Consider the following 57,671-nt stretch of genomic DNA (forward strand, 5'->3'; position numbering starts at 1 on the left):
CGATTCGTTGACAGCGTCGTTGCAGCAGCTGCGACAACAGTCATCCAGCACCGGCGGCCAAACGGTGCTGCGTCGATTGACGCGTCGCGAGTACCTCGCCACCGTCAGCGACCTGTTCCAGATGGACATGTCGATGTTCGATCCCAGCGATCGATTCCCGCGGGACAACACCGTCGAACAATTGGACAACGTCGGTGACGCCTTGGTGACGTCGGGGTACTTGCTGGAACAGTACCTGGACGCGGCCGATGCGATCGTCGAAAAAGCGCTGGCCAACCGGACGCAACCCGAACAGCGGACGTGGCACTTTGACGACCATTTTCGCCAGCAACCCGAGCTGGATGGGGCGCACCGGGCGGCGTTTCAATTTCGTTATCTGTGTTTGTATGACAGTCCGCTGGCGGATCGGCCGGAGGGGGCTTACGGGCCGCTGGAAGCGTTTGCCGAAGGCGTGCCGTCGGACGGCGTTTATGAAGTTCGTGTGCTCGCCCAAGCCCTTCACCGTGACACGCCGTATTCGGAAGCCGACCTGAAGATCGACTTGAGTGAAAAGTATCGCTTGGGCATCCGTCCCGGCAACGCCAAGGCGGGCAGCTTGCACACGATGCAGCCGATTCAACCCTTGCTGGCCGAGCGCACGATCGAAGACGGCGAGCCGCAGTGGTACACGATGGAGGTGCCGCTGGATCGCGGTTTCACTCCGCGATTCACCTTCGAAAATGGCTTGCGCGAAGTGCGTCCGCTGCACACGCGGCTACACCGTAAATATGCCGACACTTTGCCTGAACACGCCCGCGGCGGCCAGGGAATCGTTCGCGCACGAAACGTGATGTTGCGTTACGGACAGGTCCCGCAGATCCGGATTCACGAAGTCGAGATTCGCGGTCCGATTTTTCGACAGTGGCCCAGCGCGACCCTGGCAAGCGTCTTGCCCGGCGGCCGGTTCGAGCCCGGGGACGCCAGAGAGTTGACCGAAGCGTTCGCCCGCCGCGCCTATCGCCGGCCCCTGAAACCGGGTGAACTGGATCGGTTGATGTCGGTCTATCAAACGCGTCTGCAGCACGGTCGCGACCCGTTTGGTGCATTCAAAGACACATTGAAGACGGTGCTTTGTTCGCCGGCGTTTTTGTATCTGCATCCCGATTGCGCTCCCGAAACCGATCCGATTTCCCAGCACGCGCTTGCCGCCCGGTTGTCGTACTTTCTGACCGGATCGATGCCCGATGCGAGCTTGCGAGAGATGGCCGATGCACAGGGATTGGACCGCGAGGCATTGCTCGAGCAAACCCGCCGATTGCTGGCCGATCGCAAGTCCGACGCGATGATTGCCGGGTTCACCGATGCCTGGTTGAATCTGCGCGCGTTGGGCGAGATGCCGCCGGACCGGGATCAGTTTTGGCGTTATTACGCGTCCAATCTGCAGCCCGACATGAAACGGGAAACTCGCACCTTTCTGCGTCACCTGATCGATGAAAACGCGTCGGTCGTTCGCTGGCTGGATGCGGACTATTCGTTCATCAATCGAGACCTGGCCAAGCTTTACGGCGTCGTGGATCAGGTGCCGGCCGAAGGGGCCGACGCGTTTCGCAAAGTCGTGTTCAGCGACCGGCGACGTGGCGGACTGTTGGGGCAGGCGAGTGTATTGACGGTGTCCGCCAACGGGATCGAAACCTCGCCCGTCGTCCGCGGTGTCTGGATGTTGGAAAACGTGCTCGGGACTCCCCCGCCGCCTCCGCCGGACGATGTGCCTGCGATCGATCCGGATGTGCGGGGGGCGACGTCGGTGCGCGACTTGTTAGTGAAGCATCGGACCTCAGCGGCTTGCAACGAGTGCCATCGCAAAATTGATCCGCTCGGTTTTGCGCTGGAGTGTTTTGATCCGATCGGTGAACTGCGGACCCGTTATGAGAACAAGGCGGCCATCGATACGTCGGGGAAACTTCCCAGCGGGCAAGCCTTTGACGGCGTCGCGGAATTGAAGACGCTGTTGGTGCAGCGCCGAGCGTTTTTCGCACGAGCGTTCACCGAAAAGTTATTCGCCTATGCACTGGGGCGGCGAATCGAGTTGAGCGACCGGGCGACGATCGATGCTATTCTGCAACAGCTGGCCGAGAACGAGTATCCGACGCGAGAGCTGATCGAACACATCGTGACCAGTGATCTGTTTTCGCGGCGATAGAAGGGCATGCCGGGTTTGCAGCAAGTAGGGCATGCAGTGCATGCCGGGATTGCGGCAAGTAGGGCATGCTGTGCATGCCGGGTGTCAACGCCATCGTCACGCACAGCGTGACCTACCTTCGTCTACCCATCGTCACGCGCAGCGTGACCTACCGGGTTAGAACTCACTCAGCTCCATCCAACGCTCTTCGGCTTGTTCGAGTTCTTGGCTGATCTCGGTCAATTTGTCGTGCAACCGCACCGCTTCGTCGGGGTCTGTTTCGGTCAACAGTTTTGCGTTGACGGCTTTCTTCTCGTCATCGAGCTGCGCGATCTTCTTTTCCAGGTTCTTGATCTCCTTTTCGGTCTTTCGCGATTGACGCTGGTTGGCCCGGTAGTCTTCGGCACTGGCGATTTTGGTCGGAGGTGGCGGGGAGGCTTTTCCGGCGATTCGGTCGCGTTCCCGTTCGCCTTCGTCCACCTCGCTTTCGACGCTCTGTAGATAGGACTCGTAATTGCCGAAGTAATTCTTGACGGTTCCGTCGCGAACCTCGATCACGTTGGTCGCGACCCGTTGCATGAAGTGTCGGTCGTGCGAGGTGAAGATCACGGTGCCCTGGTAGTCGATCAGGGCATCGGCGAGCGATTCGACGGTTTCGACATCCAGGTGGTTGCCCGGTTCGTCCAAGACGAGCACGTTGGCGGTACCCAGCAGCAAGCCGGCCATGCACAATCGCGCGCGTTCTCCTCCGGAGAGTACCTTGATCTTCTTGTTGATGTGCGAATCGCGAAACAGCAGCGCACCGGCCATCGCCAGGCAATCCTGTCGCGTGGTGTCCGCGTTAGATTCGTACTCCAGGTGCTCCAGCACGGTCCGCCGATCATCCAGGCTGGAGTAAACGTGTTGGGCGTAGGTGCCCAATTCCGTCGCGTGGCCCCACTTGATCTCGCCACGGATCGGGGCGAGTGAATCGACGAGGGTCCGCAGCAGCGTCGTTTTCCCTTGGCCGTTGTCACCGACGATGGCCGCCCGTTGGCCGTGTTCGATTTCCAGGGAGATGTTTTCGGCGACGGTGTGGCCCGGATAGCCGATCGCAAGCTCCTCGGTCCGCATCACCGTCCCTTGCCGCGGGGTGACACGCGGTGCGCGGATGTGAACGGTCGGCTCATCGACCTCCACTTCACTCGTCTGCAGACGTTCCAGTTGTTTCGCCTTGCTCCGCGCCTGGCTGGCCGTGGAGGCGTTGGCTCGGTTTTTCTCGATGAACCGCTGCAACTGTTTTTGTTTGGCAGCGACGGTGGCATTGACGCGGCGGTCGTGTTCGCGACGCTCCTCGCGGAACTCCAGAAACCGATCGATCTTGCCGGGGTACATCGTCAATTTGCCCCGCGACAGCTCCAAGGTTTGGGAGCACGTCGCTTTCAAAAACGCGCGATCGTGGCTGACGATCAATGCCGCCTTATTGAAGGTCCGCAGAAAGTGCTCCAACAAAATCTGGGTTCGCAGGTCCAGGAAGTTGGTCGGTTCGTCCAACATCAACAGGTTGGGGTCGTTGAGCAATAACGCCGCCAGTTTGACCCGCGTCTGCCACCCGCCGGAGAGCGCTTTGACCGGGCCGGTCAGATAGTCTCCCTTCAGCTCGAATTGGCCGGCCACCTCACCGCAACGCCAATCGGGCTGGCCGCTTTCCCGCATCAGAAAATCCAACGCCGATTCCCCCGGTTGGAACGGGTCGTGTTGGCGGAGGTAGCCGATCCGCAGCGAGGGATGGTGAATGACCTCGCCCTGTTCCAGTTCTTCGTCGCCGAGCAACGCCCTCAAAAACGTACTTTTGCCGGCGCCGTTTCGGCCGATAAAGCCGACCTTGACGTCGTCAACCAGGGAAACGTCGGCACCATCGAGCAGGACTTGGTCGCCGAAACGCTTGTGGGCGTTTCGCACTTGAATCAATACGGCCATATCGGCGGACAAAGGGGGGGCTGGAGGGCGCGAAATGGAAACGCCGGTGAGGTTACCAAGCCGACGCCGAATCGTCGACTGCGGTAGGCCGCCGGTGCCGTGTGGGGGACGGGAGAACGATCGCCCGCCGGTCGCTGACGCGTCCCGCCGGGCTGCGTCTCAGCACGTGGCGTCAGCCAGTGGCGCGTCAATCGACGAAACGCTCACGACGACCGTTTGGGGGCGGCGACGTTCTTGGTGGGGCGGCGTTTGATGGGGGCCAACGCGTGCTGGACTTGGAACGCGACGTCCGCGATCAGCGTGTCGACGCGGTTGCGGCTGACGGCATAGGCCGCCAACGCGGGAATCGCGACGACCAAGCCGCCGACGGTGGTCACCAACGCCTGGTAAATCCCTTCGGCCAAGTCACCGGCACCGGCCGCTCCCCGCGTCGTGGCGACTTGCTGGAACGCAAAAATCATCCCGGTCACCGTGCCCAACAGCCCGACCATCGGGGCGATGTTGCCGATCACCGACAGGTACTCGATCCGCCGCATCATTCGAGCGGACTGCTCGGCGAGCGCGTCTTCGACTGCCTTTTCAACGCCCTGCCAGCCGTAATCGACTTCTGCAATCCCCGACAGCAGCACCACGCTCAGAACGCTCGGTTCACGCCGACAGGCCGCATCGGCTTCCTGCAACCGGCCGGTCAGCAAGGCCTGGCGGACGGTTTCACTCAACCCTTCCGGCAAGACTTCACCACGACGCAGCGTCATTACCTGGTCAAACACCAGATAGGCCGCCAAAAAGCTGAGCGAAAGCAGCACCACCAAGATGACCGCGCCGACGATCCCACCGCTGAGCACGATGTCCAGCAAGCCCGCGCCCTCGGCCGCCTCGTCGGTATTTCCTTGGGCAAGCAACACATCAAGGTGGAGGGGCAATCCCTGCGGCATGATCGGCTGGTGGATGAGTGGTCAAGAAGCGGTGAACGAGGATGCACAGTGTATCAGTTCACCGCCGCCGCGAAACACTGTCGGCACGGAAGGCGTGAGCGGTTTTGGTTTCCGCGGTGCGCAGCTTGAAAGACCGGAGGGCTCGTGCTCAAAACCGCGAGGTTAGTCTAAGGACGAGGAGGCCCGGACGCTGGCGCGAACCGGCTGATGTCAACCGATCATCAGCCGTTTGGCGCGAGCCTACGGGCCCAAACTAGAGGGCACCGCGTGGCCCCTTGCTTACGCATGCGGGCTTCAACCGACAGTCCGCTAGCGTCGACCGGCAGACACCAGGAACTCCGCGTCGGTCAACAGCGGATCGTCCCAGCGGAGTCGGAGCACGCGGTCTTGTTGCAATTGCGTGATCGCTTCTTCATGACCCTGGCGAATGGCTTGTTGGGCGCGCTGCGTTCGGCCGTTGGACTGTGCGACCGACAGCGCGATCATGGCGAAAATCGCAGTCGGCAATAACGACAGCACCAGGCTGGTGAGCACCATCGCAAATTCCGGCTTGGGAAAATGTTCCAACGGATGGTGCGGCTCTCCGGCTTGTTGCGCCGAGACCTGGATCAGGGTTTCGTAACTGGCTTTCAGGTATTCGCCGTACAGGGCGACAAACGGGCCGGCCATCAGCAGCCAAAAGATCAGCGTGCCGACGATGGCCATGATCGTGGCGGTCGACTGCGAGATCGAGTTCTGCTCGACCGCGTCTTCGAAGATCTTGTGCGAGCGTTCTTGCAGGGCATCGATGCCGGCAAGCGAGGCGACGTGTTGGGTTTCGGAGTGTGACGTGACGCGCAACGGTTCGCCGGGGAGAGATTTGCCGTCGTCACCCTGATCGGCGTTTCTCAGCAACGCCAGCTCCTCTCGAAACTGTCCCGCCAGCGGCCCGAGTCGATCGGTGACTGCCGCGGCGCTACGGCGTTGCAGCCCGTCGCGAAGTTCGTCGTTGGCATTGCGATCCGACGTCAGACTGCGCGTCGAGGTCCAGATCGTACTGACCAGCGAGGGAAGCGATCCCGAAAGCGACAACAGCACGCGATCCCAGGCCCCGTGCGTCAGGTTCAACAGGCCCAGGACCGAACGGTAGGGAAACCAAATGGCACCGGTCGAGGTTAAGAGTTTCAAACGCAAACGGCTGCGAACGGCGGCCTGCATCGGCCCGTCGGGGCCGATCAGCGTTTGTGCGACTTCGCCCGGCAGTTTGGTCGCCTCGTCGTTCAACCGATTGACCGCCCGGGTCAGGCCGGGCAGTTCGTCGGCCAACAGCGCGCTGAGTGCGGATCGGAAGCGACCGTCCAAGGCAGCCAGTCGAGTCGATTTGCGTCGATCGCTGTCGGGGTTGTTTTCCAATTCGATTTTCAATTGGCGGAGCAGCTCGGTGGCCGCTTGCGCGCCGATCTGTTGCTCGCTTTCGCCGCCCAGTTCAAAATCGGTGACCTGAACCGGACGGGCGATGACGCTCTCGGGTGCGGCGGTCCGCAGGTTCGCCAGGAAGGCATCGATGTCCGCATGCAGCGCCGCGTCGTCGACACCGATCGTATTGATCACGGGGATCACGATGGTGCCTTCACTGGCCACCGCAAGTGCGGCGGGGGTTTGCCCACGGATCTGATCGCGACGGACGACCAACACGATGGCCGAGGCCAACGAGAGCGCCCGTTTGGCGACGTCGGCGATCCCTTGCCGGTTGTCGGTCGCCCCCGGTGCATCGACGAGCATGTAAGGCGTGCCGATCGGTTCCATGTCGGCCGAGGAAACTCGCACGAACCGTTCAAAGCGAGGGTCCAAATCCACCGGCGGATGCGGGCCGACCCAAACCAGTTCCTCCGTCGCCTGGTCGGCATTGTTGCCGCTGCGGATGGAAGCGGCCAGCGGCGAGCGGCGAATCAATTGCCGGATCAACCATGATTTGCCTTGTCCGGTCGCGCCCACGACCGCCAACACCAGCGCCCCGGCGGCCCGATCTTGCGAGATCAAGAGACGCGCGCGGGCGTGTTCCTCGCAAAGCGATCGAACTTGACGTCCCGTTTCGCTGTCACCCAAGACCGAGGCGCCGGCGCGACGAACCCGGTTCAAAAACTCGTCGTCAGGGGTCACGGTGTCTGCGGAGGATTCATGCATGTTTGGACTCGCGAGGCAGGATCCCGTTCAATTCTTGACGAAACGTTTGGTTCATACGATAGACCGCGAGCGTCGCGTTTGCTCCGCCATCGACGCCGACCTTTACATTCGGAGTCGGGAACAGAATGTTGGTCTGTTTGAGACGGATCGAGGGGAGCGGATTGCCGGGATCGATTCCGATTTGGTGGCACAGCAAGACGTAGAACATCGACATCTGTTCGACCGCGGCCTGGGTGCTGAGCGTCTGGGCCGTCTTTCCGCCGGCCCAGTAGGCTGAAAAAGCGGTCAGCCCGGCGGCGGCCAGCAGTTCGACGACCGAGGCGTTGGCAACCAGAACGGTGGCGCCGAAATCGACCGGCAACATCAAGACGCTTCCGAACGTGGCCAACAGTGCCGCCAGCGGCGTCAACCCGAAGGCCAACTTCTTGTGACGCGGGATCTGACGCCACATCTCTTCGGCCACGCTCCGCAATTGATCGCTGTCGAACACCACGCGATCGTTCTCATGAAACGTTCTCAACACCTCGTGCATCGCCTGGGTCCACTCGGCGGGATCGATCGGATCATTTTGACCTTCAAACCAATGGGGCAAGGTCAATGGCGCGCCGAACCGTCGAAGGGACGTGTCCAGGTCTTCCGGATCGACGAGTTGGCCGACCTTCTTCGACTTGAATTTTTCCTTGATCGATTCGGCATAACGCTCCGCCATCGCGGTCGGCACGTACTGCTTGAACAAATCGGACGCCGCCTTGGTGCGGCCTTGGATGAACGTGTTGATCTTGACCCCCCAGCGCGCGTACCAGGGCGCCGCTTCGCAGAACGCGTCGGCCAACTGCCGGACGATGCGTTCGGATTGGTGCATCCGAACCTCCGTGATCGCACCCCCGGTCGTCTGTTTCGTGAACAGGCTGATCGTGGTGTCCAGCAGCGTTTGCCGCGCCCGCTCGGTCAACCGCAGCGATTGCTCGGCGTCCTTTTCGACCGCGGCCAACCCCATGTCCCAAACCGCGCGACGCAGTGCGGCGTGACGTCCCATCAAAAAACGATCCGACGATTCCGGGCGATCCAACTCGCGCGTCAGATGGGTCAATAAACGATCGCTGCCGATTTCTGCCGGCGGGTTCTCATCAGGCTGCGTCGAGAGCGAAAAGAAAATGGGCAGCGGATCGTCGCTGGGGTTTTCGATCGTGATTTCCTGGTCCCCGTCCTTGGCCGATTTCGGGATGAAGGGTTCGCTCTTGGGCAATTCGTAATCGTAGGCCCCGTAAACTCGCTCGACGCCGAACTTGCTGGCCTGGGGTTCGAACGATTCCAACACGTCTTCGGGGGTCTGTCCGGGACGAATTTTGTTGACCGCCAGCAAACGTGGAATGCCGGGCATCAAATCCGAGATCGTTTGCAGAATGTCGCCGAGTGAACGGTCGCGGGCCATGCTGGGTGTCGACACGACCAGGAAGGCGCTGCAGAACGTCGATGCCTTGCCCAGCAGTTCACGTCTCCGCTCCGGCGACCCGACTCCGAAGACTTCATCGGAAACGATGTCGGGACAATCCAGCAATCCGATCCCCAAATCATCCAACGCCGGATCGGTCGCGACCAGCGGGACGCCCAACGCGTCGACGCCGCCGCTGCGGTTGTTGTATTGTTCGTGCGCCTCTTCGGGCATTTCGGCCAACAGCTCGGGGGAGTGACCGACGGCATCACCAAAATCTTCCAGCAACAACTGCCACAACGCGGGTTCTTCACGCCATTTCTGGGGCAGCCACAAAACGAATCGGTGGGTGCCTTGGCGGTTGGCGACACCGCGCAGCGTGCGGGCACGACCGTGCCGGCTGAGCAACCCCGCGACCAGGCTGGTCTTGCCGCTGTTGAGCATCCCGGCGACGGCCAGGGTCGGGTAATCGGCCAAGCGGGCACCGTGAAAGACTTGACGTCCCAGTGAAACCACATCGCCGGCCAGATCGGGTTGGACGCGGCGGAGTGCCGAGAGGTAACTTTCGTTGCGTGGGTCGGGGTACAGGCGTTCGACGGCGGCTCGACGATCATCGTCTTCGAGTAACGCTTTCAAACGAGGCCAGTCGACCTGCGTCGGGGGTTTTCGTCGTTTTTGACCAAACATATCCGGTGTTCAGCTCGCCGTTGATTGGGCCAGTGGGCTTGCCGCTGGACGTTTTTCGTTCACGGCGGTGTCACCTTGGGTGCCTTCGGCCGATGGGTTGTCTTCGCTCAGTTCAAAATCGTCCAAGTACGGGCCGTCGAAAATCTCACGCCACCATAAAGCAGCATCCGCTTGCGTCCAATGGGGACTGTCCGCACAAGCTAGCAGTTCGCCGGCCAGTTGCTGAGCGGACTGGGGCCGGGCTTGCGGATCCAGATGCAGGCAGCGCAGCAAGACCCGTTGCAGATCCTTCGCCAGCGGCACGCCGATGCGTCGCTCGGGAGATTCCGGTTCCTCATGCAACTTTTTGGCGCACACGTCGGTCGCCGATTCGCCTTCCAACGGAGCGAGACCGCAGAGCAGATTATAGCCGACCGCACCGATCGAATAGATGTCGCTGAGAACGTCGGCCGAGGCGGCATCACGGATCGATTCGGGGGACATGTACAGTGGCGTGCCGGTCAGCGAATCGACGCGCGTCAATTGCATCGAGTCGTGGTCGATCTGTTTGGCCAACCCGAAGTCGAGCACTTTGATCAAATCGTGAATCCCGCTACGGGAGGTCAACAGTACGTTGGCGGGTTTGATGTCGCGGTGAATCAAGCCCGCTGCATGGGCTTCGGCGATCGACCCGCATATTTGTAGCAACAGGTAAATCACCCGCTCGGCCGGTTGGCGTCCGTAGTAGTCCACCAACTGTTCCAGCGAGATCCCTTCGACATACTCCATGACGTAAAAGAACGTGCCTTCGTCGGTTCGTCCGAAGTCATAGATCTCGACGGTATTGGGATGTTTCAAGCGTGCCGACAGTTGAACTTCACGCTGAAACCTGGCCAACGATCGCTCGGTCGCATCGGCATTTTCAAGGACTTTGATGGCGACTTTGCGATCCAGTAAACCATGCTCGCCCAAGTACACGGTGCCCATGCCGCCGCGTCCGATCCGCTGTTGTAAATCGTATTGTCCCAGTCGTCGTTTCAGTTCTTCTACTCGGTCTGCGTTGATGTCGCGAGGTCGTGTGATCCAAACCAATCCCAACAGAATCGCCGCGGCGATCGAGACGGCGCCGAAGAGTGCGAGGAAGGAATTACGCAGAATTTGCAGCGATGCAAACGCTTCGTCGACCTCCAACTCGCTGGCGATGCCGAAATGATATTCGGAAAGCCAAGTCCACGCGCCGACCACCCGAACGCCTCGATAGCCGTTGTATCCGACCACATTCGAACCGACCCCTCCACGCGTCGCGTTGTCCGCCATCAACGTCAGCGGCCACGTCGCCGGTTCTCCGGGCACCGAGTTCTGCACGCGAATGTCGACGCCGGGATCGCGGACATGAATCTTCAGCGGGCTCGTTTCGCCTGACGACAACAATCCCGCCTGGGTCAACTGGGATTCGAAACGGCTGCTCGAAATCATCACCCCGTGACGATCAAACGCATAGGTTTCACCCGTGCTGCCCATCTGCGCGACCGACAAGATCTTGCTGAACTGTTTCGACGGATCGATCATCAACGCCACCGAGCCGGTCGTCCTCAGGTCGTCTCGAACGGGGGCGACCGCACACATGACCGCCATCGGACCGGACGGCGTCTCCCCATCGCTGACGCGGCGCGTTTCGATTTCGAACGGGCGTGTCACGGACACGGTACCGGCGGTCAATCGCGCGAACAATTCTTGGCCCAGTGGGATGGTGCCGCCGTTGAATCGGGCGTCACTGGAATCAAGCACGCCACCCAACGGATCCACGATCGCCCAACCCAGGTAGCCGGCGTCATGGAGTCGAGCCGTCAGGGCTTGCAAGTATTCCGAACGGTTGGACGCCTGCTTGATCGCTGACTGATGAGGGCCTGACGGTTGGGTTGCTTTGGAATGCTGTTGCAACAATTCGATCGCGTAACCGCGCAGTCCTTCTTCGGCCGCGTAAAGCTTTGCCGTTTCACGCTGGTCGGCGAGCCACAGTTGCAGCGCGTTGATGTTGGCCGCCAGCACGGTTTCCAACGAATTGCGAATGCTGCCCCGGACGCTTTCACGCACCAACCAGCCGACATACAGAGTGACCCCTAACAAGACCGCCACGACCAGGGATGCAATCACCGGCGACAAGGGGCCGACCGGGGCCTGCCGAACGACGCTCATGATCGTCGACTGGCCGAGGCCCCGCCGCGCGCGGGGGGAACCGTCCAGTGTTTTCCACTTCGAGCGTGTTTCTTGACTGCGTGTTCCGTTGTCTTGGGGCATCGTCACAGTATACGAACCGGAGAGGACCGCGCGAGCGGCCTGCCGATTTCGCTTGTCCCCCACCAAGGCCAAGCACTCGCGAGATTCGACTATGATAGTCTGCTGCAACCCTCCCAGCCCGACTCCTCGTCTGCCCCGGCCATTTCCATGACTGCTCGGTTCGTCTTGAACGATCGAAAACCGCGACTCAAATCACCGCGAATCAAATCACTGACGTTTTCGATCGGCTTGTCTCTCAGCGGCTTGATCGGCTCGCTGTGCCTCGGTTCATCGCAGGTTTTCGCCGAACAACCCAACGTCGTGCTGATCCTGATGGATGACATGGGGGCGATCGACTTGTCCGGTGAAGGAAGCAGGTATTACCAATCGCCGCGGATCGATAGCATCGCCGAACGAGGCATGCGTTTTCGTAACGGCTACGCAACCTGTTGTGTGTGCAGCCCATCCCGCGCGAGCATTCAATTGGGGACCTTTCCCGCACGCAACGGCATCACCGATTGGATCGGGGCCAAAACGGGACTCGATTGGAAGCGGCCCGACCGCCTGTTGTCGGCGGAGTACGTGCACGACTTGCCGCATGACGAGGTGACGATCGCCGAGGCGCTTCGCGATGGCGGGTACGCCACGTTTTTTGCCGGTAAGTGGCACCTGGGTGACAAGGGGTCTTGGCCGACCGACCACGGCTACCAGGTCAACAAGGGCGGACACGACAAGGGCAGTCCACCGGGAGGCTACTTTGCCCCGTACGACAACCCGGTGCTCAGCAGCGGTCCCGACGGTGAATCGCTGCCGATGCGTCTGGCCCAAGAGACGGTCAATTACATCAACCAACAAGACGGAAAACCATTCTTCGCGATGCTGTCGTTCTACAGTGTGCATGGTCCCGTGCAGACTCGCAAAACGCTGTGGGAGAAATACCGCAAGCTCGCCCCGGAGCTGCCCGAGGGGCAAGGACGTTTTCAAGTCGATCGCACGTTGCCGGTCCGCCAAGTCCAAGACCACCCTGTCTATGCCGGTATGGTGGAAACCGTCGACAACGCCGTCGGACTGGTGCTCGATGCGATCGACGCAAACGGTTTGACGGACAACACGATCGTGGTCTTCACCAGTGACAACGGCGGTGTCTCGTCGGGGGATGCGTTTTGCACGTCCAATTTGCCACTGCGGGGCGGCAAGGGGCGGCAATGGGAAGGCGGGATTCGTGAACCGTTTTACATTCGTTATCCGGCCTTGGTGCCCCCCGGATCGTCCAACGACACGCCGGTGACCGGGGCGGATCTCTACCCGACGCTGCTGGAATTGTGTGGGCTGCCGCTGCGGCCGACCCAGCACCAAGACGGCGTCAGTCTCAAGCCGCTGTTGACCGGTGGCACCATCCCCAACCGACCGTTGTATTGGCATTACCCCCATTACGGAAATCAAGGCGGCGAACCGCACGCGATCATCCGCCAGGACGGCTGGAAACTGATTCATTACTACGAAGACGGACGCAACGAATTGTATCACCTGGCAAGTGATCCCGGCGAACAAAGTGATCTGTCACGCACCCAGCCCGCCCGCGCCGCTTCCATGTGGCAGCAACTGGACACTTGGTTGAACGATGTGGACGCGAAACGGCCCGAACCGGATCCACGCTACGATCCGAAAACCACCGAAGCCTACTACGCGGAAAAACACACCAAATTGAAACAGCGGCTGGAGGAATTCCATTCTCGGATTCTGGAGGCCGATTGGCAACCAAATCCGGATTGGTGGGGAAGTCTTCGTGCGAACGACTGATTTTTGAGTATGCTAAATTGGTCTTGACGGCATCCAGGCCTTGCCGCTAGCTGTCGAAAGACGACATCGCGAAAACGGGTAATTCGCACTGTTCTATTTCGGGAGATCCATCATGGCGTCAGATTCCAGTCACGGTCCTGATAGGCACGGTAACGATGAACAGGGTGGGGGCGGACCTGATCATGATGCACTGTGTGGTTCAACGGTCGAGCGATTCTTTCGCGGCATCAGTGAGTTTATCTTTCACACCAAACTCGGTGTCGCGGACGTCCAACTGGTCGACTACGTCAGCGATTTGATGTTGCGATTTGTGCGAGTCGATTCGCTGTATTCGTTACGACAAAGCGACGGCATGCGAACCAAGCACGTCGTGCAAATGATTTCCGAAGCCGAACGCCGGATCGGTCTGGCCAAGCGCGAAGTCTATCGGCATGTCGGCGATTTCACGTTGTTCTGGTCGGGCATGTATCCGGAAAGTTTGTCGGCCAAGAAGAATCGCGGTGAATCGCCGGATCAGTTGATCGATTACTGCCGCCAAGGCAAACGCGCTTACGCGATTGCCGCGGAGATCGAGGGCGGCGCCGACCGACCGTCTTCGGAGCTGATCCACCGCATGAGCGAGCACTTCGAAATGTGTGCGTATGGACTACGCGAAGTCCGACGCCACTGGGAAGAAGACGGCGACTCGAACGGTTTGTTGACCTGGTGAGACGTTGACGGGGAATCCCTCAAGGCAATGTCGGTGTTAGCGGAACGGCGCGAGCCGTCCGGTGGCAGCATCGAAGATGCGTCGACAGACCGGAGGGCTCGCGCCCTGCCGCTAACAAATGACACGAAGGCTTGCGCCAAACGGCTGAACGTCGATTGACATCAGCCGGTTCGCGACGCGTCCTGGCGGCCTTGGCAACGGCGGTGTTAGCGGAACGGCGCGAGCCGTCCGGTGGCAGCATCGAAGATGCGTTGATAGACCGGAGGGCTCGCGCCCTGCCGCTAACATGATGCACCCCGTTTCACGGAATGCCCGTCTACTCGGGCAAACGTCCCGTTTGGATCTTGGGGAACGTGCCGGTCAAGCCTTCTTTCATGAAGGCGACGAGATCAGCTTTCTCCTGGTCGGTCAAGTTCAGCACCTTCATCTTGTCGCTCAACCAAGGGTTCTTGTGTCCGCCCTTGTCATACCAGTCGACGACCTCTTGAAGGGTCTTCTGGCTGCCATCATGCATGTAAGGCGCCGAGAGCGCGATGTTTCGCAGCGTCGGTGTCTTGAAGGCTCCCTTGTCCTTTTCTTCTTTCGTGACCTCGTAACGTCCCAGATCGGGTTCGTCCGCCTCCATGCCGACACCTAAGTTGTGGTACTGCTCGTCGGTGAAATTCGCCCCCGCATGACAGGTGGCACAGTTCGCTTTTCCGGCAAACAGCTTCATCCCCCGCTTGGCCGATTCGCTCATCGGGTTCTCCGCGATCGCGGCCTTGATTGCATCGTATTGGGCCTTCAACTCTGGTTCTTCGTCCAAGTACTCCAGGTCGTCGGCGAACAGTTTCTCAAACGTGTCCAGATCGTTTTGGTAGTCGTAGGGTGCCGGTCCGGTGACGAGCGCCCGTTCGAACGCGGCGATCGCTTTGCCGACATTGTCGATCGTCACGCCGTCGCCAAACACCTTCTCGAACTGAAGCTTGTAGATCGGATTGGCGGCCAAATCGGCGACGCAGGTTTCGTGGTTGTTGCCCATCTCGATGGGGTTGGCGATCGGGCCGACCGCTTGCTCTTCCAGGGTGGCGGCGCGGCCGTCCCAAAACTGGGCCTGGCTGACAATGCGGTTGTAGGCGACCGGTGAATTCCGACCGCCTTCTTGACCACGCACCCCGACGCCGAACTGGGTCTGGGCGCCGTATCCTTGGGCGGGGTCGTGACAGGAGGCACACGAAATCGTGTTGTCATTGGACAATCGGGGATCGAAATACAATTGACGCCCGAGTTCGATCTTCGCCCGCGTCAGGGGATTGTCTTCCGGAATGAAGATGTTTCCTTGGGCGGCGCTGAGCCCCTTGGGCAGTGTGACCGATAACGTTTCATGTTGCTTCGGTTGGGACAGCCAGTCGCGGACTTCTTGCAACGTCAGTTTTCCGCTGCCCGGGATCCCCATCAGCAGCGAATGGTCTTCGCCGAGTGTGATCGTGGCGGATGGGGAAGGGGCGGACTGGGATGGGGCAGAACTGTCCAGCGGCTCGGCGTTGGCGATCGAAACCAGGCCGACCGAAACCAGGCCGATCGAAGCAAGGCAAATCGGTGTCAGCGAAAACAGGGATCGCAACAAAGAACGTTTCGGTTTTGACATCGTGAATGTGGGCTCTCGAAGGTGGGATGGAAAGCGGATGGAGTCGTTGGCGTTAGCTTTCAGCTTGCGGTCGAGCTGGATTGCAAGCTGGAAGCTTACGCCACGTTCACTCTAACTGAGCGGCAAAATTGATTGGTCGTCATCGACCAGGAAATCGGCGATTTTTCGGCCCGTGACACTCAACGGCAGTGTGCGGATTTGGTCAAGTGAGACCCATTGCCACGGTGCCGGTGATTTTGGGGCTGCCACGGCATTTGAAAATGCTGCTTGGTGCACGTGCAGCGAAATGCGAAACTTGGTGACCGCATGACGAAGGGTCTGCAGCCGAACTCCGGCGGCAACTTCTGCGCCCAATTGCTGCGACAGCCAGCCGGCCGCCGCGTCGACCGATTCGGTCGCCGCGTCGGTGCAACGGGGGAAATCCCAAAGCCCCGCCCAGCGTCCGCCATCGGGCAGCGGGCGGGCAAGGTACTGCGTCGCCCCTCGTTGTTCGCGGCTGAGGATCAGCGCGAATTCCGTTCGATCCTCGTAGGCGATGCGTTTGATCTTTCCTGGGATCTCGGCCTGTAGACCGAGTTCGGCGGCGCGGCAGTGGTTGTGAACCGGGCACTGGTCGCATTTCGGATTCTTGGGCAGACAGACCAACGCGCCCAGTTCCATCGCCGCTTGATTGAATTGTCCGCTGCCGCTGCGGGGCAGCATCCGAGTGGCTACGTCCCATAACAGTTTGTTGGCGTCGCGATCGGTGGGCGGGACCCGCAGTGCGATCCATCGGCTGTAGACACGCTGCGTGTTCCCTTCGAGCACCGGAAGTTTTGCGCCGGCTGCGATCGAGAGCACGGCACCGGCGGTGTAACGTCCGACGCCGGGCAGCGCCAGCACTTGTTCATAGTCCAAGGGAAACTCGCCGCCATGCTCGGTCATGATTTGCTTGGCGGCGGCGTGCATCGATCGGACGCGACGATAATACCCCAGGCCTTCCCAGTGACGCATCAACTCGGACTCTTCGGCGGCGGCCAAATCGGCGACGGTGGGAAACGATTTCATCCAGCGTCGGTAGTACGGCAACACCGTCGCCACCTGGGTCTGTTGCAGCATGATCTCGCTGACCCAAACGTGGTACGGCGTCGGATCGCTGCGCCACGGCATTTCCCGGGCATGGTTTGAAAACCAGGCGAGCAGCTTGCGACGCAATCCGGTTCGCCAGCGGGTCTGCTGCCAATCGTCGTGGTGTGGCGGGGTCTCAGTCGGCAAGGTGTCGCGTCGTCTGGGGCTCTATTGGTTTTGCTGTTTCTTCAGCGTTGCGATGGTGTCAAACACTTCGTTGCCACGCCGGTAGCGGATCGCAATCTCGTCGCCGGGAATGTGCGTGTTGATCTGTTGTTGCAGATCATCAAACCGAGTGATCTTGGCGTCGTCGATTCGAATGACCACGTCCCCGGCTTGCAAGCCGGCGTCCGCGGCGCCGCTGCCGGGCGTGACTTGGCTGACTTCACAGGTGTCCTGCAGCGTCGTGCGACACATCACGCCCAAGAAACCGCCGCGACGCAGCGTGATGTCCAGCCCCGGCATTTCGACACGCAACCGTTCGACACGCTGTTCGGAAACCCCCGTGCCCATCAAGTGCAGGGCATCACGCAATCGGACGCGGGTCAGTTCGGTCAACAGTTCTTCATTGAGACGCACGTACCGCAATTCGATCGCATCGAGTCGCGAACGTTGTTGCAACGTCTGGACGGCCGGCACCGTCAGCTCGCAATCGGCGATCACCAACGTCGTCAAGTCGGGCATCTTCATCACCGCGGCCAGTGTTTCCGCTGTCGCCATCGCGTCTTCGATGACGACAAAATCGATCTCACGAATCCAACGCAACCAGGCCAGCGCTTCGATGTCGCCGTTGAATTGCCGGTTGATCCGAACAATCTCGTGCGAGGTGCTGCGAGAGGCCAAGGCGACGGTGTCGATGCCGATGAAGACGCCGGCGCCGGAGAGCTGGACCCTGGCTTCGCGGCCACGCGATTCGGCGAACGATTCCAGTGTCGACTTGGCCAACGTGGCTTTGGTGCCAAAGCTTGTCGCGGCGATCGATTCCAGCGTTGCGAGCGCCCCATCGGTCTGCCACGGCGGTTCGTCTTCGGCGACTTTCGCCAAGATCAGGATGACGTTTTCGACCGTTTCCAAATCGCCGCCGTCGAGCATGTCGCGCAAGACCGGGACGGAATCCAGTCCGCCGTCGATCAGGTGGCGGCGCGCCGATTGGCGGCGGAGAAAGCGTTCGTGGGACAGCTGGCTGGCCCAGTACTCGAGCGTCCGCTCATCGCGGGGAACCCGGCGCGGCGGCTCGTCGGCCGCCGGTGGCGTGTCGTTCTGCTCGGCGTTCTGCTCAGCCAACGCTGCCGCGGCGGGCGGCTTGGATGACTGCGCTGCAGCCGGTCCGGTGGGAACCTGAGCTGTGGGAACCTGAGCGGTGGCCGGAATGCCAACGAGGATCAGAGACGCCGCCCAGACCAAGCCGGCGACGTAGCGGTCAAGTCGATGCTTGCCAGGGGCGTCCAAGATCAAATCGTTCTCCGCTAACCGATGCACCAGCGATCGTTGAACCACTCGACACGGTCCGCACGGCGCGGGTTGTATTTCGTCTCGGGGTTGAACTTGTGGGTTTTCAAGAACGACATGAACGCCTTGCCCGGCACTTCGGCGTGCTGGGCGATGATGTCGACATGCTCGCTTTCCGGTTTCCAGTCGTACAGGATCTTGTTGTCGGATTCGAATTTTTCGTCCAGGTACTCGATGTTGGCGGAACTGCAAACGACAAAGTCGCAATCGCGTTTGCAAAGGAAATTCAACAGTTTGCTGGCCAAGGCGCGGGTCTCGGCGAGCTGACCGTCACAGGTTGCCGACGCGATGTTCCAAATGGAGACGAAACTGTGCTCGTCCTGGTCGTCCGGTGAAATTTTGAAATCGATTTCGTCTTCGGCGGCTGCCATGCTGAAAAGCCTTTTCAGATTGGGAATGATTGGGGATGTCTGTCCCGGAGATTCTAGACGATTTTTGTGGATTCGCACAGAGTCACGTTGGGTGTGACCGGACGTGTCATGCCGCTCTCGATGATTCAGCCAACGAATGAGACATCGCTCATTCGAGACGTATTTGGCCTGTTTCGCCGGAGCTTTTGCCATGACTCAAATGATGCTGTTCGACCCCTGCTCGCTCGCCCCCAGCACCCCCGTCGCCGTGAATTCCGCTGCGGTGGCCGCCAGCCCGGTTGCCGCCAGCCCCGTCGTTTCCCACTCCCGAACCGCCACGTCGACGGTTGTTGATCGCACCCCCCGTGAGAACCGCAATCACGCCGATGCCGACGACGGGATTCACCACATGGGCGATTTGGCCCGCCTGGTCCTGCTCCGTTACCAACTGGTCGCCAAGCGACGCCAGGAAATGGCCGCTCGACGCGGAAAATAAACCCCGCCTGTCAGCCGCTTAGCTGCCACCTGCCGGTCCCTCCGGCTGGCTGTCTTTTTTACCTGATTTGCCTAGCCGCTCTTTTTTCCGGTGCAGCATCCAAGCCGTCCACATCGCACCGACCATAAATCCGATCAGGCCCGAAATCGCCAGCAACATCGCCAAGGGAACTTCCCGATGAAACACCAGCGGCATCCGCAGCAAAACACTTTGAGTGTTGGAAAGCGAAAAGATCATCAGCACCAACACGCCGGAAATGATCAAAAACCATCGAAATCGCGCCATGATGCAAGTGTCCAGTGAAGTGCGAAAGGTTGAGGGAAGTGCCGAATAGCCGGCGAAGTGCCAACTGTCCAGTGAACTAGTCGTGCCGAGCGGTCAGCCCGCTGAAACGGGAACGGTAAAAAATGAGCCCGAAATGCTAGCATTCGTTATGCTAGCGTCGGATGCGGGCCCAGACTTTCTTTGCATCCATTCGTTCGGGATGAATCGTAATGGCCAATCAGCAGCAAGTTTTTTCGTTCATGGAGGCTACCGCGGTCGCCCCGCCCCAAGCGAAGGGTCGGGCTGCCGAGGGTCGGGCTGCCGGCGCGAACCTTCACATCTCTAGCGAACCTGCGCCGTTTGCCGCCACCGGACGGGCCCAGGATCTTCCCCCGGCTGAGGAAAAACAAGCCCCGTCGGGTCGGAGTTCGGCGGTCGACACGCGGACCTGCCATCAAGAATCGGCGACGGGCCCGGACGCCGCCGCAAGCCGGGGGATTTCAAACGAATCGGAGCCACCCAGCCGCGAGGCGATCTTGAAATCATTGCGGGCCAAGGTCGGGTGCATCAGCACGGCGCGGCAAAGCGATGGGAGAGGATTTTCGACCGGCTGCGAAGCGATGGATCAGTGGTTGCCGACCGGCGGTTTGCACCCGTCGACGCTGACTGAATGGATTGCCGCCCACGACAGTGCCGCCGCCGGATCGTTGGCGATGGCTGCCGCGGCGAATCGCTTGCGTCAAATTCCCGGTCGACCGCTGGTGATCGTCGATTGCAGCGGCACGTTCTATCCGCCGGCGGCCGTCTCGATGGGGGTGCCGCACCAGCGGATGATTCTGTTGCGTCCCCGCAGTGGTGCCGATGCGATTTGGGCGATCGATCAATCGCTGCGTTCCGGCGCCGCCGCGGCCGTCTGGGCTTCTTTGCCCATGCAAGTCGACGATCGTGACGCAAGACGTTTGCAATTGGCGGCCGAAAGCGGTCGAACGCCGGGGTTGCTGGTGCGTGGGTTTGCCGCGCGGGGAAAACCCAGCTTCGCCGAAGTCCAGTTTTATGTGTCGCAGCAGCGGCGTGAACTGGCGCGTTCGGTCACCCGCCGCACGCGTGATTTCGAAGTCATTTCGGTCACACTCGACCGTGTTCGTGGCGGTGCGGTCGGCAGGCAGCTTGCGCTGCAAATCATCGATGCGGCAACGATCCGTCCGCTTTCCACCACCACCGGCCCACAGACGAAACGGCATGAAACGGCTGCTGAGCATCTGGCTTCGCAACTGGCCCATCCAGCGATTGCAAAGCGAGTGGCGGCGCGACGCGACTCTCGAACCGCTTCCTAGTGATGCGTCACCGGACAACCGCGCGGCACCGCTGATCCTTTGGAAGAACGATCACCGCCGCGGACGGCTGGTCGTCGCCTGCTGCGCCGCGGCGCGGCGGATGGGCGTTCGCACCGGCATCGCGATCGCCCAAGCGACGGAGCTTGCCGGTTCCGCCGGCGTGACCCCGATCACCGCCGAGCATGATCCGATCGCGGATTCGATGGCCTTGGGACGCGTTGCCGATGCCCTGCAACATCAAATCAGCCCGCTCGTCGCGATCGAATCACTCGGCAAACGACTTTGGGCCGGTCAGGTTTTGCTGGAACCCGACACGTTGTTTTGTGATCTGTCCGGGGTCACGCATCTGTTTGAAGATGAAGCCGGGATCCTGGACGCCACCGGGCGCTGTCTGGCCGAACTCGGATGGGTCGGCAAACTGGCCATCGCCGATCACGCCGCCGCCGCTTGGGCGCTGGCCCATTACGACGTCAACGACCCCGTGATTTCGACACGCGGTGTCGATGATTTGCTGCACTTGAGCGTCAACGCGCTGCGGATCGAATCGGAAATCAAACACACCCTTGACCGATTGGGGATCGAAACCATCGGCGCATTGCTGCGACTTCCCCGCGGCGGACTGGCCCAACGCTTGGGCGACGGAATCGTCAAACGGATTGCCGAAATCTTGGGCGAAGTCGAGATCCCGTTGGAAGTCCACCATGCCGAACAACAGCACCTTAGCAGCCATGAATTGGAATACCCGACGGATGATCTTGAGATTGTGATGGATCGGGTGGGGCGGCTGGCGGAGTCCATCGTGGCGAGTTTGGCGGCGTGTCAGCGCGGAGCGTTGCGTGTGGCGTGTCGTTTAGAACTCGTCGACCGGGCGCCGCTGTCTACGGTGATCGGCATGTTCGCCCCGACCCAAGATCAACAACATCTTCATTGCTTGATCAACTCCAGTTTGGAATCGTTGCGTGTCGCGTCACCGATCACCAAGATCACCTTGTCGGTCTTGCAGAGCGGCCCGCTGCGGACACAGCAAAACGCGCTCTTCGCCGACGAAGCCTTTGGGTTAGGTGACAATGCAGTCTCCGATCGTTCCCTCGCCCGGCTCGTCGACACGCTCTCCGGTCGCCTCGGTCGCGATGCGGTCTTGGGTGTTCGATTGAGTGAAAATCCGTTGCCGGAGAAAGCGTTTCGAACCTATTCCTTGACCGATCATCGGACCCGCAAGGCGCTGCGGCGGTTGCCATCGAAACAACCCGCTCGGCGAAAGACGGCGGGCGAGCGTTCCACCTTTCACGCTCCCCGCCGTGACGATGCACGCCGCCGCCCGATGCAATTGTTGCGCAAACCCGTTCGCTTGACCGCGGTCGAAAAATCGCCCGCCCACGCCGCCAATCCTTTTCAAGCCCTGCCACCGTTCCGATTCGAAGGTGCGCTGCACCGCGTCGCGTTTGCCTGGGGCCCCGAACGCATCGAAACCGGCTGGTGGGACGGCCCGACGATTCGCCGCGATTACTACCGCATCGAAACCGAAACCGGAAACGTTTGGTGGGTGTTTCGAGAGTTAAAGAGCGGGGAATGGTTTTTACATGGACGTTTTTTTTAGTTTCAACTTGAAACTTGAAACTTGAAACTTGAAACTTGAAACTTGAAACTTGAAACTTGAAACTTGAAACTTGAAACTTGAAAAAAACGCACACGCTGCAAAACAAATTCCTGTCAACAGCTAACAGCTAACAGCTAACAGCTAACAGCTAATCGCTAACCAACAACCGAACTCTCTGCGGCAGCGTTTTGATTTCCAGTGGCAGTCGTCCGGCGTAGTCACCGTCGAGTTCATAGGCGACGCGTTGGTCGGATTCGAATCGCAGGCTTAGCACGTGATTCTCTTGGACGCCGCCGAACCTTCGGTGCATTCCCGTCACGATGCCTAGCGCGTAGCCGAATCCGCTCAGCAGCCCGCGACCGGCGAAGGTGATCAGGTCCAGGTTTCCGTCGTCGCCGGCTGCCGAAGGATGAATCCGCAGTCCCGCGGCATAGCACGGCAGGTTGAACGCCATCGCCCAGCCGACCTGGCGTTGTTGAATGACTTCGCCGGAGACGTCGATCGCCGCGACGCGGATGGCGGGAAATCGATAGGCCCGACAGGTTTGCCAAATCGGTTTCAGGTAACTGTGGCGACGGATGTGTCCTTTGCGTCGCAGGTGCACTCGGCGGACGACTTCGGCATCGAACCCGGCCGTCGCCATGATCAGAAACAGTCGTCCGTTGGCTTCCCCGGCATCGATCTGGATCGCGCGTCCTTCGGTCAGTGTTTTCATCACTGCTTCGGCGGCGTTGGATTGCCCCAGGTACCTCGCCAGAAGGTTTTCGGTGCCCATCGGCATCGGCAGCAGTGGCGTTTCGGGGAACGTGCTGGACGCGACCAGGCTGATCGTTCCGTCACCGCCGGCGGCCACCACGACCGGTTGTGAAACACCGGTTTCACGCCGACGCGTCGCAACGGCGTTCAGTTCGCGGGGGCAGGTCACCGTCTGGTACTCGATCCCGGCGGCGGCGAGCAGCTCGGCCAACCGGGGCAATTGTTCGCGCGCCGCACCGCTGCCCGCCTTGGGGCTGGTAAACAAAATCACGTCCAACGTCATCGCTCTCGGTGCGGAAAATGTGCTTGACTCTCGGGTACCTGACCCTCTTTGTCGCATCATTCTTCGAAGATTCCAACCAGATTCACGCAAGATGCTGGGGGAATCTGCCTTGTCTTGGCACTTGCCCCGTTGGTAACACCCTTTCACGCCATGAATCGCGCGAGCTGTGAATGACCGCGCGGTGGCCCAAACACGATCCACGGACGGATTGCGTTTTCCTCGTCGAAACGGTTTGCCTTCGTCTAATGACACAACGAATCAATACGCACGGATGCCCCGAGACCGAAATCCGCTGGTGCAAGATCGCCGGCGGCGCGTCGGCATCCGCGATGATCGCGGGGCAACGCGGTGAAGCATCTATTGCCGGTCAATTACGAGCTCTCAGCGGCAGGGCGCAAGCCCTCCGGTCCCTCCTCGTTGCCAAGACACCAGAGGGCTCGCGCCCTATCGCTAAAAAATGCTTCACTGCGTTTATCGCGGGGGTTGTCTGTTTGGCGTTTTCACTGCCTGCGGCGGCCCAAATGGGCGGCGGCATGGGTGGCGGAGGTCCTCAGAGCGGCGGTCCGGCAGGACCGGCCGAGCGTCCCAAGTTCCGCGATCACGTCCACAACCAGGATGCCCTGCCGATCGGCCGCGAACACGGCGACAAGGTCGTCACCAGTGTTCGAATTGTCGGCAATCGAGCGCTCAGCGAGCATGAGATCCTGCAAAAGATGCAGACCAAGAAAGGGCGGTTTTTCAGCCGCGAAGTCTTGCTCGGCGACGTCCATCGGTTGAACGAAATGAAATCGTTTGACCATGTCACTTTCAAAACCAAAGACAACGATGCCGGGGTCGACGTAACGTTTGTGGTGCATGAACGCGCCCTGATCTCCGCGATCTCCTTTCACGGAAACAACCGCGTCAATGACCGCGATCTGAAGGGTCGCGCCGGATTGGAAGTCAAAGATCCGCTCAGCGAGTTCTCCGTCGAATCGGCCCGCCGGCGATTGATCGACTACTACAAGGACGAAGGGTTCAACCAGGTCGCGATCACGTCGACGATCGGGTTCAAGAACAAACCCGGCATGGTGATCTTTCGGATCAACGAGGGACCCAAAGAACGAATCGCTAGCATCAATGTCATCGGCAATACCTTGTTGAGCGAAGCCCGGCTGAAGAAACTGATCAAGAGCCGTGGACCGTTTCTCAAATTCGGCTACTACACCTTCAACGTCGCCAACATGGCCAAGATCGATCGCGACGTCGATATCTTGGCCGCGACCTATCACAACCTCGGCTACCTGACCGCTACCGTCGGTCGGCGAATCTCCTACAGCGAAGACGGCAAATGGATGGACGTGACGTTTGTGGTCAACGAAGGCAAACGTTTCAAAATCAACAGCGTGCAAATCATCGGCAATCAATTCGTCACCGAGGATTCACTGCGGCAGCGTTTGGAACTGAAGGCCGGCGACATGTTTGACGGCACCATCTTGAAACGCGACGTGGGCGAGATCGTTTACGGCTACGGCGAACTGGGATTCATCTATGCCGATGTCCAGCCCAAGACCGTGATGCGTGACGAAGAGAACACCGTCGACTTGGTCTATCAGATCGAAGAAGGTGACCGTTGGAAGATCGGCGAGATCCGCGTCAACATCGAAGGCGAACCGCACCTGATGCGGGAGACCGTGATGTTGAACATGTTGGAGATGCGCGAAGGTGATTTCATCGACCGCAGACTGCTGGAAATCGGTCGACGACGCATGAGCAATAGCCAGTTGCTGGAAACCAATCCGCAAATCGCCGACCCGCCTGACATTATCGTCGATCCTCGGGAGGATGCGTTTTAATGAATCATCCCTCCCGCACCGACACCGACCGCAACGTTTTTCCATCACCCCTGACACCAGCAAGCGAATCAACCCGAATGGAATCGATCGATTTGCCGAAACGATTGGCCAGGCGAGCCGCCATCAACACGCCGATGGCACGTGCCCTGGCGGTTCCAATCGCCGTGCTCGCCTGCACCGCGCTGGCCTGGACCTCCTCGGCCAACGCCCAGAACTATCCGCCGGGATACAACCCGCCGACGGGGACCTACGTTCAGCCGCAACAAAACTACGCGCCGCAACAAAACTACGCGCCGCAACAAAACTATGTGCCGCAGCCGGTGCCGCAACAGGCGGCGCCGCAGACGACGTTTCCGCCGACTCAGTTCGGGCCGCGTCAACGCGTGCTCCAACCCGGTCAATCGGTTCCCGGAAGTGGCACCGCGTTTCCGCCGATCGGCACCGATCCGGTTTACACGCCTAACGTTCGCGTCGCGGACTTGATCGTCAACGGATTTCCCGCACGGACCGGACGGATCATGTTCGGCGGTGCGGTCAACAGTGACGCCGGGGTGACCGGACAGATCACGATCGACGAACGAAACTTCGACATCATGCGTTGGCCGCGCTCGTTCCGAGACCTGTTCGGCGGGACCGCCTTCCGTGGTGCCGGGCAAACCTTTCGCTTGGAAGCCGCACCGGGCAGCGACTTTGATCGATACAGTGTCCAGTTCGCCGACCCGAACTTGTTCGGTTACTTGCCGATCAGTTTCTCAGCCAGCGGATTCCTTTACGACCGGCGTTACGACGACTGGGATGAGAACCGACTCGGCGGTCGATTCTCGCTGGGCTATCGCATCACGCCCGACTTGTCATTGGCTGTCGGCATCAGTGGCCAGAATGTCGACCTCAGTCGGGTTCGGACGCTCAACACGGCGATCCTGTCGCCGGGTGATGCGGCCGAATACCAGGAGCTGACCGACGCCCAGGGTGACAACGAACTGTACAGCGGCAGCATCACGCTGACGCACAACACCCGCGACAGTCCGATTCAGCCCAGCCAGGGTCACTATTTCCAGTTCCAGTTCGAAGAAACCTTCGGCGATTACGACTACTCCCGGATCGAAGTGGAGTATCGCAAGTACTGGTTGCTGGCGTCGCGAGCCGACGGCAGTGGTAAACAAACTTTCTCGTACAGCACCCAAGTCGGATTCAGCGGGAACGACACGCCGATCTTCGAAAACTTCTTCGCCGGCGGTTACGCGACGCTGCGAGGATTCGATTTTCGCGGTGCAGGCCCCGTGGTGGGCGGTACGGGCGGAAATCCCTTCGTTGCCGTTGGGGGGGAATTCCAATTTCTCAATTCCGTCGAGTACATGTTCCCGATCACGGCCGACGACGCCTTTCGCGGTGTCGCATTTTGTGACTTTGGTACCGTGGAAAGCAGTGTTAAACTGGACGCCGACTCGTTTCGTGTCGCGCCCGGTTTGGGTTTGCGTGTGGCAATCCCGGCGCTCGGGCCGGCCCCGCTCGCGTTCGACTTTGCCTACCCGGTCAACAAGTCTGACTTTGACAACGAGCGTATCTTCAGCTTTTACATGAGTTTGATTCGGTAACCTTGCAACAGCCGACCCAACCGTCCGCCGCCTCGGGGTCTTGGACCGACCAGATCCAAGCGAGGTTTCGATGCGTCCTTTCCGACGACTTATCGCGATGGTTCGACGACGAGATCTGGCGCTTTGCCGACGGCAGCGTCGGCAACCGGTTCGCCTCGGCGATCCCGCCCCAGGAACTCATCGACGAGGCACCCACGGCGATCTGGCCGGCGCTGATGCCCTGTGACTTTCTGCCCATCCTGACCAACACGATGGGCGATTGGTTGTGCGTCCGGATCGCCGCCGACAATTCGGCCGGACAGATCGTCCATTGGTACCACGGCGGCGGCGACTGGATCCCCTGGGGCGACTCGCTGGCCGAAGCCATTTACTTTGACCACGTTCGGCACAAGCTGCCCGGCAGCCGTCGTGACCACGCGATCTCCGCGGGTTCAGCGAGCGACGAAAGCGATCGATCCTGCCATCGATTGAATCAATGGGCGATCACTCGCCTGGAACATCGGTCGGCCTCCGAATTGGAACCACTGAGCGGTCTTGAGCTGGCCGGCGAGATGAACGATCGCCACATCAGCCAAGCGGCGGTCTTGTGCCAAATGGTGATCGATGCGTTAGAAAATCCGCTGCTCGGCGACGATGTCCTTCGCGGCTTGGACATCGACGATCCCGAACAACTCCAGCGCGGCTTGTTCGACAACCGGCTGATGGACCAGGCCTGGATCGACAAGGTGGTCGCGGCAAACGTTTCCCGCCAGCAGGTGCTCGACCAGCAAGATTGGGAGGCGGCGATGCGCTATTGCCGTCGCGCGATCGAGTTTGCGCCGGAACTCGGTTGGGCCTGGGACGTCTTGGGGTACGGCGAAGAGCAATCGGGGAATCGCGCCGCCGCGATCGATCACTACCGAAGCGGGCTGAACTGTTCCATCTTCACCGATCAGACGGTGCGCGTTCGGACGCACGGGTTTTGCGGTGAAGGCCAAAAGTTTTCTGCTGCGCGGTTGATGACGCTCGGCTACGAGCCCTGCGATTCGGTCGAGCAAGGTTATTTCGAAAGCCTTTGCGTGCCTTCGGCCAGCGATCGACGCGATCGAGTCCGTGAGCACTTCGCCGCATTGGCGCAACAAGCGCCGCCCGCCCAAGCCCACGAATTGTGGGTCCGTGCGGGATGGGATTTGGGCGCCGAACCGATGCTGGCGTTTGCGGAACTGCTCGAGCAAATCGCAGTCGCGGCAGACGCCGCCGGCAGAACGGCCCAGAGTGAACTGGCCCGTACCCACCGAAACTGTTTCCGAGATCGCTACGGCATCTAGTAGTCCTTGTCACCTTGCGTTTCGGGTAAGGCGGTAGTGGACGAGGCGACGAGTCCTCTGCAATCGGCATATCGGCAAGGACTCGTCGCCTCGTCCACTACCCGAAAAGATAGCGGACACGGAATACTCGTGCTTCACGAGCCGCGCGCCGATTCGTCTATAATGGCGCCCCGATTCATTCCCCATCGGGCCCCGGCTCTTGCCATTGCATCGGTGCACCTGCGGCACCATCGGGTGCACACGGCTCCTTCCCAGCCCCATCTGGCCCGTCATGCCAGGGGAGATGGGAGCGATCACTGGTATCGGCGCGTCCTGAACTTCCCATCCTCCTAGGCATTCCCCATGAGACCTTCTCGATCATTCCTTTTCGGAATTCTTTTTTTCTCGCTGGTCGCACCCGATGCGGTGCAAGCGGAAACGTGGACGGACAACACTGGGCAATTCAAGATCGAAGCCGAATTCGTAGGCGTCGAAGGCCGATCGATCGTCTTGCGTCTGGCCGACGGTTCGACCAAGAACGTTCCGATCGAACGGTTGAGTGACACCAGTCGCGAGCGCGCCAAAGCGTTGTACGAGGCCGCGAAATCGAATCCGGCCGCAGCCCAGCCGGCCACTGCCACCAAGCCCATGGTCGCCAAGCCCGCGACTGCAGGTGCATCATCCGGATCGGCGTCACCGTCGATCGCTCGCGGCGACAACGACTTCGCACCCGCCGTCCCGCCGGTCTCCCCGATGCCGGACTTCCCCGACAACGGTTCGCTGCAGCAGACCGTCGACTTCGTGATCGAGCAAGTCGTGGCGGGGCATCCCGAAGTCTTCTGGTACGCCTTGCCGGCCGAAGTCCGTCGAGAAGTTGACAGTGACGAGGTCCGTGCGGCGATGCGTCCGGCGATCGAAATGCAAGTCGAAGCGCAACAGCCGATTCACGAGGTGGCCAACAAAGTCTGTGAGATTCTGATTCGACAAAAGCAGTTCATCTTGAACACGCCGATGATGAAAATGGCGCCGCCGCAAGTGACTCAGATGGTTCAGCCGCTGTACGATCCCGCCAGCGGGCTGATCTACGAGGTGGTTCAGTGCGTGTTCGATTCCAAAATGATCGTCGACGATTCGGTCACCAGCTTTGTCGATCATTACGGACCACGGATCGGCGGACACCTGCATGTCTTGGTCCAGGCAGCACCGCCCGGGATGATCGATCAGTTCACCAACACGATCGTCGTCAATCAGATCGACGATTCGAGTGGTACGATCACGGTGCCCAAACAAGGCGGCGGAACAACAGTCGTTGAAATGGTTGCTTATGGCGGACGTTGGATGCCGAAAGACTTCGTCGCGACGTGGAAAGAAAAAGGCGGCACGATGGCCAGCGGAATGGCGGAGCAATTCGAAAGCAATCAAGCAGCCTTTCAAGCCTCGCAGCAACAGATGGCCCAGGCGACCGGGATGATCGCCGGCATGGCCAACCAGTTCCTCCAGCCGATGCTGGACGCCAAGACCCAGCAAGAATTCGACACCGCGCTGACCCAAGCGATGCTCACCGCCAGCATGATGCAAAACAACGGAGCCCCCGGCCTGGCACCACCGCCCGCGGCACGAAATCCGGCGTTCGGGCAATAGCGAAGTCGCAGTCCAATCGACAGACCGTTAACGTTTTCCCCACCGTCGCACGTGGGGAAGGTTGCGGTACAGGAACCAATTGTAAAAACGTCTCGGCAGGACACGACGCAGGGCCGAAAACAAGACCGCGTCGAGACTGCCGTAGACTCTCAGCGGTGGAGACCTCCGCCGCATCACTCGGATGACTTTCAGCGCGACCGAATCGGGCGTGGCGAGCGCCCGATGCATTGCCTTGGCAATGAATTGTTCCATGTGATGATAGTGCTCGTGGTACGGATTCTGGTGATCGTCCGAGGCGTCAGCGCTCAATGTCGTGTACGGCACCTTTTCGAAAGCGTCGGATCGCATGAACCCCGGTTGGACGAGCGTGACGGAAACGTTCCACGGTTTGACTTCGTAATACAACGCTTCACTGGCTCCCTCCAAGGCGAACTTGGACGCCGAGTAGACGGACATCGTGGGCATCGCCATCATGCCGCCTACCGAGGAGATGTTGATAATCTTGCCACGCCGTTTTTGACGCATCCCCGGTAACACGCAACGCGTCAATTCGATCGGTGATCGAAAGTTGATGTTCATTTGGTGCAGCCGCTCCGGTTCGGTGACGTGCTCCACACAGGATCGATAGACCACACCGGCGTTGTTGATCAGCACATCGACACCGCCCAGCGTGGACGCGATCTCGTTGACGATGCAAACCCGTTGCTCCGCGTCGGTGATGTCCAGAGGGCGAATCCAGACGTCGTCGCGCTCGACAATCCCCTGCTCGCCGAATCGATGCAGCGACCCTGCCCGCGCCGTCAGAACCAGGTGCAGATTCTGCTTGCGTTGTTCGTGCAGCAGACGGCGAGCGATCGCGAGCCCCAAGCCGACCGAAGCGCCGGTCACCAAAACGACTTGCCGGTCACTCATGAGTCGGTCGTCCGTATCCGCGCGGGAGGAACGGTGCATTGACCGAATGTCTTAACGTTTTCTGAGTTTCTCAAGGTCGTCCCAGTGGATCGTGGTGAGGCTGATGAGCTCGATACGACCTTTCCGTCGCCCGTGAGCGGGAGAGTGCTTGTCCGGAGACGGGGCAAAGCGTGTACCTGACTCGATGATGGGCTGGATACATGACGATTAGAGTGTCGATGTTTTCGTTAAATCGCCTTCACGGGATCGTCAGGGCCTTTCGCCCTCCGTCGTCGCCAGACGAGATGCGAAATCATCGTGCAAGGTGCCAGGAATTCAGGCACGATCGTGGTTCGCGGGCGTTTCTGCCCACCACGCGCCGGGACGTGCCGGCAACGATGGATGCATCGTCGATCGACGGTCCGAACCCGAAAATGAGGCTGTGGCAGAACGCGAGTTTCAGGTTCCCTGGTGCCGCCGGCAACACGGATGCTTGCACAGCGCTCGACAAGGGTTTAAAAATAGACGGTACGCCTATTTTGGAGGCGGTTCCTTTCATCCATCTGGGGAGCGTGCAGATGTCGCCGAGAATTCATGGGTTTCTGCTGGTTGCGTTAGCCGTTGCCGTCGGACGAGCGAGCGGACAGGAGGTCATTCCGACGACGGATCAACGCGAACGTTGGAACGCCGTGTATCAACAGGAAGCGGCGCAGTACCAGATGTTTCGACACGGTGACGACACCGAAGAGCTGCAACTCGTGCCATCTCCCCTGCTGACCTTTACCAATCCGGTGCGGGTCCGCGATACGCATGGAGCCGCGTTTGTCTGGACGAGTGATGGACGGCCGGAAGTCGTCGGCGCGATCTGGTCGGTGATCTCCCCAGACGATCCCGACAAACGACGTCTGTCGCATGAGTTTCACTCGCTTTCGCTTGCCCCGATCAGCTCCAAGCACGAGCCGCGTCAAAGTCGACGTGGCGTGGTCCCTGATTGGAACGCGCGCGACCCCGGTATCAAGCCCGCTGCGATCCCCGACGCGTCTCCGCCGGCGCCGACGGCAACGCTCCGCTTGACCCAGATGCGACGTTTGGCAAGAAACTTTGAAGCGACCATTCCTCCGGGACTCGGCGACGGACAAGGTTCGCTCAGGCTGCTCGCACAACCGATTTATCGTTATCAGAGCGAACGCCATGAGATCATCGACGGTGCGGTGTTTGCATTCGTGATGGGGACGGATCCCGAGTTGATTCTGTTGATCGAAGCGGTGGAGTCCGACGGCGGTCACCAGTGGCGGTTTGCCGCTGCCCAATTGAGCCAATTGCCCCTGCGTCTGGACTACAAGGGCAGTCGGGTGTGGGAATGCGAACGCGCGGTGCCGTACGTGGGAGATCAGCCGCACTTCATGTACTGGGGCGTTTCCGCCCGCGACCGCCTGGTTGACTAGTAAAATCCGACCTTGCTGGGCCATCTGCATTCCCATGCCGACGATCAGTCCGCGTGGCAGCGTTGCGGTAAAACTGATTCGGCCCGACCAACTGGCCATGTTGCCGGCCGACCGGCGTGAAGTCTGGAAAGAACGTTTTCGCGCCGAAGCAAAAGCAAAAGCCATGGCACGTTTGGATCACGAACACGTCGTCACGATCTGCGACGTCGGTGAAGTCGAGGGGACGCTGTATTACTCGATGCAATTCATCGAAGGCCGCAGCTAGTCACAGATGGTCGGCGAGAGCCCGATCGAGAACCGCCGTGTGACCGAGTGGCCCCGCATGTTTCGCAAGATGAAAGCGAAGATCAAAGCCGGCCAGACGCCCGAAGTGACCAACATCACAATCGTCGTGATCGAGCCTCACCCGTTCTGCGTCCCCGGCTTTTTCCCGAACAGTGATCGCAAGCCCTTGATCTTCGTGAGCACCAGTTGGCCATTGCGCTGTGTCCCGTCGCCGGTCAGCTCGATCGGTGTCCCGCAGTGGTAGGCCAAATTGAAATCGTGGAAATCACGGAATTCGATCTCCACGCGAACCGGCAATCGGCCCGGGACGTCGACGTAAAAGATTTTGGCTTCGTTCAAGTCCTCGGACAGCCTCAATCGCCCCTGGACCGTGATCGTTCCCGATTCGTAGCGCACCCAGCTTTCGAACGAACGCTCGCGGAACGGCGTGTAATCGGATCCGTCGAGCCCGGGCAAGGGCTGATTCGATTGCCCGAACGAATCGATGTTGATACCAAATTTCTGCAACAAGACCAGGTGAAGCCGACCGAGTTGTTGATTTTCGGCATAGCGGACATAACGCCCGGTCTTCAATCGGCCGCCGCCCTGACCGGCAAGGATAATCGGCACCCGTTTGACCGTGTGGTTGTCGCTGTGTCCCATGCCGGAACCGAACAACACAACACTGTGATCCAACAAGGAGCCGTTGTGGTCCTTGTAAGATTTCATTTTGTTGAGCAAGTAATCGAATTTCTCCATGTGCCAAAGGCTGATCTTCAGCAACGCGTCCAGGTTGGACCGTGAAAAGTTCCGGAAGAAGTGCGACAGGTAGTGATGCTGTTCTTTGATGCCCAGGAAATCAAAGATCATCCGACTGTTGCTGTTGCCGAGCATGTAGGTGACGCACCGCGTCGAGTCGGTCCAGAGCGCCAGGGCGATCAAGTCGATCATCGATTCGACCTGTTCGTTCAGGTTGGCCGGGGCAAGCGGCCGCTCGATCGTCGAAATCGGGATCGTTTTCTTCGTTTGCTGCAGATTGGCGATTCGCTTTTCCGTTTCGCGAACGACGCTCAGGTACTGATCCAACGTTTGTCGATCTTCCAGACCCGCACGGCGTTGCAGTGATCGGGCGTCCTCGGCGACGCGATCCAACAGGCTGGTCATTTCGGCTCGTTTGGCCGGATTGGACATCGGATTTCGAAACAGCCGATCATAAATCAATTGCGGATCGCTCTCACGCGGGATCGCGTCTCCGTTTTGATCGTAGGAGATATAGCTGCATCCGAATTGATTGGGAAACAACCCTTCGGTGGTCAATTCCAATGATCGATGCGCGGTGTCGCCGCCGATCTGGTCTGCGATCAGTTGGTCGATCGACGGACTATTGGTGCTCTGATGATGGCCGCACAAAAACCGCCGCGTCGAATTGGCATGAGAGGAAAAACCGAAGTCGCCCATGTTGTCCAGAATCAGCAGGTCGTCCTTGTGCTTGGCAAAGGGCTGCATCAACGGGGACATGCGAAAGTCAAACTCGGTGCCTCCGTTGATGTTCCAGCTGGGCGGGTGCACGCCGTTGGGCTTGAACAGCGTGACGAACCGGAGCGGCGGCGCGTCGTCGGTTGCTCCCGATGCCGACGATTCCATCAAATTCAAAAACGGCAACGGCAACAGTGGTCCCGCGGCCCCACGAAGAAACGTGCGTCGATCGATGTGCCACTTCATCTTGATCCCTACTGGCTGGTTGTCGTTTCGCCCGTCGCCGCACGGCTGTCACGGTTTTGATCACTGCGAACAAAGGCCTGACGCATCGGTAAACACGTGCAAACTTCATGAATCAGATCGCGAAATGTTCCGTCGGATTGCAGCAGCTTGGCATGGATCCGATCGACGGTGGGACGATCATGATACTCCAGTTTGCGACACAGGGCGTATGCCAAAAATCGCTCGACGACATTACGGATGACCGGTTCTTTCCGGCTGGTGGTGAGAATCTGTTTCAATTCCTCGAAGTCATGAAAGGTCTCACCCGATGGCAGGCGACCGCTCGCATCGATCTGTTCCACATCCACCGCCGTCTCAATTTTCCGACGTTTGTTGCCGGGTTTCTCCAGAAGCAAGTGCGCCCCGGAATCGTCGTAGTACTGCAGCGCAAAACCGAGCGGATCGATTTTGTCGTGGCACACCGCGCACGTCGTGTTGCTGCGATGGATCTCAAATCGCTCTCGAAAGGTCAGGTTGTCTCCACGTCGATTGCGCGGTACTTGACCGACATTCGCTGGCGGTTCGGGCAAGTCGTCGCCAAGGATTCGCTCCAGCATCCAGGTCCCGCGCAAGACCGGGCCTCGGTTCATCGCCAACACACCGGGAATCGTCAAAAATCCGCCGCGATGGACACTCTGCACCAAGTCGATCTTCTGATTCGGCAGCCGCTCGACCTCAATCCCCTTGCCCTTTTTGTAGGCAACCAACTGTGTGCGATCCCCGGGGTAGTACTTCGCCGTATGAGCATTGACAAATGCGACGTCGGAATCAATCAGTTCCAAGACCGGCCGCCCCTCGGTAAACAGATAATGCAGGTAATCGATGGGCTGGCTTTTCAACGCATCGGCGACCGGCGGATTGTTCGAAACCTGATCGATTTCATCCAACGAGAACCACTCGACGCCCAGGTGTTCGGCCAAGCTTCGCGACTTGGGCGAGGCAAGCATGCGGTCGATTTGTCGTTCCAAGACCGACCGGTCTGTCAGCGACCCGACGGCCGCAAGATGCATCAGTTCTTCATCCGGCATGTCGGCCCACAGGAAATAGCTGATCCGTTCGGCTAGCTCAAATGCGTCGACCGGCTCGATCCGGTCACGTGGGATCTGCATCATCAATCCCCGATAAAAGAATCGGGGTGACATCAGAACCGTCTTCATTTCCTGACGGGTGACCCGCTGGCGCTCACTCGGTGACGCGGCGGCAAGATTCGCCAGCGAACGAGCGATCACGTCATCGCTGATGTGGCGTCGATACGCAGCCCGCGCGACCCGGCGCAGCAGCGTTGCCGCCTGCTCGTGCGAAAGCGTCCCCTCGGTCTCCGAACCGACCAGCCTGTTTAATTGCGGATGCCCGCCGACTGAGAATAGTTTTTCGATGGCGAAATCGACCAGATAAGCATATTGATCCCAAACCACGGGGGTCAACGGGTTCCCCGACGTGTCGTTCTTGAAACCGGAGGCACCCGGCGGATCGGTCGGCAGCAACTTCATCACCAACGACTTCTCCGAAACCGTCTGTTCGGCTTCGATGATGGCCACGTCCAATGAAAACCCGAACACGCTGTGCAGGGTGTTGCGATACTCGTGTGCCGAAAGCCGGCGAGGACGGAAGTGTCCCGGGTGCGCCTGGACGGAATCGACGAATCGGTTCTGGTACCAACGGAGGATCGTCTCCTTTTCCGCTACACTCGGCTGCGGTTGGTCCTCCGGTGGCATGACGGAGTCGCGGATCAGTTCGGTGGCCGATTCCCAGACTTCGAACTGGTCGAGCGCTTGTTGCTGGGTCCGGATCTTGAGCAAATCGACATCGCCGCTGACATCATCGCCGCCGTGACAGCTGAAACAATATTTCTGAATCAGCGGTCGGATCGTCGTCTCGTAAACGGTCTCGGCGCGGACCGGCCGAACAAAAACGAGGAGGACGGCGGCGCAGAACAGGCATGCTGAACTTCGCTTTTTGGATATCGTCGTGATCATCCGAACGGTTTTCTCGCTTTCGCGCGGCTGGCGTCTCGGTAGCGGCCTGGCGTCTGGTTGACTTCACGTTTGAACACGACGCTGAAGTACTCGGCGTGTTTGAAACCGGTCAGGCGTGAGATCTTGACCAGACTCAGTTCGGTGTCTCGCAATAACTGGCAGGCGCGTTTGATTTGAACGCGACGGATCTCCGCCTGCGGTGAACGCCCCAGGTATTGGCGAAAGCGACGTTCCAAACTGCTGCGCGCGATCGGGACTTCGGCCAAAATGTCCGAGACCGTTAGCCCTTCGCAGGCTCGGAAACGAATCATTTGAATCGCCGCGGCCACGTCTTCATCGTCGATTGCCATCACGTCGGTGCTCAACCGCTCGGCGATCCCCAACGGTGCGATCTGGACGTGTGGTTTGTCCGGCGTCTGCCCCCGCATCATTTGGTCCAGCATCACGGCCGCTTGATAGCCGATGCGTTCGGCCGCCGGGATGATGCTCGAAAGTGGCGGGTCGCAGAAATCGCACAGGACATGGTCGTTGTCGACGCCCAACACCGCGATCTCATCGGGAACCGACACCTTGGCCGTTTGACAGGCTTCCAGGATGTGTTGTCCGCGAAAATCGTTGCAGGCCAGGATCCCGATCGGACGCGGCAGACTCTTGACCCACGCGACGATCTGGTCTTGTTGCTGTTGCCATCCGCCTTGGCTGGCCGAGGACCAACCGGATTGATGCACGTGCACGCGCTCCGGATCCTCGACACCACGTTCGGCAAGTCCGGCGAGGAATCCGGTCAGCCGCTGGGAGGACCAATGGTGATCGCTGAATCCCGCAAACGCGAAATGCTCGATTCCCTTGTCGGCCAGATGCGATGCGGCAAGACGGCCGATCGCTTCATGGTCATTGATCACCGAAGGCAGACTTTGGTCGTCACGGATGTCGCCCAGATTGACCGTCGGAATCCCCGTCTCGCGAATGATCTCGATCATCTCGGGAGTCGTGTCGCGGGTGATGATGCCGTCGCCGTCCCAAGAGCGGAACCAGGCCGGCGGTCCGGCCATCAATTCGCGCAAGTCCAGTTGCACCGACCAGGGTTGTCGTTCGATGCGGTAACGGCTGATCCCTTCCAAGACGCTGCGCCCGAACGCCATCGTCGTTTCGACCAGCAACAGCACCTTGGGGCGCGCTTGGCCGCCGCCCGCTACGCCGCCCGTCGCGCTGCCGGCTTGGGGGGCCCTGTGTTTTGGGAGGCCGTTGGCGGCGGCGTTGGAAGGCGGAACGGGCATCGCGGAGCAGGAGTTCGGTGAATCAGAGTTGCAAAACTGGCCCGAAGTGGGGGCCCGGACAATTCCCTTCACCGTGGAATATCTCTCAATCCCGCCCCCGTTGCAATCGATATGTCAGCAGTCGACGTCAGAAACCACCGGTTTTCACGCCACAATGAAGCAAGTTCCACGCTGTCGACGCTGGAACATTTCTTTCCAGGTGGTCTGGGGACAAGGGAAGCAGAATCATACGGGGCACAATGACAAAGAACGACCACGACCGGCCGCAAGCACTCTCGTCCCTCTCCCTCTCTCCTTGTCTCCCGCTCTCCCTCTCTCCCGCTCCTACCCCAACGATCCGGCGAACACCTTTTCCAAACCGCGTTTGGCGGTGTCGGCGGCGTTGCTGCTGATCACGGCGTTGACCTGCAATTCGCTGGTGCTGATCATGTCGACGTTGATGTCTGCGCCGGCCAGCGTTTCGAAGAGCAGCGTGGCGACATGGGTGTGGCTGCGGAGGCCGATTCCGCTGACGGTTACCTTGGCGATTTCGCGGACACCTTGAACGCCTCGCATGCCGTGCGAGGCGGCGATTTTTTCAGCGACTTTCAGACTGGCTTCCAGGGCGTCTTGGGGGACCGTAAAACTGACACTGGTCGATCCGTCTTCGCCGTCATAGCCCTGGACGATCATGTCGACCGAGATACCCGCGGCGCCGATGCGTTCGAACATGTCCGCCGCGATTCCCGGGCGGTCGGGCACACCCATCAACGTCACCCGAGCCTGGTGATCGAGCACGGAAATGCCGGTCAAGGTCAACGCTTCGAGGGCATCATCGCGGAGCCGGCTGATCAGTGTTTCGACTTCGACGCCCGATTCCCGATCGGCTTTGATCTGGCTCCATGACTTGGCGTCATCGGGTTTGACGTGCAGCTTGAATCCTTCGTGGACGGCGCGGAGTGCGATCGAAGCCTGGTCACGCGGCACCAAGGCGCTGATTTTGATTTCGCTGGTGGTGATCATTTGAATGTTCACGCCCGCACCGGCCAGGGCGCGAAACATTTCGCTGGCCACGCCGGCTTGGTCGGGCATGTTCGCCCCGACGACGGAGATCTTGCTGACCTGGTCATCGTGGGTCACGCCTTCCACACCGATCTTGTCGACGACCGGCGCGAGCGCTTGCAGGGTTGCCGGCAGGTCATCACGTCGGACGGTGAAGGAGACGTCTGCTTTGCCTCCGTCGCCGACGTTTTGGACCACCATGTCCACGGCGATCTTTTTGTCCGCGATCGCCGAGAAGATCTGCAGGCTCATGCCGGGGACATCGGGAACACCAAGGATCGTCACACGGGCCTCGTCGGGAGTCATTGCGGCTCCGCTGACCGGTGCCGTCGCGGACTCTTGCTCGGTGACGATCATCGTTCCTTCGGTGTCCGAGAAACTGCTGCGGACATGAATCGGGACACCAAATTTTTTGGCGAATTCGATGCTGCGGTTGTGCATGACGCTGGCACCCAGGCTGGCCAATTCCAGCATCTCGTCATAACTGATCACATCGACGCGACGTGCTTCGGGCAGCAGTCTCGGGTCGGTCGTGTAAACGCCGTCCACGTCGGTGTAGATTTCACAGGCGTCGGCTTTCAGCACCGCGGCCAATGCGACCGCGGTCGTGTCGCTGCCGCCGCGCCCGAGCGTGGTGATGTTCAGGTCGTTGTCGATCCCTTGGAATCCGGCCGCCACGACGATCTTGCCTTCGTCCAACAACCGTTCGATGCGTTCGGTGGAAATCGAACGGATCCGAGCCTTGCTGAAACTGCTGTCGGTCTGCATCCCGATCTGGCCGCCGGTCAAACTGACCGCTTCGCTGCCCAACGCGTTGATCGCCATGGCGACCAGGGCGACGCTGACCTGTTCGCCGGTGCTGAGCAACATGTCCATTTCGCGCGCCGGCGGATTGGGGCCGACTTCTTGAGCCAGTTCCAACAACCGGTCGGTGTTCTTTCCCATCGCGCTGACGACCATCACAACTCGATGGCCTTGGCGTTGGGCACGAATGGCTTTGCGCGCCGCGGCGCGAATCTTTTCGACGTCGGCGACGCTTGTACCGCCGAATTTTTGAACAATCAGAGACATGGGGTGTGGTTTAGAAAAAATGCGGTGGAGTGATCTCTAGCGGCGGATGAACGCATCCATCAAATCCCAGCCGTGGTCAAAGCGACGTCCCGACGCTGCGGCTGCGATTTCGTCGTAGGTCGTTTGCGAATCCGATTCAATTCCCGTTCCGGCCATGACCAAGGGGACCATGCCGTGGGTGTGTTTCTTGGTGCTGCAAAAGGTCGGGTGATCCGGCGTGACCAGAATCCGGTGGTCGCCGTGTCCCGCGAGCGCCTCGGCAAGCGGCCCGACGATGTGGCGATCGATCTGCTCGAGCGCTTCGATCTTGGCGTCGTGACGCCCTTCATGGGACGCCTCGTCGGGAGCTTCGACGTGCACGCAGACCAAGTCGTACTGGTCGAGTGCCTTGATCGCCGCGGCGCCCTTGGCCGCGTAATCGGTGTCCAGGTATCCGGTCGCCCCTTCGACTTCGATCCGCGGCCATCCGGCCAGCGCCGCGATCCCGCGCAACAGGTCGACTGCCGTGATCATCGTGCCACGAACGCCAAACCGTTCTTCGAACGTGGGCATCGACGGTGCCCCGCCCAAGCCCCACAGCCAGACGTGGGTTGCGGGGCGTTTGCCGGCGGCTTGTCGGGCCTGGTTGACCGGATGATCGGCGAACACATCGGCCGACCCGTTCATCAGTCGCACCAGCAGATCGCTGCCGGGGCCGCGCGGAAAATCATCGGTCACCGACAGGTCGGTCAGATCGTGGGGCGCCGTCGATCGCGTCTCCGACGAAAACGGCGCCGGCGTGTTGTCGTCGCCGCGGTAGATCAACAAGTTCCGGTAGCTGACACCGGGGACAAATTCAAAGCGGCCGCCTTCAGTACCCAGCAACGCCTCACCGGCGGCAGCCAGCAATTGCCGAGATTCCTCGGTGCTGATGTGATCGGCGGTGAAGTCCACCATGACCTGGTCTTCGATCGTCACCAGGTTGCAGCGGACGGCGAAATCATGCTTCCCCAGCGTGATCCCGCTGGCGGCCGCTTCCAACGGTGCTCGACCGGTGAAGTACTGGTCCGGGTCGTATCCGAACAGGCACAAATTGGCCACTTCGCTGCCGGCGGGCAGGTGTGCCGGCGTGTTGTTGGACAGGGCACTGGCCCCGGTCGCCGCGATCCGGTCCATGGCCGGAACCGAGGCCGCCTGCAGCGGTGTTTTTCCTCCCAACGCCTCGATCGGTTCGTCCGCGCATCCGTCCGGGATTACGATGACATATTTCATATTGTTTCGATGGGGGGTTCGGGAGTCCGGTGGTGTGAAGGCCTGTCGATTGAAGCCCGCACGCGTCAGCAAGGGGCAACACTGCGCCCCTCACTAACGGATCGGGATGGTGTGATCGCGTTGAACTCGGAAAATCGACTCAATCGACAGGCCGGTGAGGGGATTGCCCCCTAGTTTCGTTCAGAGACGGGGATCTCGGAAGGGGACGCAATTCTGGGGGGCCGCTGGGAACGGAGCCGCCGGGAACGCATCAAATCGGTTCAGCATGGACAGGCTGGAAGCCTCGCCCAGGACTGACCGGCCCGTTACGAATTCGCCTCGTCGGCCAACTGGTTCAGCAGCGCGACGCCCTTGGCGATGGTCTCGTCCGACGCCGCAAAGCTGATGCGAAAATGGCTGTCCCGGGCGCTGAAAATCTTGCCCGGTATGATCAACAGGCCCCGTTCGATCGCCCTGTGGACGAACGCCTCGCCGCCCGCATCGCCGGGAGCCTTGGGAAACAGGTAGAACGCGCCACCGGGACGCGTGAATTCGAATCGTTCGGCCAATCCGTCGCAGATCAAATCACGTTTCTTGCGATAGTCGTCGATGTGGCCTTGCAAGTTGACTTCCATCGCCCGCAACGCGCCCCACTGGGCCGGCTGGGGCGAGCAGACAAACGAGTACTGTTGGATCTTCAGCATCGTCGCGATCACTTCGCCGGGACCATGGACGTAGCCGACGCGCCAGCCCGTCATCGCATGGCTTTTGCTGAACCCGTCGATCACGATCGTGTCGGGGTTGAACTGAGCCGGTGAAACGAAGGCGTCGTCGTAATGAAACCGCGAGTAAATCTCGTCCGAAATCAACGCGATGTTTTTCTCCGCGGCCAATCGGGCGACCGCTTCGAGTTGCTCGGCCGTCGCCGTGACCCCCGTCGGGTTGGCCGGGCTGTTCAGCAAAATCATCTTCGTTTTGGGCGTCACCGCCGCCGCGATCGCGTCGGGATCGAGCTGGAAACTGGGGTACGAATCGATCGGCACCGCGACCCCGCCGCACATCTTCAACAGCGCCGGGTACATCACAAAGAACGGGTCCAAGTAGATCACTTCGTCGCCCGGATTGATCATCGAAAGCATCGACAGCATCAGCCCGCCGCTGGTTCCGCTGCAGACGAACACCTCACGGTCGTCGTGGCCGTAACGAGAATCGATTTCTTGTTGCAAAGCCGACCGCAGCGGCCCGATGCCTTGTGTCGGCGAGTAGGCGTTTTTGCCGCCGCGGATCGCATCGATCGCCGCATCCTGGATCGACTCGGGGACATCAAAGTCCGGTTGTCCGATCGACAGATTGATCGGATCTTTTAACTTGGCCGCCAAATCAAAGACTTTACGAATCCCGCTGGCGTCAAAGGTCGTGGTGCGGTCGGCGATCCAAGGATGCATGGTTCTGCTATGCTCTGGGCAATCGGTGGTGACGCGGCGTCAGACGTCGCGTCGAAACGTGGGTACGCAGATTCTAGACGAGAGACGACTTGTGGCCGAGGTGCTATACGTTGAACCGGTGATTCGGTTTTGTGCGGTGATTTCCGGCGACGCCCAGATTCGGCGGCGGGCGATCGAGACATTGGAAAGCCACTGGGGCGAGATTTTTCATCAATCCGACCCCCTGCCGTTCGAAGCCGGCGGTTACTACGCCGCATCGATGGGCGAGCACCTGCAAAAGGAACTGATCGGGTTTCGCCAGCCCTGTGACGCCGCCGAACTGGCCGACTGGAAACATTGGACCAACGCCCTGGAAACGCAGGTCGCCGCCGTGCAGTCCGCAGTGAAATCCGCAGTGGAGTCCGGTCCGGAACGCCCGCTGAACCTGGATCCCGGCTACATCACCCAGGCCAAGCTGGTTCTGGCGACGACAAAGGATCGTGATCATCGCGTTTACCTGCGCGACGGGATGTTCGGCGAGATCACGCTGACGTACACGGCCAAAAAATGGGTGCACCATCGTTGGACCTACCCCGACTATCGGACCGCCGCCGTGGCCGAGTTCGCGACCACCTGCCGCAACCACCTGCGAGCGAACCTACAAGGCGGCGAAGGATTTCGGCGACGAGGGTGATCGAGTAGCTGATGCTGTGCATCACATCTATCTACCGCGAGCGCACCAACGTGGCCAAGTCGATGTTTTGTTCTCGGACGATTGCTTCGATGTCTTTCAAGAAACGATCCGCATCGACGGGGTAACCCGCGGTGGGGCGAAGCGGTTGGGGTGCAAGCTCGGCGAAGTACGCGTTGAATGATTCCATCGCCTTTTCCCGGACGTACTTGGCGACCATCGACGAGAACGCCACCGGCGTGAAGGAATCGCCCTTGACCGTGAAGCGGATCGTGAACTCGCCGCCTCGGTAAGGCACTGCGTAATAACTTTCGTCCTTTGATTCCGCGATGACACGAACCAGCGTACCGTCGAAGACCGCTTGCAGGGGGCCGGCGTAATAGCGGCGGCCGCCATGCCGGTCGCAATACACTGTGACCTGTTCGTCGGGGACCTGTTGGTCGGGGACCTGTTGGTCGGGGGCGATCGCAAGCTCGTCCAGCAGCGACTTCACCAGCTCGAGCGTGGTTTGTGACAACAAGTCCGACTTGTTCGCTCCGCCGCGGCACGACCGGTTGAAGGCGGCGGCGGTGATCACTCGCGTTTTCATTCCCGCCAACTGTGCCGGACCCGATTGCCAGGCCGTGACCAGCGGATTGGCCGATTCCGTGTCGATCGCCTGTTCCAGCAAGCGCGCAAGCCACGGTGTCGCACCGATCGAGTCTCGATCGTGTGCCGCCAAATCATCGACAAGGTCCAAACGCGCGTCGGCCAGGCCACACCATCGGGCTCCGGCCAACGTCACGCATTCCAGCTTGCCGTAGCCGCCGGACTTCTTGGTGACCGATTGGGGTTGAAACACGGCTTTGGAATCGTTGACGACGATCCGCCGGCCGGACACGGTGACGGGCTTGGCGACGGCCGCAAAGGCTTCCGGCAGGTCGCCCGGGCTGGCCTCCCCGAGTGGAAGTTTCCAGGCGGAAGCCGACACGACCAGCGGCCCCAGTTTGGGCCCGTATCCGGCTTCGTCGGTCGCAATGAGTATCATGGGTGGTTTCCGTTCCGGTTGGCATTTTTGCCCAGTGTAAGGAGACGCGTTCGATTTCGCGATCCGCCGCTGCCTGTCGATCGATGTTAGACTAGTCGTCATCGGTGAGGCCAAGGCGATGCGCGGCCTACCGTGAGCGCGAGCCGATCCCACCTACACACTCCATTGGCGGATGATTTATGAAACTCTCTCGACGCGATGTCATTGCGGCCTCGGCCGGAGCGTTCTCCTTGGCGGCCTGTTCTCCCGCGTGGGCGTTGTCCGAGCCCAAACGCAAGTTCACCGTTGACCTTCGCTGGGGCAGCATCGGTGTCAAGGCGAACCAGACCGAAGCGATTGAGTTGGCGGCAAAACATGGCTTCGAGTCCGTCGCCGCGGCACCCCATGATTTGGCCAAGCTGTCTGATGCCGAAAGTGAAGCGTTGGTCGGCGACTTGAACGCGAAAGGGTTGGTTTGGGGCTCGTCGGGGCTGCCGGTCGATTTTCGCAAGGACGAAGCGAAATTCAAAAGTGATCTCGCCGCCTTGCCCGCTCTGGCCGCGGCGCTGCGTCGCGCCGGTGTCGACCGGATGGGCACCTGGATCTCGCCGTGCCACGACGAACTGACCTACGTCGCCAACTTCAAACAGCACGCCGATCGTCTCCGCGAGTGCGCGAAGGTGTTAAAAGACCACGGGCTGCGATTGGGGCTGGAGTATGTCGGCACGTCGACGCTGCGCAACTCCAAACGATTCCCGTTCCTTCACACCATGCGCGAGACGGCGGAACTGCATTCGGCCATCGGCGTGGACAACATGGGGTTCGTGCTCGATTCCTGGCACTGGTACACCGCCGGTGAGACCGCCGACGACGTTCGATCGTTGAATGCACAGCAGATCGTCGGCTGTGATTTGAATGACGCGCCCGCGGGGCTGGCGGTCGACGAACAGATCGACAACCGACGTGAATTGCCGGCTGCGACGGGAGTGATCGACGTGAAGTCTTTCCTGCAGGCGCTGATCGACGTCGGTTATGACGGCCCGGTTCGCGCCGAACCCTTCAATCAAGCCCTCAACAAGCTGGACAACGACGAAGCCTGTGCGGCAACGTCCAAGGCCATCCACAAAGCGATCGCGCTGCTCTAGTGAAGTAAGCTTCAGCTTGCACCAGTGGGGTAAGCATCTTGCTTGCCTCCCCCTGAAAGCTTTAGCTTGCGCCAGTGGGGTAAGCATCTTGCTTGCCTCCCCGTGAAAGCTTTAGCTTGCAGCCGTTGGTAAAGTATCCTGGGGGCAAGCTAAAGCTTGTGGGGGTCGCAAGCTGGAAGCTTACGCCACTTTGGAAGCTTACGCCACTTTTCAGGCCGCTTTTCGGAAGCGGTGGGGCGTTTCGATGCGTCGGCGGATGCTTGCCAGGGGGCCGATTTCCGACGGGGCGGCTTCGGCGTACCAGGCCCGGCGGGCGATCGCGTCGAGAATCTTTTCGGCGATCGTGACGGCTCGGGCGCCGGCCAGTCCGCTGACCGTCGGCGAGATCCCCGACTGGATGCTGATCACGAAGTCGTGCAGTTCGTCCAGAATCGCATTCCGCGATTCCAGCTGCTTGGTTTCCAACTGCAGATGGTCGGTGAACAAGGTGTCGGCATAGCCGAGTGGGTTGTCGGTCGCTTCGTCCAGGTCGAAATCGCGATCGACCAGCGACTCGCTCGGCCGCACGGCGTGCAGGGCGGGGCCGGAGAAATCGATTTCGGCGAATCCGCCACCGCCATAGACTTGCATTTGGCGGGCCGGTGCGGGGCTGACCCGCGACGCTTTCAAGTTCGCGACCAGCCCACAGGCGAATTCAAGGCGTGCTTCGGCCAGGTCTTCGTGATCGCTGACGACGGCGATCCCGCTGGCGGAGACGTCGGCGATGGCTGCGTCGGTCATCGAGCAAACCAGATCGATGTCATGGATCATCAGGTCCATCACGACGCCGACGTCCAGGCAGCGACCGGGAAAACGTGAGGCGCGGACGGCTTCGACGTACTTCACATCGACACCGATATCTCCCAGCGCGGTGAACGCCGGATTGAATCGTTCCACATGGCCGACTTGCAGGGTCAGCCGTCGTGACGCGGCGAGCATCGCCAATTTGTCGGCGTCGGCGGCGGTCGTCGCCAGCGGTTTTTCGACCAGCAGGTGCTTGCCGGCCTTCAACAGATCCGTTGCGATCTCGGCGTGCGCATCGGTGGGGGCGGCGATGATGGCGGCATCGATTTGGTCGATGCAGTCGCGGTAGTCGGCAAAGGTCGGCACGTCAAACAGTTGTGCCGCATTGTTCCGGGCCGCCTCGATCGGATCGCTGATCGCGACCAGTTGGGCACCATCGACGCTGCCGAGAAGCTTGGAATGAATTCGTCCCAGATGTCCGGCGCCGATGACGGCTACGCGCAAACGTGTCATGCTGCTTTCTTGCTCCGTTGGTCTTGACCGCGGCCGTGGCGTCCGTTGCACGAACGATCGACACAATCAAAAAGGTGTTTGATGACGGGCCGGATCGGGCCTTGCGAATATACGATCTCACGAGCCTTGTCGACGCCGACGCGTGCCCGATACAACAACTTGAAGGCCTGGGTCAGCACCGCAATGTCCTCGGTGGTGTAACCGTGTCGTTTCAAGCCGATCGTGTTGACCGCTCGCGGTTTAGTCGGTTGTCCGTCGACGATCGTGTAGGGCGGGACGTCGTGCAGCACACGACTCATCGCGCTGACAAAGCTCAGTTGTCCGACGCTGGCGAAGTGTGACACGCCGACGCCACCGGCGATGGTGACATCGTTTCCGACTCGCACGTGACCGCCCAACATGCCGTTGTTGGCGATCACGATCCGGTCACCGACTTTGCAGTCGTGGGCGACGTGGGTGCCGGCCATGAAATAATTGTCGTGGCCGATCTCGGTCACGCCGTCTTCCTTTTCCGTCGCACGGTTGACGGTGCAATGTTCGCGGAACACGTTGTTGTCACCGATCACAACTTTTGTCGGCGAGTCTTTGTAGCTGGTGTCTTGGGGATGGGCCCCGATCACAGTGCCTTGGAAGATGTGGTTGTCTTCGCCGATCGACGAGTGTCCGGTGATGACGACGTGTTCTTCGATGAGCGTGCCGTCGCCGATTTTCGCATGCGGCCCGATCACAGAAAAATGGCCGATTCGAACGCCGTTACCTAGCTGAGCTCGCGGATCAACGACGGCTGTTTGAGCGATGACAACACTCATGGCAAACCAATATGGATAATTGATAATGGAAGTTGCGATCTGAAAGCGAAATCAAATCGCGGATCATTGGGAACGTAGCGAATTACGGTCTTCTGGATCGAGAGGAATCAGGCTGTTTTTTCGTCCACCGATGGAAAGTTTTTCGCACCGCGTTTCAGGCCGCATGGCGTCGATCACTGAAGCATCCGACTTGGCTGCGGGACTGTGATTGCACAGCCAGGTCATGCAGCGCTTGGGCCATCCGGCCGTTCAGTCGATGGCCGCCGCGATAGGAGATGAACTTGCCCACCAATTCGATTCCGACCAGGGCCAGGTCACCGACCAGGTCCAACGCCTTGTGGCGGGCGCATTCATTCTTGAAGCGGGTGGTGTTGTCGATCGGGCCGTCGGCGCCGAAGACCAACAAGTCTTCGTAGGAAACATGTTGGGCGACGCCGCGGGCGTGCAACGCCTTGGCTTGGCTTTCGGTCACGAACGTTCGCGCCGGTGCAACATCGCGGCTGAAACGCGTCGGTGTGCAGGCAAAGCCGTAACATTGGTTGGGGATCTCGCCTTCCTGGTCAAAGACCAACTGGTATCCGAAATGGCTGACGCCGGTCGGAACCGGTGCCGCGGAGATCCAGGAGGAACCTTCACGCAGCGTGATCACTTGGTCGATCACCAAGCGGCGTCGCTCACCGGCTTGGATGACCAATCCGGCGGTCGCCAACGCGTCGATAAAGGGTTTGCTGCTGCCGTCCAGACCCGGCAGTTCGCAGCCGTTGATTTCGACGATGCAGTTGTCGATTTCCATCGCGTAGAGTGCCGCCATCAAGTGTTCGATCATTTCGAACTGGGCGTCACCCTGGGCAACGTTTGTTCTCAGTTGGGCGTCGGTCCGTTGGCTGACATGGGCCGGGCACGAGGGATGGCCGGGCAAATCGGTGCGGACAAGCATGACGCCCGTGTTCACCGGGGCCGGATGGATGGCGACTTCGACTTCCTTGGCCGTCCAATAACCTCGACCGGTCAGCCGGCAAGACGAAGCGATCGAATGCTGGTTGCGTGATAACTTCACGGCGTGCCTCCCTGCCGAACCAAGCCACTTTTTAAATCAGGAAAATAAAAACGACGGACATCGCTGTCCGCCGTTTCGCGTCTTAGCCGAGCCAACGCCATTGCCCCTGACGTGGCTCATTGCCTTTCGGCGTGACCCGCTGCCTACTGGCGTTGCGAGGTGCCGTTGCGGCCGGCGATTGCCGGATCTGCTTTGATCACCTTGTCCAGGTACTGCATGACGCCTGGGGTCATGTCCAAGGCGGCATCGTGGTAAACGATGTTTTTCATCACGCCACGGATGACCGATTCGCCTTGAGCCTGATTCATTTCTTCGCTGTTGTAACGAAGCACCAAGTTGATCTTGTAATGATTGGCCAGAAACTTCACGCCGGCGGCGATCTGTTGATAGTTGTCATAGTAAATCTTGGCTTCGGCATCGGCCAGCTCTTTGCGTTTGCGAGCCATGTCCAGGCGAAGCTTCGAATCCATGCTCGCCAGTTGCTCTTCCAATTGAGCGTACTCGGGCGAACCCGGCGACAGCGTCTTCAGCTTTGCAGCGGTGTTCTGCAGTTGTTCACGCTTTTGTTTCAGCTCTGCATCGTAGGCCTTCAGATCGCCTTCGACGTTCGCCACCTGGGTTTTGATGCCCGGGTGATTTTTAAAGATGTACGCGACGTCCACGACCGCAACGCGGTGAGGAGCCGAATCCTGTGCAGACGCAGTACCGGTCATCAGACACGGGGCCAACACAGTTGCCAATCCGATGGCAATTCCACAGACTTGATGGCGAACGGTTCGCACTTTCGCTCTCCTTGCGTATTGAGTCGCAGTCCTTTGTCTCAGCGTTGAAACGAATCGTGTTACGGTATCGATTCGCTCGGAATGGCTCGACGCAGACATCCGTTGCCTGTACCAAATCACTCATTCGCTGACGTGCCGAAATCGCTCCGGCTTTTGTTCACTGTTTTCCGATTGTGGCAATCGCCCTGAGCCACGTAAAGATTGATCACGCCATTTCTAGGAGCGTTTTTCAAGCTTTCCACGCAACGTCACGGTGCTTGCATTTCGACGGACTTCGATTTCGAAGCTGTCGCCCGGTTCGTGCGCCCGCACCCAGGACAAAACGTCACCCGAGGTGCGAATCGCCTGCCGGCCGATACGCTGAATTTGATCGTCGATCTGCAATCCCGCTTTCGATGCCGGACTCCCATCGGTCACCTCGGTGATTTTCACCACGCCGTTTTGTTCCGAAATTCGAATGCCCAGGTACGCTGTCATTTGACGACGAATCTGAACCTTCGGATCGGTCTCGGCATAAATGGGCCGTTGGGGGAGCACCGCCAGGCGGAATGCCACACCACTGACCATATCGGTTACACGGGTTAGGTTCCCAAAATCGATTTTGTCGAAATCGTCAGAAGGGCGATGATAATCGTTGTGCAGCCCCGTAAAGAAAAACAGCACGGGAACGCCGACCCGGTAAAACGACTGGTGATCACTGGGGCCATACCCGCTGGCCACCTTGAACAGATTGAATTGGAATTCTCGATTGACCGTGTCGACGACGCGTTCCAGTTCGCTGGCCGACCCCGTTCCGTACACCGTCAACTCGTTGTCGCGAAGCCGGCCGACCATGTCCAAGTTGATCATCGTGGTCGTGTTTTCGATCGGTCGCACCGGGGCTTCGACATATCGCTGGCTGCCCAACAACCCACGCTCCTCGCCGGTAAACCCGATCAATAGGATCGTGCGATGCGAGTCCACTCCTTCGAGCCGACGCTTCAATTCCGCTCCGCACGCCAGCATCGTTGCCGTCCCGCTGGCATTGTCGTCGGCCCCGTTGTGGACCGCGATCGTCCCCGGAGCCATCGACGCAAATCCGCCCATGCCGACGTGGTCGTAATGCGCCCCAATCACAAGGGTCTGATTCGCTAGCAAACCTTTGCCGGGCAGCCGGCCGATCACGTTGTCGCTGACCGCAATCGCCGGCTTCAGATCAACCGACAGTGAGACCGTGACCGAATCCAATGCTCGGCTGGCCGGGCGAAAGGTCTGGTTGATTTGCGTTTCGAGTTCTTCCAGCGACGCGTCGGCACCGGCACGCAACATCCGATCGGCCAGATCGCGCGCGATCGAGGCGACGGGGATCTTTTCGCTCTGCTTGGACTTCGTGCCGGCGTCCGCGATTCCCAACACGCCGCGGCGAGCTGACTCAAGCTCGGCCTGCATCGCCACGATCATTCGCTCGGTGCCGGCAATTTTTTCAGCCGTCGCGGCGCGGTTCTTGACAGCTTGTTGCGGCAAATTGGACAGCATCTCGACCAAGCCTTCCTTGCGGCGCTGTTCCTGGTCGATCCGATTTTGAACCTTTTGCACCGCTTCACGCGTGCTGTCGGGATCGTTGACGATCAGAACAGCGACGGCGCCGTGCTCGATCGCGTTGAGCACCTTGGTGGCAAAGTAGGCGTGGCGCGTGTTTTTGACCCCATCAAAGGGACTGTCCGGATCGCTGGCGCCGGGTTCTTTCCGCAGCAACATCACGATCGAGCCGCGCGCATCGATCGATTGATAGTCGTCGTAATCATGCGTTTTGGAGGTGATTCCGTAGCCCGCAAATACAACGGGGGCCGAAACGGAATGCTTGTCGCTTCCGATCCCCAGCGGCCCAAACCCTTCGCCCAGTCCGGCGTCGACGACCGGCTGATCGGCGATCTGAATCCGGCAAACATTGCCCGACTCATTGCGGACTTCGCTTCCGACCGGGATTTCCACACGCTGGAACGGACCGCCGGCGACGGAGTCGAGTTCCAAGCCGATGGATTCCATCCGCTCACGCAGATAATCGCGCGCCACATCGATCGTCTCGTCGGTGATGCTTCGCCCGCGAAGTTCCTCCGACGCTAAGAATTGGATGTCCCGGCGAAGCGTCTCGGTCACCGTTGCCGAACGGACGTCGCCGGATTCTTGGGCCCTGCAATGGGCCGCACCGATCGATAGCAATGCGATTTGCACGAATGCCACGAGCATCGCAGGCGGCGCGGAAACTGTCATGATGTGGGACGCCCAACGAAGTTGCGAGTACTTTCGGGTGATCATGTGCCAACTATCAGAGCGGGCTTAGGGGGCAGGTGCCAATGGCACGGGCATCAGTGTTGGTGTGCAGGCTTTAGCCGCCCAGGTTCGCTGCTCCGCAGCGAGTGGGGATGCGCCTAAAGGCTGGACACCAACGGTTGCTGGTGTGCAGGCTTTAGCCGCCCAGGTTCGCTGCTCCGCAGCGAGTGGGGATGCGCCTAAAGGCTGGACACCAACGGTTGCTGGTGTGCAGGCTTTAGCCGCCCAGGTTCGCTGCTCCGCAGCGAGTGGGGATGCGCCTAACCCGGATATTGCATCCGCTTATTCGACTGCCCCTATAGCGCGAAAGCCTTAGTTCGTGTATCTATTGGAGTTACGACACTTCATAGACCACAAAACCAAGGCTTTCGGCAATGACAAAGCGTAAACGAAATCGTCCCGCATTGAAACGCCTCAGAAGGCAGGCCGTTGAGGTAGATTTCGACGGCGGATCGCTCACTTCCGATGGGGGCCTCGTCCTGCTTCGCGAAGTCGACAAAAAGCTCAATTTGATCAAGCGGATCGACCAAGCGATTCACGACCCGCGTGATCCGATTCACACCGTTCATTCTCAAGCGGAAATCCTTATCAGTCGAATCTTTGCGATCGCGGCCGGATACGAAGACGCAAACGATCAACAGCAGCTTCGCGATGATGCCGCCTTTCAAGTCGCCGCCGGACGGCCCCCTCGAATCAATGACAGGTCGGATGACGATTGGGATCCCACTCTGGCGAGCCCCTCGACTCATTCCCGATTTGAAAACCGAATCACCAAAAAAGAACTCTTCGAACTCAGCAAGATCCTCGTCGACATTTTTCTTGACAGCTTCGACACCCCGCCTGATGAAATCACACTCGATCTAGACGCAACGGACGACAAGGTACACGGCGATCAAGATAAAAAGGCTTTCAATGCCTACTACGACAGCTATTGCTTCCAACCTCTGTACGTGTTTTGCGGCGACCAACTTCTCGTCTCGTATCTTCGTCCAGCCAACCTCGGTGATGGCCATCACGCACGCGGAATCACAAAATTGCTTGTTGCAAGGATCCGCCAACGATGGCCTCGGGTCAAAATCACCCTTCGTGGTGACGGAGGTTTTGCGATCGAACGCCTCATGCGCTGGTGCGACAAAAACGATGTCCACTACGTCTTTGGTTTGCCCAAGAATAAGGTTTTGGTCAAGCAAATTGCCTGCGAAATGACTCGCGCAAGAGTCGAGAGATTCCACCGTGGTGGCAAACAAGCCTTTTACAAGTGGTTTCGCTATCGCACCGGCAGGACGTGGGACCGCCATCGCTGGGTGGTCGGCAAAGCAGAGTATACCGCCAAAGGCCCCAATCCTCGCTTCGTCGTAACAAACTGTTTCTCAAGTGACGACATTGTCGACACGACCTACCATCGACCGATGGTCGATGGCAAAAGGCAGCCGCTACAAGTTAAGACTCCAGGGACATGGTGCTCTGTCGCTTATGACCCGGAGAAGTTTTATCGAGAGCACTACTGCATGCGTGGCGAGATGGAGAATCGGATCAAAGAGCAACAGCTTTGTCTGTTCGCTGATCGCACCAGTTGCACCCGTTTTATTGCCAATCAGTTCCGCGTGATGCTTTCATCATTTGCTTACGTTCTACTCGATGGGTTGCGTCGCCTGGGCCTGAGTGGAACGAAACAGAGTCGTCTACGTGTGGACACGATTCGATTGCGACTGTTGAAAATAGCAGCCCGAGTTCGAGTGACTTGTCGTCGGGTGGTATTTCATCTTTGCAGCCATTGCCCCTGGGAACCGCTGTTCAATCAGGTGCTGGCACGTCTGTGCCGTAGCGATTAGCCACTCCCATCGCATCGTGTGGCACCGCGCAGCGACTTCCGGTCGTCTGGGGGTAGGGGGCCCTCTGCCCGCAGCGAATCGATTGCAGCAAAAACCGGCTATCGTGGACAGCCTCGCCGTAACTCAGTCTAAAATCAGAGTCAACCAGTCAGCGGATGCAATATCCGGGCTAAAGGCTGGACACCAACGGTTGCTGGTGTGCAGGCTTTAGCCGCCCGGTTCGCTGCTCCGCAGCGAATGGGGATGCGCCTAAAGGCTGGACACCAACGGTTGCTGGTGTGCAGGCTTTAGCCGCCCGCTTCGCTGCTCCGCAGCGAGCGGGGATGCGCCTAAAGGCTGGACACCAACGGTTGCTGGTGTGCAGGCTTTAGCCGCCCGGGTTCGCTGCTCCGCAGCGAGTGGGGATGCGCCTAAAGGCTGGACACCAACGGTTGCTGAATCCCTTGTCGCTTTCGCCCCGCCTCGTACCGCGACGTCACGCGTTGCGTGATGATGTTGTAAGCGATCAGGCCGCTTCGGCCGGCTTTTCGCCTCGCTTGACCAGCATCAGCAGGATCGGGCTGGCGACGAACACGGAACTATAGGTTCCGACCAAGACCCCGATGACCAAGCAGAATGCGAAGGCATGGATGCCCTGGCCGCCGAACAGATACAGCAGCACGACCACGATCAAGGTCGTGATCGAGGTCAGCAAGGTTCGGCTGAGCGTTTGATTGATGCTGGTATTGATCATCTCACCGGTCAAACGAGGTGACTTGCCCTTCGTTTCGCGGATCCGGTCAAAGACCACAATTGTGTCGTTGAGCGAGTAACCGATGATTGTCAGCAAGGCCGCGACCACGGTCAGACTGATCTTAAAGGGATCGATCAACAGGAACCCGAGCGCGTCGGCGACGTAGTAGCTGATCGCGATCGCACCCAGCGTGATCAAGACATCGTGGACCAGTGCGGCGACGGCTGCGAAGCCGTAGATGACGCGTTGGAATCGGAACCAGATGTACAAGATGATGACCATCAAGCTGGCGAACAGGGCGACCGAGGCACGGCCGACCATTTGACCGGCGACCCGTGCACCCACGCTGCTGCTGCTGACCCAGACCGGTTCGTCGCCGAGCGATCGCTCGACGGCTTGCATCACCTGGTCGGCGGCTTCGTTGCCCATCGGCAAGGTCACCCGCCATTCGGAAAACGGAACACTTGATCCGCTCTTCCAGTCTTCGGCACCTTCGCCGCTGGGCAGCAAGTCCACGGCCCGTTCATTGAGTGGGATCTTCAATGCTTCGGCGGCTTCCTTCATTCGCTGGATCAACGTGGGGCCGCTGATCGAGGCACTCGTGTCGCCGCCGCCGATCCCCAGGCTGATGCGGCGAACGGCCGATTCACCCGCGGTCAGGGAGGGTTGAGCCGTCGAGGCTTGCGAGTCGTTGTCACTGGCTGCAGCATCACTGGCTGCAGCGTCACTGGCTGCAGCGTCGTCAGCCGTTTCCGCTTGCATCGCGACCAGCATCACGCCGTTGGAATCGCGATCGATCGAGGAGGTGCCGGATCCGCCGGCCACATCGGAGATGGTCACGTCATAGGTGACCAGATCGGTCTCCGGTGCCGATGCAAAGGATTCGACGATCCGCTTTTGCAGGTCATCGACCGACACCAGCGACGAGTCGACTTTGAAAACGGTGCCGTCGTCGGCACCGTCCATGGTCACGCCGTTGACGGTGAATTGAACAGGGGTGCCGTCTTGCTCACCGATTCCCGTGCCGACAATGTCACGAATAGTTTGCGTGGTGGTCGATTTGCTGACTCGGAACTGCACCGACGATCCGCCGGCGAAGTCGATGTCCAAAATCGTCTTGCCACGAGCGACCAGCGATCCGATGCCGATCACAATCAACACCGACGAGATCGCGAGGGCGACTTTGCCCTTGCCGATGAAGTCCAGCATGCCGCCGCCGGACACCGAGTTCTTCATCGCATTGACCATGTCGGACATACCGAGAGAAACTTTGTTGTGTCGTTCAGCGATATCGAACAGCGTTCGCGACATGTAGATCGCGGTGAACATCGAATACAGGATTCCCAAGATCAACGTGACGGCGAAGCCACGGATCTGGTCGGTTCCGATCGCATACAACACGATCGCGGTGAACAGCGTCGTCAAGTTGGCGTCGACGATGGTGACGGTCGCTTTGGCAAACCCGTTTCGAATCGCCATGCGGTCCTTGGCGCCTTTGTTGATTTCCTCGCGTATCCGTTCAAAGATCAACACATTGGCATCGACCGACATACCGACGGTCAAAACCAGGCCGGCCAATCCCGGCAAGGTCAGCGGTTGGTGGATCAACACCATCGTCGCCAAGATCATCGCCAGGTTCAGCACCAGGGCAAAGCAAGCGATGGCACCGGCGAAGCGATAGTAGAACAGGATGAAGACCAGCACGAGAGCCAGCGACACGCCGATCGCCATCACCCCTTTGCGGATCGTGTCGGCACCGAGCGTCGCGTCGATCTGGTTCTTTGCGATCGGCTGCTTCGTCAACGCGGCGGGCAACTGGCCGGCTTTGAGGATGTCGACGAGCGCCTTGACTTCTTCGGTTGTGAAATTGCCGGTGATGCGTCCTTGTTTGCTGATCGGCTGCAGAATGTTCGGCGCCGACAACAGACGGTCGTCCATCACGATCCCGAGTTGACGTTGACGCGTTCCTTGGGGGGCGTTTTCGGTCGTCAGCACGCGGAATTTGTTGCTGCCCGAGTCGGTCAGGTTGAACGCGACGGCGGGTGCACCCTGCTCATCAAAGGTCGTCGAGGCGAACGCCAGGTCTTCCCCTTTGACGTCGATCTGGGGGTCGATGATCATCAGCACTTCCAAGCCCGAGAGCCCGTTGTCGTCGACCCACTGGGCTTGCAACGCTTGGTCGCCACGAACCTGCGGGGGCAACTCGACGAACGCGCCGGTATCGGGATTGCGAACAATCGCGTTGCCGATGTTGACCCGAAACGCTCCGTTGTCACCGGTCTTGGTGGTTTCACGGTCGACGATCGCCCAGCGACCGACGGTGCTTCCATCGGCGTCGGAAATCACTTCGCTCATCCGGATCGCACGTTCGGGCGAAGCGGCTTGCTCGGCCGCCAAGTTGATCACCCGCTGGTGGTCGGTGCGGTTGGCAACGATCGCGAAACGCAGAATCCCGGCTTGCTTGAGCGTCTCTTCGATCAGGGCGACTTCGCGCTGGTCGACTTCGGGAATGATGATTTCGATTTGCGAATCACCGTACGGGCGAATCACGATCTCGCGCGTGCCGCTGGGGTTGATTCGCTTGGTCAGCGGTCCGACCAGATCCTTCGACTTGACTCCGTTGCCCTGCTGCTCGGCGTCCGGATTGCTTTTGCTGGGGTCGATCTCGTAGACCAAAATCGTCCCGCCGCGTAGGTCCACCCCTTGATCGGGCAAACGATTCAACAGCACCGTCACGCTGACTGTGATCGCCAGCAAGATGAAGCCGATTCGCGTCGAGTGGGTCGGCATCTTGAGCCGCTTGGCGAAAAAGCCACCCACGGTGAACGGCAAGATGATCACCGCCAAGGCGATGGCCAGCAATCCGTACTGCTGCCATGAAATACCTTGTTCGGCTTCACCTTGAGCGATCGGGCTGGCCGAAAGCAGGTCGCCGAACCATCCCGCGATCGAAGCGGTGTCGATCGTCGAAAGCAGACCGGGCAGCAGACTCGGGTCGGTCAGACTTACATCGGCCAGGGGCTGAACGAGAGAAAAGCAGTCCATCGTTGGTTGTTTCGTAGTCGAAAGGAATGCAAACGTGACGAATGCAGTGATCGGGAACGTGGAAACCGCAACCCCAGTCGGGTCACGTTACCACCTCGGGTGTATTTGGGCAGTCTTGGTTAAATCTGTTAGTGCGGGCAAACGATTCGAAACGCTCGCGTGTCAGGCAGGGGGATTCGATGTCGAATCGATGTTCTTTAGTCCTTCGCGTCGTCCTTCGGCTTTTTTTCTTCGATGACCGTCAGCGCCCACCGGCTGACCTTCACCCGTACCGTCCCGCTTTCGTCCAGCCGAAGCGTCACCACATCGCTATCACTCGGTGCACTGACCACCGTTCCGTGCAATCCACCGCTGGTGATCACGCGATCATTTTTCTTGATCCCCGCGATCCGCTTCGCCTCTTCCGCCTTGCGTCGACGCTCCGGAGCGATCAACGTCAGGTAGAAGATCAAAATGATTCCCGCGATCGGGAACAGCGGATTCTCCATCAATTGCAAGACAAACGGCTTCGGCTCGGCGACCTCCGGGGCCACATCGTCGGCCAGAATCGTCCACGGTACGAATTGAAGCAGGGGTTGGATCACAATTCGGACCGAATGGGTTCTAATCTGGTTGGGTAGGCAAAATACAAGAGCGGCATGATATGGAAGGCCAAAATTGGTCACAAGCCCAGCCAGCAACGAACTTTCGACGCTTTTGCCAGACTCTTGCCACCGCAACCCACTTTCCCCCGCAAACTCACACGTCGGTTTGCCTGACTGACAAATGATGCCACGTCTGCCCTCGCCCTGTCAGTGAAGCGAACG

General features: G+C 59.7%; 41 protein-coding genes (1 of these 41 running past the window's edge). 15 read left to right on the forward strand and 26 right to left on the reverse strand.

Annotated elements, in window-relative coordinates:
* Nucleotides 1-2,179, forward strand: partial view of a DUF1592 domain-containing protein gene (locus TBK1r_RS29955; RefSeq protein WP_419580528.1) — the 3' portion only. The gene continues 293 nt to the left of window position 1, outside the view; only the last 2,179 of its 2,472 coding nucleotides appear in the window; its start codon lies off the left edge, out of view; its stop codon occupies nucleotides 2,177-2,179.
* Between the two features lie 156 nt (nucleotides 2,180-2,335).
* On the opposite strand, the gene TBK1r_RS29960 is transcribed toward TBK1r_RS29955, so the two are convergent.
* The 5 genes from TBK1r_RS29960 to TBK1r_RS29980 all read right to left on the reverse strand — a co-directional run bounded on the left by TBK1r_RS29960 (nucleotide 2,336) and on the right by TBK1r_RS29980 (nucleotide 11,611).
* Nucleotides 2,336-4,117 (reverse strand): ABC-F family ATP-binding cassette domain-containing protein, encoded by a 1,782-nt coding sequence (locus TBK1r_RS29960; protein ID WP_145218844.1) that lies wholly within the window; start codon nucleotides 4,115-4,117, stop codon nucleotides 2,336-2,338.
* 203 nt (nucleotides 4,118-4,320) lie between these two features.
* The gene (locus TBK1r_RS29965) at nucleotides 4,321-5,052 is read right to left on the reverse strand and encodes a MotA/TolQ/ExbB proton channel family protein (protein WP_145218846.1); all 732 of its coding nucleotides are present in this window, start codon (nucleotides 5,050-5,052) and stop codon (nucleotides 4,321-4,323) included.
* Between the two features lie 309 nt (nucleotides 5,053-5,361).
* A complete protein-coding gene (locus TBK1r_RS29970) occupies nucleotides 5,362-7,215 on the reverse strand; it encodes a GTPase domain-containing protein (protein WP_145218848.1) in 1,854 nt (617 codons plus the stop codon).
* Nucleotides 7,208-9,334 (reverse strand): hypothetical protein, encoded by a 2,127-nt coding sequence (locus tag TBK1r_RS29975; protein ID WP_145218850.1) that lies wholly within the window; start codon nucleotides 9,332-9,334, stop codon nucleotides 7,208-7,210. Before TBK1r_RS29975 ends, TBK1r_RS29970 begins: the two co-directional genes overlap by 8 nt.
* A 9-nt stretch (nucleotides 9,335-9,343) precedes the next feature.
* A complete protein-coding gene (locus TBK1r_RS29980; protein WP_145218851.1) occupies nucleotides 9,344-11,611 on the reverse strand; it encodes a serine/threonine-protein kinase in 2,268 nt (755 codons plus the stop codon).
* Between the two features lie 147 nt (nucleotides 11,612-11,758).
* On the opposite strand from TBK1r_RS29980, the gene TBK1r_RS29985 reads away from it, so the two are divergent.
* Together TBK1r_RS29985 and TBK1r_RS29990 are read left to right on the forward strand one after the other, a co-directional pair.
* Nucleotides 11,759-13,390 (forward strand): sulfatase, encoded by a 1,632-nt coding sequence (locus TBK1r_RS29985; protein WP_145218853.1) that lies wholly within the window; start codon nucleotides 11,759-11,761, stop codon nucleotides 13,388-13,390.
* A gap of 112 nt (nucleotides 13,391-13,502) precedes the next feature.
* On the forward strand, nucleotides 13,503-14,099 hold the full coding sequence (locus TBK1r_RS29990; protein WP_419580529.1) for a hypothetical protein: 597 nt from the start codon (nucleotides 13,503-13,505) through the stop codon (nucleotides 14,097-14,099).
* Nucleotides 14,100-14,415: 316 nt separating this feature from the next.
* On the opposite strand, the gene TBK1r_RS29995 is transcribed toward TBK1r_RS29990, so the two are convergent.
* From TBK1r_RS29995 to TBK1r_RS30010, 4 genes are all read right to left on the reverse strand, one after another.
* Nucleotides 14,416-15,726, reverse strand: a complete 1,311-nt coding sequence (locus TBK1r_RS29995; protein ID WP_145218855.1) for a cytochrome-c peroxidase — start codon at nucleotides 15,724-15,726, stop codon at nucleotides 14,416-14,418.
* Nucleotides 15,727-15,837: 111 nt separating this feature from the next.
* Complete coding sequence (gene mutY / locus TBK1r_RS30000; RefSeq protein ID WP_419580530.1) at nucleotides 15,838-16,980, reverse strand: A/G-specific adenine glycosylase; 1,143 nt, start codon at nucleotides 16,978-16,980, stop codon at nucleotides 15,838-15,840.
* 21 nt (nucleotides 16,981-17,001) lie between these two features.
* Nucleotides 17,002-18,330: a PDZ domain-containing protein gene (locus TBK1r_RS30005; RefSeq protein ID WP_419580531.1), complete on the reverse strand. Its 1,329-nt coding sequence runs from the start codon at nucleotides 18,328-18,330 to the stop codon at nucleotides 17,002-17,004.
* On the reverse strand, nucleotides 18,300-18,713 hold the full coding sequence (locus TBK1r_RS30010) for a hypothetical protein (RefSeq protein WP_145218859.1): 414 nt from the start codon (nucleotides 18,711-18,713) through the stop codon (nucleotides 18,300-18,302). The genes TBK1r_RS30005 and TBK1r_RS30010 overlap by 31 nt, the downstream gene beginning before the upstream one ends.
* Nucleotides 18,714-18,903: 190 nt before the next feature.
* On the opposite strand from TBK1r_RS30010, the gene TBK1r_RS30015 reads away from it, so the two are divergent.
* Nucleotides 18,904-19,188 (forward strand): hypothetical protein, encoded by a 285-nt coding sequence (locus TBK1r_RS30015; RefSeq protein WP_145218861.1) that lies wholly within the window; start codon nucleotides 18,904-18,906, stop codon nucleotides 19,186-19,188.
* Between the two features lie 18 nt (nucleotides 19,189-19,206).
* Here TBK1r_RS30015 and TBK1r_RS30020 read toward each other — a convergent pair whose 3' ends face one another.
* Complete coding sequence (locus tag TBK1r_RS30020; RefSeq protein WP_419580532.1) at nucleotides 19,207-19,452, reverse strand: LapA family protein; 246 nt, start codon at nucleotides 19,450-19,452, stop codon at nucleotides 19,207-19,209.
* A 230-nt stretch (nucleotides 19,453-19,682) separates the two neighbouring features.
* Between TBK1r_RS30020 and TBK1r_RS30025 the strand changes: the two genes are divergently transcribed.
* The gene (locus tag TBK1r_RS30025) at nucleotides 19,683-20,786 is read left to right on the forward strand and encodes an ImuA family protein (RefSeq protein ID WP_145218866.1); all 1,104 of its coding nucleotides are present in this window, start codon (nucleotides 19,683-19,685) and stop codon (nucleotides 20,784-20,786) included.
* Nucleotides 20,692-22,383 (forward strand): Y-family DNA polymerase, encoded by a 1,692-nt coding sequence (locus TBK1r_RS30030; protein ID WP_145218867.1) that lies wholly within the window; start codon nucleotides 20,692-20,694, stop codon nucleotides 22,381-22,383. The genes TBK1r_RS30025 and TBK1r_RS30030 overlap by 95 nt, the downstream gene beginning before the upstream one ends.
* 148 nt (nucleotides 22,384-22,531) lie before the next feature.
* On the opposite strand, the gene TBK1r_RS30035 is transcribed toward TBK1r_RS30030, so the two are convergent.
* On the reverse strand, nucleotides 22,532-23,422 hold the full coding sequence (locus TBK1r_RS30035; protein WP_145218869.1) for a diacylglycerol/lipid kinase family protein: 891 nt from the start codon (nucleotides 23,420-23,422) through the stop codon (nucleotides 22,532-22,534).
* 245 nt (nucleotides 23,423-23,667) lie between these two features.
* Between TBK1r_RS30035 and TBK1r_RS30040 the strand changes: the two genes are divergently transcribed.
* From TBK1r_RS30040 to TBK1r_RS30055, 4 genes are all read left to right on the forward strand, one after another.
* Nucleotides 23,668-25,257, forward strand: coding sequence for a BamA/OMP85 family outer membrane protein (locus TBK1r_RS30040; protein ID WP_419580533.1), 1,590 nt, complete (start codon nucleotides 23,668-23,670; stop codon nucleotides 25,255-25,257).
* On the forward strand, nucleotides 25,257-26,852 hold the full coding sequence (locus TBK1r_RS30045; RefSeq protein ID WP_145218871.1) for a BamA/OMP85 family outer membrane protein: 1,596 nt from the start codon (nucleotides 25,257-25,259) through the stop codon (nucleotides 26,850-26,852). The genes TBK1r_RS30040 and TBK1r_RS30045 overlap by 1 nt, the downstream gene beginning before the upstream one ends.
* 2 nt (nucleotides 26,853-26,854) lie before the next feature.
* Complete coding sequence (locus TBK1r_RS30050; protein ID WP_145218873.1) at nucleotides 26,855-28,159, forward strand: SMI1/KNR4 family protein; 1,305 nt, start codon at nucleotides 26,855-26,857, stop codon at nucleotides 28,157-28,159.
* A 342-nt stretch (nucleotides 28,160-28,501) separates the two neighbouring features.
* Nucleotides 28,502-29,779 carry an SHD1 domain-containing protein gene (locus TBK1r_RS30055; RefSeq protein WP_145218876.1) on the forward strand — a complete coding sequence of 426 codons (1,278 nt, stop codon included), beginning with the start codon at nucleotides 28,502-28,504 and terminating at the stop codon, nucleotides 29,777-29,779.
* A 27-nt stretch (nucleotides 29,780-29,806) separates the two neighbouring features.
* Here the strand turns inward: TBK1r_RS30055 and TBK1r_RS30060 are convergent, their stop codons facing one another.
* A complete protein-coding gene (locus tag TBK1r_RS30060; protein WP_419580534.1) occupies nucleotides 29,807-30,691 on the reverse strand; it encodes an SDR family NAD(P)-dependent oxidoreductase in 885 nt (294 codons plus the stop codon).
* Between the two features lie 557 nt (nucleotides 30,692-31,248).
* On the opposite strand from TBK1r_RS30060, the gene TBK1r_RS30065 reads away from it, so the two are divergent.
* Nucleotides 31,249-32,115 carry a hypothetical protein gene (locus TBK1r_RS30065; RefSeq protein WP_145218880.1) on the forward strand — a complete coding sequence of 289 codons (867 nt, stop codon included), beginning with the start codon at nucleotides 31,249-31,251 and terminating at the stop codon, nucleotides 32,113-32,115.
* 34 nt (nucleotides 32,116-32,149) lie between these two features.
* Nucleotides 32,150-32,380 (forward strand): protein kinase family protein, encoded by a 231-nt coding sequence (locus TBK1r_RS30070; protein WP_145218882.1) that lies wholly within the window; start codon nucleotides 32,150-32,152, stop codon nucleotides 32,378-32,380.
* Between the two features lie 137 nt (nucleotides 32,381-32,517).
* Here the strand turns inward: TBK1r_RS30070 and TBK1r_RS30075 are convergent, their stop codons facing one another.
* From TBK1r_RS30075 to TBK1r_RS30100, 6 genes are all read right to left on the reverse strand, one after another.
* Nucleotides 32,518-34,101, reverse strand: a complete 1,584-nt coding sequence (locus tag TBK1r_RS30075; RefSeq protein ID WP_145218884.1) for a DUF1552 domain-containing protein — start codon at nucleotides 34,099-34,101, stop codon at nucleotides 32,518-32,520.
* An 8-nt stretch (nucleotides 34,102-34,109) separates the two neighbouring features.
* On the reverse strand, nucleotides 34,110-36,116 hold the full coding sequence (locus TBK1r_RS30080) for a DUF1592 domain-containing protein (protein ID WP_145218886.1): 2,007 nt from the start codon (nucleotides 36,114-36,116) through the stop codon (nucleotides 34,110-34,112).
* Complete coding sequence (locus TBK1r_RS30085; RefSeq protein ID WP_145218888.1) at nucleotides 36,113-37,393, reverse strand: XylR family transcriptional regulator; 1,281 nt, start codon at nucleotides 37,391-37,393, stop codon at nucleotides 36,113-36,115. The genes TBK1r_RS30080 and TBK1r_RS30085 overlap by 4 nt, the downstream gene beginning before the upstream one ends.
* 324 nt (nucleotides 37,394-37,717) lie before the next feature.
* A complete protein-coding gene (locus TBK1r_RS30090; protein WP_145218890.1) occupies nucleotides 37,718-39,505 on the reverse strand; it encodes an aspartate kinase in 1,788 nt (595 codons plus the stop codon).
* A gap of 36 nt (nucleotides 39,506-39,541) precedes the next feature.
* Entirely contained in the window at nucleotides 39,542-40,756 is a 1,215-nt protein-coding gene (locus TBK1r_RS30095; RefSeq protein ID WP_145218892.1) for a cofactor-independent phosphoglycerate mutase, read from the reverse strand.
* Nucleotides 40,757-41,061: 305 nt separating this feature from the next.
* Nucleotides 41,062-42,180, reverse strand: a complete 1,119-nt coding sequence (locus tag TBK1r_RS30100; protein WP_145218894.1) for a pyridoxal phosphate-dependent aminotransferase — start codon at nucleotides 42,178-42,180, stop codon at nucleotides 41,062-41,064.
* Nucleotides 42,181-42,271: 91 nt separating this feature from the next.
* Between TBK1r_RS30100 and TBK1r_RS30105 the strand changes: the two genes are divergently transcribed.
* Nucleotides 42,272-42,853: a DUF4416 family protein gene (locus tag TBK1r_RS30105; protein WP_145218896.1), complete on the forward strand. Its 582-nt coding sequence runs from the start codon at nucleotides 42,272-42,274 to the stop codon at nucleotides 42,851-42,853.
* 31 nt (nucleotides 42,854-42,884) lie between these two features.
* On the opposite strand, the gene TBK1r_RS30110 is transcribed toward TBK1r_RS30105, so the two are convergent.
* Complete coding sequence (locus TBK1r_RS30110) at nucleotides 42,885-43,877, reverse strand: hypothetical protein (protein WP_145218898.1); 993 nt, start codon at nucleotides 43,875-43,877, stop codon at nucleotides 42,885-42,887.
* Nucleotides 43,878-44,056: 179 nt separating this feature from the next.
* Between TBK1r_RS30110 and TBK1r_RS30115 the strand changes: the two genes are divergently transcribed.
* On the forward strand, nucleotides 44,057-45,001 hold the full coding sequence (locus tag TBK1r_RS30115) for a sugar phosphate isomerase/epimerase family protein (protein WP_145218900.1): 945 nt from the start codon (nucleotides 44,057-44,059) through the stop codon (nucleotides 44,999-45,001).
* Between the two features lie 210 nt (nucleotides 45,002-45,211).
* Here the strand turns inward: TBK1r_RS30115 and TBK1r_RS30120 are convergent, their stop codons facing one another.
* The 5 genes from TBK1r_RS30120 to TBK1r_RS30140 form a co-directional block, all read right to left on the reverse strand.
* Nucleotides 45,212-46,297: a Gfo/Idh/MocA family oxidoreductase gene (locus TBK1r_RS30120; RefSeq protein WP_145218902.1), complete on the reverse strand. Its 1,086-nt coding sequence runs from the start codon at nucleotides 46,295-46,297 to the stop codon at nucleotides 45,212-45,214.
* Nucleotides 46,294-47,106, reverse strand: coding sequence for an acyl-ACP--UDP-N-acetylglucosamine O-acyltransferase (gene lpxA / locus TBK1r_RS30125; protein WP_145218904.1), 813 nt, complete (start codon nucleotides 47,104-47,106; stop codon nucleotides 46,294-46,296). Before lpxA ends, TBK1r_RS30120 begins: the two co-directional genes overlap by 4 nt.
* A gap of 154 nt (nucleotides 47,107-47,260) precedes the next feature.
* On the reverse strand, nucleotides 47,261-48,163 hold the full coding sequence (gene lpxC, locus TBK1r_RS30130) for a UDP-3-O-acyl-N-acetylglucosamine deacetylase (RefSeq protein ID WP_145218906.1): 903 nt from the start codon (nucleotides 48,161-48,163) through the stop codon (nucleotides 47,261-47,263).
* Between the two features lie 143 nt (nucleotides 48,164-48,306).
* Nucleotides 48,307-48,945, reverse strand: a complete 639-nt coding sequence (locus tag TBK1r_RS30135; RefSeq protein ID WP_372897297.1) for an OmpH/Skp family outer membrane protein — start codon at nucleotides 48,943-48,945, stop codon at nucleotides 48,307-48,309.
* 216 nt (nucleotides 48,946-49,161) lie between these two features.
* Nucleotides 49,162-51,195, reverse strand: coding sequence for a M28 family peptidase (locus TBK1r_RS30140; protein WP_419580535.1), 2,034 nt, complete (start codon nucleotides 51,193-51,195; stop codon nucleotides 49,162-49,164).
* A gap of 434 nt (nucleotides 51,196-51,629) precedes the next feature.
* Between TBK1r_RS30140 and TBK1r_RS30145 the strand changes: the two genes are divergently transcribed.
* Nucleotides 51,630-53,087, forward strand: coding sequence for an IS1380 family transposase (locus tag TBK1r_RS30145; RefSeq protein WP_145208447.1), 1,458 nt, complete (start codon nucleotides 51,630-51,632; stop codon nucleotides 53,085-53,087).
* Nucleotides 53,088-53,592: 505 nt separating this feature from the next.
* Here TBK1r_RS30145 and secD read toward each other — a convergent pair.
* A complete protein-coding gene (gene secD / locus TBK1r_RS30150; RefSeq protein WP_145218910.1) occupies nucleotides 53,593-56,865 on the reverse strand; it encodes a protein translocase subunit SecD in 3,273 nt (1,090 codons plus the stop codon).
* Nucleotides 56,866-57,062: 197 nt separating this feature from the next.
* Complete coding sequence (gene yajC, locus TBK1r_RS30155) at nucleotides 57,063-57,449, reverse strand: preprotein translocase subunit YajC (RefSeq protein ID WP_236649347.1); 387 nt, start codon at nucleotides 57,447-57,449, stop codon at nucleotides 57,063-57,065.
* Nucleotides 57,450-57,671: the final 222 nt, after the last annotated feature.

Source organism: Stieleria magnilauensis, from assembly GCA_007753675.1.
GTDB lineage: Bacteria > Planctomycetota > Planctomycetia > Pirellulales > Pirellulaceae > Stieleria > Stieleria magnilauensis.

Bases quoted from the DNA above. Each gene is read 5' to 3' on its own strand.
- secD (WP_145218910.1), bottom strand. From the start codon at position 56,865: ATGGACTGCTTTTCTCTCGTTCAGCCCCTGGCCGATGTAAGTCTGACC.
- TBK1r_RS29975 (WP_145218850.1), bottom strand. From the start codon at position 9,334: ATGTTTGGTCAAAAACGACGAAAACCCCCGACGCAGGTCGACTGGCCT.
- TBK1r_RS30095 (WP_145218892.1), bottom strand. From the start codon at position 40,756: ATGAAATATGTCATCGTAATCCCGGACGGATGCGCGGACGAACCGATC.
- TBK1r_RS30030 (WP_145218867.1), top strand. From the start codon at position 20,692: ATGAAACGGCTGCTGAGCATCTGGCTTCGCAACTGGCCCATCCAGCGA.
- TBK1r_RS29990 (WP_419580529.1), top strand. From the start codon at position 13,503: ATGGCGTCAGATTCCAGTCACGGTCCTGATAGGCACGGTAACGATGAA.
- TBK1r_RS30070 (WP_145218882.1), top strand. From the start codon at position 32,150: ATGCCGACGATCAGTCCGCGTGGCAGCGTTGCGGTAAAACTGATTCGG.
- TBK1r_RS30080 (WP_145218886.1), bottom strand. From the start codon at position 36,116: ATGATCACGACGATATCCAAAAAGCGAAGTTCAGCATGCCTGTTCTGC.
- TBK1r_RS29995 (WP_145218855.1), bottom strand. From the start codon at position 15,726: ATGTCAAAACCGAAACGTTCTTTGTTGCGATCCCTGTTTTCGCTGACA.
- TBK1r_RS29965 (WP_145218846.1), bottom strand. From the start codon at position 5,052: ATGCCGCAGGGATTGCCCCTCCACCTTGATGTGTTGCTTGCCCAAGGA.
- TBK1r_RS30090 (WP_145218890.1), bottom strand. From the start codon at position 39,505: ATGTCTCTGATTGTTCAAAAATTCGGCGGTACAAGCGTCGCCGACGTC.
- TBK1r_RS30075 (WP_145218884.1), bottom strand. From the start codon at position 34,101: ATGAAGTGGCACATCGATCGACGCACGTTTCTTCGTGGGGCCGCGGGA.
- TBK1r_RS30055 (WP_145218876.1), top strand. From the start codon at position 28,502: ATGAGACCTTCTCGATCATTCCTTTTCGGAATTCTTTTTTTCTCGCTG.
- TBK1r_RS30040 (WP_419580533.1), top strand. From the start codon at position 23,668: ATGACACAACGAATCAATACGCACGGATGCCCCGAGACCGAAATCCGC.
- lpxA (WP_145218904.1), bottom strand. From the start codon at position 47,106: ATGAGTGTTGTCATCGCTCAAACAGCCGTCGTTGATCCGCGAGCTCAG.
- TBK1r_RS30025 (WP_145218866.1), top strand. From the start codon at position 19,683: ATGGCCAATCAGCAGCAAGTTTTTTCGTTCATGGAGGCTACCGCGGTC.
- TBK1r_RS29980 (WP_145218851.1), bottom strand. From the start codon at position 11,611: ATGCCCCAAGACAACGGAACACGCAGTCAAGAAACACGCTCGAAGTGG.
- TBK1r_RS30110 (WP_145218898.1), bottom strand. From the start codon at position 43,877: ATGATACTCATTGCGACCGACGAAGCCGGATACGGGCCCAAACTGGGG.
- TBK1r_RS30035 (WP_145218869.1), bottom strand. From the start codon at position 23,422: ATGACGTTGGACGTGATTTTGTTTACCAGCCCCAAGGCGGGCAGCGGT.
- TBK1r_RS30015 (WP_145218861.1), top strand. From the start codon at position 18,904: ATGACTCAAATGATGCTGTTCGACCCCTGCTCGCTCGCCCCCAGCACC.
- TBK1r_RS30115 (WP_145218900.1), top strand. From the start codon at position 44,057: ATGAAACTCTCTCGACGCGATGTCATTGCGGCCTCGGCCGGAGCGTTC.
- TBK1r_RS30100 (WP_145218894.1), bottom strand. From the start codon at position 42,180: ATGCATCCTTGGATCGCCGACCGCACCACGACCTTTGACGCCAGCGGG.
- TBK1r_RS29960 (WP_145218844.1), bottom strand. From the start codon at position 4,117: ATGGCCGTATTGATTCAAGTGCGAAACGCCCACAAGCGTTTCGGCGAC.
- TBK1r_RS29985 (WP_145218853.1), top strand. From the start codon at position 11,759: ATGACTGCTCGGTTCGTCTTGAACGATCGAAAACCGCGACTCAAATCA.
- TBK1r_RS30045 (WP_145218871.1), top strand. From the start codon at position 25,257: ATGAATCATCCCTCCCGCACCGACACCGACCGCAACGTTTTTCCATCA.
- TBK1r_RS30065 (WP_145218880.1), top strand. From the start codon at position 31,249: ATGTCGCCGAGAATTCATGGGTTTCTGCTGGTTGCGTTAGCCGTTGCC.
- TBK1r_RS30120 (WP_145218902.1), bottom strand. From the start codon at position 46,297: ATGACACGTTTGCGCGTAGCCGTCATCGGCGCCGGACATCTGGGACGA.
- TBK1r_RS30140 (WP_419580535.1), bottom strand. From the start codon at position 51,195: ATGACAGTTTCCGCGCCGCCTGCGATGCTCGTGGCATTCGTGCAAATC.
- TBK1r_RS30085 (WP_145218888.1), bottom strand. From the start codon at position 37,393: ATGCCCGTTCCGCCTTCCAACGCCGCCGCCAACGGCCTCCCAAAACAC.
- TBK1r_RS30010 (WP_145218859.1), bottom strand. From the start codon at position 18,713: ATGGCAGCCGCCGAAGACGAAATCGATTTCAAAATTTCACCGGACGAC.
- TBK1r_RS30145 (WP_145208447.1), top strand. From the start codon at position 51,630: ATGACAAAGCGTAAACGAAATCGTCCCGCATTGAAACGCCTCAGAAGG.
- TBK1r_RS29970 (WP_145218848.1), bottom strand. From the start codon at position 7,215: ATGCATGAATCCTCCGCAGACACCGTGACCCCTGACGACGAGTTTTTG.
- TBK1r_RS30060 (WP_419580534.1), bottom strand. From the start codon at position 30,691: ATGAGTGACCGGCAAGTCGTTTTGGTGACCGGCGCTTCGGTCGGCTTG.